The following is a 57,671-nucleotide window of genomic DNA, read 5'->3' on the forward strand; positions in this document are numbered from 1 at the left end:
ACAAAATTGAGAGCGATATTTGCCAAAATGGGACATCAGTGATGGCGATGCGTGTAATCATCACGATGGGGGTGCAGAACGGAATCAGTGAGCCAATAACTGAAAGCGTGCCATCGGGATTATTCATCGTTTGGAACATAATAATATAGGCCACAAAAATAGGAACCATAACAGGAAACATATACTGCTGGGTGTCGGCTTCAGAATCTACGGCTGAGCCAATTGCTGCAAAAATGGAAGCGTAAATGAGGTATCCGAGGATAAAAAAGATAGCAAAGTAGATAATCAGCGAAGTGTCAATAGTGGGAATCGAAAATACTTCGGGATCAATACCTTGTGAGCCTTGTGCTGCTTGGGCAGTCTCGGGCATATTTGACATCTGTTCACTAAGAAATATTCCGGCTAATGGTCCCGCTGCCGCGGCAAGTCCCAAAAGGGAAGCGACCCAAAAGGTCATTTGGGTGAGAGCCAAAGCTCCTATACCGGCTAATTTTCCAAAAAGTAGCTCGATAGGTTTTACTGATGATGCAATAACTTCAATAATACGATTGGTTTTCTCCTCGATTACGCTTCGGGTAATCAGACCGCCGTATCCCGAAATAGCACCAAAAATAATAGCTCCCATAATAAAACCCACAATAGTTAAAAAGCCTGTATCGTCTTCGGTTTCTTCGCCTGTTTCGGTGAGTTTAGTCGTCGTCAGGGAAATATCACTCTCATAAATCTTTTGAACATCTTCCGATACATTGGCCCGAGCAAGCCGCTCATTGCGGATAACTTCGCGTAAATCAGTACGCAGGGTATTTTGTAGTTTGAGTCCGCCACTGCCGCTGGATACAAATTCCGGATTTTTCTGTCCTTCAATATGCGATTCTTCAAGAACGATAAACCCATCTATTTCTTCGCGTTGGACTAATGACTGTAATGAATCTTCGGCAAGATCGGATAAGTCTTTATAGCGATCGGGAGCTATTTCTTGCAGCCGGGGATACAAAACCTCTGTTCGGTCGGCTATGCCGATAGTCTGTTCGGTATCGGAATCCCATAAGGAAATACCTATTACAATGCCAAAAAAGACAACCATTCCCAGTGGAATTAAAACCGTTGCAAGAATAAAGGCTTTAGAACGGATGCGGGTCATGTATTCCCGCTTGAGCACAAGTAGAATTTGTCGCAGACTCATGGTGAATAATTTACGCTAATTCGTTGGGATTAATATTGTCTTCGCCGACGGTGGAGATAAAGATTTCGGTAAGAGAGGGTTCTACGCGCTCAAATTTATAAATTTCGGCGTGATTCATGGCTTTCTTGAGGATCTCCTGCATGGATTGCCCGTTAAGCACACGAATTTCGGCGTAATTTGCTGATCGATTGTTGATGCGCACATCCTGTAGATCATCCAGAAAAGCATCGTTCCCTTCAAACTCTATGTTGACGGTGTTTTTGCCATAACGCTGTTTTATCTCGCGCAGATTTCCCTTAAGTACGGCTTTGCCATTATTAAAGAGGCAGATATCATCACACATCTGCTCAACTTGTTCCATGCGGTGCGTCGAAAATAAAATGGTATTCCCGTTGTCGCGTAGTTCGATGACGATCTCTTTTAGCATTTCGCTGTTGATGGGATCAAGGCCGCTGAACGGTTCATCAAAGATATAGATGTCGGGATTATGTGCAATGGTAGCGATGAACTGAATTTTTTGAGACATCCCTTTAGAGAGCTCACCGACCTTTTTATCGAACCAGTCGGCCGCTTCAAATCGATCGAGCCAGTAGCGGATTTTTGTTTTGGCCTCCTCGTGCGATAGTCCCTTGAGTTGTGCCAGGTAGATGAGCTGTTCTCCTACTTTCATTTTTTTGTACAGTCCACGCTCTTCGGGCATGTAGCCGATCATGCTTTGCGTCTTTGAGCTTACGGGATAGCCGCTAATAGTTACCGTACCACTGTCGGCTATAAGGATGTGGTTTATAATGCGAATTGCTGTTGTTTTGCCGGCGCCATTTGGACCGAGTAACCCAAAAATGCGTCCCTTTGGAATTTCAAAACTCACATTATCAACGGCTTGTGTATCTCCAAAAGATTTAGAAATATTGCTTACTTCAATTACAGCCATATGTGTGATTGATGATTATTTTTCACTGAAAGTAGGATAAAATTATAGATAAAGAAAGATTTTGATTGAAGCATAAAGTTTTGATTATTTCAACATGATCAAACTGCGGTAAAATACTGCTCTGCAAAGAATCTTACAGCTTATTTTAACTCTATTTCAAAAATGAAAGTATTTCATCTAAGTGCCGAATGTTATCCCGTTGCAAAAGTAGGTGGATTAGCAGATGTGGTTGGGGCATTGCCAAAATATCTCAATAATGAATTGGCCGAGGCTTCGGTAGTGATGCCCAAATATGCCAATGAATGGATGGAGAATCACACTTTTGAGACCGTGCTACAGGGTAGTGCACCGCTGGGAGATTGGCATTTTGATTTCTCGATCGAGCGAGAGACGGAAAATACGCTTGGATTTCCGTTGTATGTAGTCGACATTCCCGGTCGGTTCGATCGTCGCGGCATTTATACCGATGCCGATACGGGCAATAGCTACTGGGATGATTTTGAGCGTTTTGCCAGTTTCCAAATTGCTGTGTTAGACTGGTTTAACAGGATGAAGAAAAAGCCCCATCTGTTGCATTGCCACGATCACCATACCGGGCTGGTGCCCTTTATGCTCACCGAGTGTTATCGTTATGATGATCTTAAACATATTCCCACTGTATTGACGGTACATAACGCGGAATATCATGGAGAGTTTGACCGGGGAAAGGGATATATGTTACCTGACTTCGACGAGCGCAATTTTGGTCTGCTCGATTGGGATGGGAAATTAAACTGCCTTGCAGCGGGACTTAAAACCTGTTGGCAGATCACAACCGTTTCCGAATCGTATATGAAAGAGCTGTCGTATAACAGTAACGGTTTGGAATTGCTGTTTCAAAATGAGCAGCAGAAGTCACGAGGTATTATCAACGGTATCGATACCAGTGTATGGGATCCGGATAACGACCCGATGATTGCCCATTCATACAATAAGCGCAAGACCGCTGACGGTAAACGGAAAAACAAGAAGGTGCTCTGCGAAAAGTTCGGACTGGATCCTCAATATCCGACTATATCATTTATTGGTCGGCTTGTTCATGAAAAGGGAGCCGATCTGTTACCCGATCTTTTCCGTTCATTTTTAGAGTCCGAGCAGTCGGTAAATTTCATTGTTTTGGGAACCGGTAATCGGGAGTTGCACCACCAATTTGAGTCGATGAGTAATCGTTTTATCGGTTATTTTGATGCGACGTTGGATTATAACGAGTCGCTAGCCCATCAGATTTATGCAGGCAGCGACTTTATGATTATGCCGTCGCGCGTGGAACCCTGTGGGCTTAATCAGATGTATTGCATGCGCTATGGAACTGTACCTATTGTACGAAATGTTGGAGGATTAAAAGATACCGTTATAGATATCAGCAGAGATGACGGTTATGGATTTACCTTCAACGATTTTACCTTTCATGCAGCGCATGATGCTGTGCAAAGGGCCATAGATTTATTCAAAGACGGCCGAAAAATGGCAGGCATTCGTAAAAGAATTATGAATTTGGATTTTTCTTGGAATGCTTCGTCTAAAGAATATATTAAAATGTATAATGAACTAATCGAATAATAGGTAACTAACTAACAGAAATCATACTTATGCGTAGAAAAGTAATTGCGGTAATATTAGGCGGTGGACAGGGTACGCGATTATATCCATTAACTAAATTGCGATCGAAACCTGCGGTACCTATTGCGGGAAAATATCGCTTGGTGGATATACCTATTTCAAACTGTATTAACTCAGGGCTACGACGTATTTATGTTCTTACCCAGTTTAATTCTGCGTCACTAAATCGCCATATCAAAAACACGTATAATTTTGACGTTTTTAGTCGTGGCTTTGTAGATATATTGGCTGCGGAGCAAACTCCGGACAGTAAAAATTGGTACCAGGGCACAGCCGATGCGGTACGCCAGTCAATCCATCATATGGAGAATCACAGCCATGAGCACGTTCTTATTTTATCCGGTGATCAGCTCTACCAGATGGATTACCGCAAGATGATGAAAAGGCACGAGGATAACGATGCAGATATTACCATTGGTACTATTCCCGTAGTGGCTGAGGATGCTACCGGTTTTGGTATTATGAAGACAAATCAAGAAGGATTTATCGAAAGCTTTGTTGAGAAGCCTGATTTTGATGAGCTCGAAAAATGGAAATCCGATACTCCGGACAAATTCAAAAAAGAAGGAAAAGAATATTTGGCTTCCATGGGGATTTATATCTTTAAAAAGGATGTCCTCAATGAATTATTTGAAGAGTATGATGAAGCCACTGATTTTGGAAAAGAAATAATACCCGAAGCCATTGATACTGATTACAAAGTTCAAAGCTATGAGTTTGATGGCTATTGGACCGACATCGGGACGATAAAATCATTTTTTGACGCGAACTTGGCCTTAACAGATGACCTTCCCCAGTTTAATCTCTTTGACAATGAGGACTTTATCTATACCCATGCCCGGATGCTGCCTGCATCTAAATTGTCGGGTACCACTTTTGATCATTCGGTAATGGCCGAAGGGTGTATTGTAGAAGCCAGCCGTATTGAGCGATCGGTTATTGGAATTCGATCACGAATAGGAAAGGGTACCACTGTCGAACACTCTATTGTCATGGGGAATGATTTTTTCCAATCTCAGGAAGAGATACAGGATAGTAGTGAGAAAAATCCACCTATGGGAATTGGCCAGCGTTGTTTCATCAGCAATGCTATTATCGATAAAGACGTTAAAATTGGAGATGATGTACGTATTGCCGGCGGCGATCATCTCGAAGATGGGGAGTATGAAAACTATCATGTTGTTGATGGCATCGTGATTGTACCTAAGGGAGAAGTTATCGAAGATGGAACAAAGATTTAATAGTCTCGAGATATAATTAGTGAGTATTGAGGAGGCTTTTACTCAATACTTTTTCTTGAATCTGATAATCTCACCTCGGTCCGCAGTCTCGCTGCGGATCGTTGTAATTTTACGAGTCATCTAAATCCATGTACGATGATCTAATAACTTTACAACTTTCGCAGGTATCGTTTTATCTGTTTATGTTTGTATCCCGAAAGGGGTCGAAGTGCTTCCCAAAGTTGAAGTACTTTTTTGTCAAGAGATGAATACTGGGTAACTGTGGAGTAGTTCTGGTAAAATATGCTATCGGGATACCGTTCAGAGTCGTTCATTAGCCCTAAAATTTGTGTTATTTCCTCTCTGATTACGTGATTTCTGCGCTCTTGGCTCTGATCAATATTAATTAAAATCTTTCCTTTAGTAACGTGTTTTTCTTTGGGGGTCCACTGAATAGAGAAATAACCGCTGTTATTGTGGGCATAATCGGGAGCATTTTTCTCAAATCCTTTCTTATCGGTAAAATAGATCGAGATATTAGCCTGCTCGTTTACAAGGTGAAGGTTGGTGAATGATAATATATTGTTGAGTTCACTAACAACGCCGGCAATTTCCATAGAATCAGCAGTTGTAAAATCACCCAAAAGCTTAATTCTAATTGGTTTATTCCAGGTAACCAGGCCATCACCGCCTTTGTATTCTGAGCCAAATGCAATTTCCAGGAAGTAATCAGTGAGCTCATCAGTGATCACCAGGTTTTTACTTTTAATATTTTTCTCTGTCTGCCTGCTTAGAGAGGAGGGGATTTGAGTACTTGCACAGGATATCCCAATGAGAAAAATAAATATAAATATGCCTGCTAAGCTTAGGGCCGGCTTTGGGATTGCTGTCATGATAGGGCGATTAGTCGTTATTTCCCTGTATTTCATTGAGCTTATTCATGGCCCTGTCATTAAGATTATCGAACAGTTCCTTGTCGATATCGCCGACGGTATATTTTAGATGTAGCCAAACGACATAGGTTGCCATGACATCCTCGTAGCAATAGTGCTCAATTTCGGCAAGTTTATCTTCACGAAACATTTTTAACACTTCATTGCCTTCACCGGTTTGTTTAAAGGGGATGCCGATCAGATATCCCAAGTGTTTGAGTTTTGGCCACGAGCTTGCACCATAGTTGCTGAATTCATCAAGCAGATCAACATTGTCGTTGCTATAGCGATATTTGATATCGTAGTGATTCAGCCGCTTGGGCATCTGTAGCCCGTGTTTGAGGGCACGATAGGTGAGCAGCGGTAAATCAAAACCGCGTCCGTTGTGATGCACCAACCCAAAATCTTTGTAGGTGCTGAGAGCGTCAAAAAGTTTTTCGAGTCCCTCTTTTTCATCGCTGCCGTGCCAGCCCACTTTTTGCTTGGGCATGCCATTATTTTCGACCCATAAACCTACCCAGGAAATCATTTTGTGGTACATGGGCGGCAGAAATCCCGATGAGTTGCGCGCTAAATCTTCACTGGCCTGTATCAGTAATTCGTCTTCATCTGTTTCAGGATTTTCGATAACCTGGCGTACAAATTCAAAATCGGGGATGGTTTCAACATCAAAAACAAAAAACATAATTACTCCGTCATTTCTCCAACTAAATTCCTGTTAAATTGCTCGGCTACTGTTGTATTATTGTTATGCCTGGCAAGAAGATACATTATTTTTGTGAGCGTTGCTTCGGTCGTCATATCTTTTGCGCTCAGCGCTCCCAGCTCGAGTGCCTTGCGTCCACTTTCGTAATTCTTGAGCTCCACGGCATCATAGGCGGCCTGCGAGGTGATAATCAACAGTAGGTTATTTTGAAGGCATTTCTTGAAGAAAGGCAACAAACTTTGTTCACCGTGGATGGGAAAGTTTCCGCTCCCGAACGCCTCAATAATGAGTGCTCGATTATCACCAAAATTAATTTGGCTTAAGAAATCAGGATTTAAATTGGGATAGATTTTCAGAAGAAAAACCTGATCAGAAAAATTAGTTGCAACTTCGAGTGAATTTGATGGAGCACGTACGTGATCGCGTATCTCAATATTGATCCCGATTTCTGCCAGGGGCGGATAGTTGGGGGACGCAAAGGCATCAAAATCGCCAATACTCATTTTGGTTGCCCGGTTGCCACGGTAGACAAAATCGTTGAAACAGATCGCCACTTCGGGCAGAGATGTCGTTGCCATCTCAATAGCATTCACCAGATTGCGCCGTGCATCGCTGCGGATGTTACTCATGGGCACCTGGCTTCCCGTTAGGATGATCGGTTTATCCAATCCCTGTAAAGAAAATGACAGCGCAGAAGCCGTATAAGCCATAGTATCGGTGCCGTGCAGAATTACAAAACCATCGTAATCCTCATAATTTTTGCGGATAAATTCAGCTAATGCTGCCCAGTGTTTTTTGTTGATATCGGAGCTGTCCTCAAAAAAGAGCCGCTCCATTTTTATATCCGCAATTTCTGAAAGTTCGGGAATAGCCTGATACATCAGCTCGGTCCACTTTTGGGGATTCAGTGTCGGCTTTTGGTCACCGCTGACATCCATGGCAATAGTGCCGCCTGTTTGGATAAGTAAAATACTTTTCATGAATGGTGTTTCGAGTTTTTATTAAATCCGCAGCTAATGTTACCAAATTTAGCGGAAAGTATTGAGTTCAAATCTTTTTTTGCCTTACTTGTCTAAAGACAATCTAAACACCGGAGTGAGCAATGGTCAAACAAGCCATCTTACATAGTAGCCTTCCAAAGTATTATCGTTGGCATAGTATCATGACAGAGCACTTTGGTGTTTTCCTTATCCAAAAAACGGAGGTAGCCTATGAATGTTTACAAGCCATCAAAAATTAGAAACGTGGTGCTGCTGGGCCATGCCGGTTCTGGTAAAACTACACTGGCAGAAACGATGCTTTTTGAATCCGGAAGCAAGAAGAGGCGCGGATCTATTGAGCAAAAAAACACGTCTTCGGATTATCATGAGATTGAGCATGAGAAAGAGAAATCGGTGTTTTCAAGTCTGTTAAATCTGGACTGGAGGGGTAGTAAAATTAATCTCATTGATACGCCCGGCACGGCCGATTATATCGGAGAAGTCGTTGGGCCGCTGCGAGTAGCCGACACGGCAATCTTTGCGTTAAATGCCGAGTACGGGGTGGAAGTGGGGACAGAACTACACTGGAAATACACTGAGAAGTATAACATTCCATCGCTGATTATTGTAAATAAACCGGATAACGAATTTTCCGATTTCCAGAAGGCGGTGGATATGGCTAAAGAGCGATTCGGTCGTGGTGTAGTTGTGGTTCAATATCCCTACAGTGAGGGTGAAGATTTTCATGCTATCATTGATGTTTTGAAAATGACGATGTACGAATTTCCTGAGGATGGCGGCAAGCCTGATAAATTGCCCATTCCGGATTCGCATAAAGCGCAGGCCGATCTGCTTCATAATGAATTGGTGGAAGCCGTGGCAGAAAATGATGAAACGCTTTTGGATTTGTATCTGGAGCAGGGTGAGCTTACGGAAAGCCAGATGCGAGAAGGCTTGCATCAGTCACTGTTGAATCGGGATATATTTCCGTTGTTCTGCTGCTGTGCCAAACGTAATATGGGCACGGGGCGTGTAATGGGATTTCTCGGAAATGTGGCACCCAACCCCCTTGAAGCAAATCCGCCCAAAACGACGGATGGAGAAACAGTGAAGTTGAAGTCTGACGGTGATCCGCTGATGTTTTTATGGAAGAATAGCTCGGAATCGCACGTGGGAGATATGCTCTATTTTAAATCATACGGTGGGACCGTAAAACCGGGGCAGGATCTCATAAATCATACTACGGGAACTGGTGTGCGTCTGTCCGGACTTTACTGGGTAAATGGCAATAAACGCGGAGAAGCCAATAAGGTGCCAACTGGGGATTTGGCAGCTGCTGTAAAATTGAAGAATACCGGTGTTAATGATACGCTGCATCCAAAAGGCAGAGAAATAGAGATTGAGCCGATTCATTTTCCCGACCCTGTAATACGTACGGCTATCGAGTTAAAGCATGAGGGAGAGGAGGATAAGCTGGGCAACGCTTTGCATCAGCTGCAGCGCGAAGATCCCTCCATGAAGATAGAGCACAGCCAGGAATTAAAGCAGGTAATTGTTCACGGGCAAGGGGAGGAGCATCTGGCAGTGATCAAATATGCGCTAAAAACGCGGTTTAATCTCGAGCTGGAATATATTCAGCCGAAGATCCCGTATCGTGAGACGATTACTAAAACGGTTCGGACAGAGTATAAACATAAAAAACAGTCGGGTGGAGCCGGGCAATATGCTGCGGTGTCGATGCTGATGGAACCACTAACGGATAATATGCCCGAGCACGACGACCTAAAGGTACGCGATACGCAGGAAATAGACCTGGAATGGGGTGGTAGGCTGATCTTTCGAAATTGCATTGTGGGCGGGGTGATAGACAACCGTTTTATGCCAGCTATCCTGAAGGGGATAATGGAGAAAATGGAAACCGGTCCGCTGAGTAACTGCCGCGTTAGGGATCTGCGTATTTCGGTGTATGATGGTGATATGCATTCTGTGGATTCCAATGATTCGGCATTTCGTGCTGCAGCACTCATGGCTTTTAAAAAGGGATTTATGGATGCGAAACCCAAGTTAATGGAGCCTATCTATAATATTGAGGTTACAGTTCCGGCTAATTATATGGGAGATGTAATGAGCGATATTAGCACACGGCGCGGGCAAATTATGGGAATGGATTCCGAGGGATCTATTCAGAAAATTAAAGCCCAGGTTCCGCTCGAAGAGCTTGATCATTATGCTACTAGGCTTAAATCCATCACCCAGGGAAGTGCCCGGTATAGCCGAGAATTCTCGCATTATGACCAGGTGCCGCATGATATCCAACAGCGCGTAATGGAAGAAACAATGGATATGCAGGAAGTTTGATGGAATACTTCAAGATGTATAGCACTTTGAAGTGCTGTACATCTTAATTCTTTTTCAGCCACTTGCTGTCGGGATGATTTTCTTTGAGGTGGAGGATAAATCTACGCGGCAATTCAAAAAAGAGTTCTTTGCGAATCGGCGGAAAGCGTCGCTGCATTTTTTCCTGGGGTCGCTCTGGCCGCTGTTCAGGATTCCAGCTAAATCCATCGAGGCGACGATTTTTGGTCTTCTCGCTTTCTGGCAGGTACGAACCATTTACAGCACCTGTAGCCTTCATTCTTGCAAGCTGTCCATCCTCAAAAAAGATGCGAATATTTGGTGCAGATAGATCCACAGCCCCGTCGGATTCATCCTGATCATTTTTAGTAAAGCGCAGCAGCTTGGAATTTCCGAAAACATAGATTTCGCTTAATGCGCCATCATTAAAATCAGCGTGCAGAGTATCCCCGGTAATTTGATTGAGCCGATTGATGGAGGTGTCTTGCTGAACTGAAAAGGGTCGGGGGTAAGAAATTAAGCTGTCAATATCTCCATTGACAATTTTAGCTCTGATATAAGGTCCTGTTAGTTGTATCTGTTTATGCCATGATTTTGCATTGGACCAGAGCTCAAACGTTTCGGTGCTGTCGGTATACTTTGAGGTGTCTGACACGGAGGCAAAGGAGGGCGACCAAATGCGCACGCTGTCATATCCAAATACGATAGCCGAAGTATCTGTTGGCGTACGCTGCTCCTTCGATAAAATGGTTTTAGCCCTAATGTGGGTAGTATCGGCTTGAGCGGTGTCGACAGTATCATTTTGAAAACTTTTAAGCCATGCATTGCCCTCAAGTAATCGCCGGCCGGTAGAATCAGCTTCCAGGTATTGTCCCATAATCATTGAGTCATTTTCTTGGTCATTCCCAAAAACCTTGCCATACAGCTCGTAATACTTTGTTTTTCGATTACTGAACAGTGAATCCCCTTCAAGATACTGAAGTGAGTCGGATATCTGTACTTTCCCATAGAATTTAGCACTGTCGGGTTCTCGATAGTAGAATCCTGAATCTGCTACCAATGTACCCCGTTGATCTTCGAGCCGGATCTCATCAAGAAAATTGGCTACTTTGGTTGAAAAGCGGTAATCAACGCTGTTTCCAAAGAGAGTGGTGCTGTCAGCTTCAATAATAACTCGTCCACGCAACTGACTAAAATCAATGTTGGTGTAGTATCTCAGCGTGTCGGCCCAAATTTTTTCGCTCTCAGTTTCGATTTGAATATTGCCGAAAGCACGTATCTCATTTTTGTTGACAAACTGGTAGGCGCTGTCACAGTACATTTCCATGTTTTCGCTTTGCAAATGGACATCACCAAGAATCTTTTGCACTCGCTCCCCCTCGTACTGTCCTCCCTTGATACTATCGGCTTCTAAAATATTAACCTGATTTTGTGCATGCACATTTTGATTCCATCCAACCCATTGAACTGCTACAAATAAAAATAGCAGGAAGATAATTTTAGGTAATATCTGGGTGATTTTGTGGATCATTTAATCAACGATTACGCGTCCTTTGGGTTCTTTTATAGTATAGTCTTCTAAATCAGTGTCGCCCTCGAAACCGGTTCCAGCAATACTGTCAGTTGGTGTTTTAATTATGACAAATTTGGGTGTACTGATGTTATTGGTGGATTGGTTCCATTCCAGATATTCTGAGTTGAGATGGCGGTTATCTCTAGTTTCTACCTGGACATCCCCAAATAGTTCAAAAATCGTATCTTCGGGCTTATATACAGCTCTATTGGCGAATACTTTTGTTTTAACAGCACCTACAGAGTCAAAAACGTGAACAGTAACAGGTCCTTTTATTCGAGTCTCGTTTTTGTCATTTTTAGAATAAGTAGCTGCATAAGATCCCCATAACCGGACCTTTTTTTGCCCATTTTCCATAATTTCCATGTCTACATCCCACGTTTCGGTTGAGGAGGTAAGGGAATCTTTTAGGGCTTCGTCAACCTGTTGCGTCTCTTCCTGCGAGAGATCACCACACGAGGAGATGCCTGCTATAATTAACAAGCATAAGAAAAAGGAAAAAAGGTTATTGTGTTGTTCCAAAATATCGGTCACCTGCATCACCTAATCCGGGTACGATAAATGCATCATCATTTAAATGGTCATCGATAGCTGCGGTGATGGTATGTACATTGGGATGTTCTTCTTCGAGTTTTTTCAATCCCTCGGGTGCACAAATTAACGACACAAATCGCAAATGTTGTGCGCCCTTATCTTCCAAAAAGGAGAGGGCATCGTGGGCGCTGCCCCCGGTTGCTAGCATGGGATCTACCACAAGCACCATGTCATCTTCAACGCCATCAGGGATGTTGGAATAATAGTCTTCTGGCTGATGGGTGTTCTCATCTCTTTCCATCCCCAGATGTCCAACCCGGGCATCGGGAATAAATTGAAGTAGAGCGTCGGAAAGACTAAGTCCGGCTCGTAATATCGGGACTACCATTACTCCCTGATCAATATCGTATCCGGTTGTTTTTTGGATTGGTGTCTCGACCTCAAAGGTAGTTTGGGGTAGTTCCTTAAGGGCGTGATAAGCCAGAATCATGGCTATACGTTTAATAGCTGCCCTGAATTCAGAGATGTTAGTATTTACATCCCGCAGTATCGTTAAGTCTCTGTTGACTACGGGATGTTTTATCAGCGTAACATTTTTGAAATCAGACATAATAGTTGTGGTTATACATCTGGATTTTCAAAGTATTTCTTAGTGATTTTGTATGCAACTCCTGACAGAGCAAAGAGCGCAATGATGTTGAAAAAGGCCATCAGTCCCAGCATCACATCGCCAAACGCCCAAATGGTAGTGAGGGTAACAACGGCGCCGAAAAAGTGCATTCCTACAAAGGCTATACGATACCAGAATATGGATTCAAAGCCGAACAGATATTGCGCGGCGCGGTCGCCGTAGTAGCTCCAGCTAATGGAGGTAGAGATCGCAAATAGAAGTACTGCAAATGTCACTAGATATCCACCTCCGGGCATAACGGGGGCTAATCCCTTTTCAAAAGCAGCTGATGTTAATGGAGCACCATTTTGTACTACGCCGCCGTAGAGATTGGTTAATTGGGTGTCGTCAGAAGAATAAACCGTAACTCCACGGTATCCATCTTCATTTTGTCGCTGTGATAATTCAATACGTCCGTTAAATGGGGTTGTGTATGATTCATTAGTAAACATCGTATCTACAGGTGCGCCGTAGTGTGTCATCTCTCCATTGGTAGGCACACCGTTTTCAAAATAAAGGACAGGTGCATCTCCAGCTTGCCCCGTATCATCGGTTGTTTCGGTGTAAGAATAGGAAATGATATCAGCAGTGGGATCGATGGAAGATTTGTGATGCATGTCCCAAGCACCGGTAGAGATAATCACCAGTCCGGTCATTGTACAGATAATAAGTGTATCGATAAAAGGTTCGAGTAGTGCAACAACTCCTTCGCGAACAGGTTGGTCGGTCTTGGCTGCCGAGTGGGCAATAGGGGCAGATCCCTGTCCCGCTTCGTTCGAAAATAAACCTCGTTGAACACCATAGCTTAATGTAAATATGAGCGCTCCAGAACCAACACCCAGCGCCCCGGCTGTCGGGTTAAAGGCATTGGTGACAATGGTTACAAAAGAAGGGATTACAGACTCGTAGTTGATCAAAAGAATTATCAGCGCACCCAATACATAGAGAATACCCATAAATGGAACGAGGCGCGATGTTACTTTTCCGATTCGTTTAATGCCACCAAGAACTACAGCCGCAACTAAGCTGGCTGTAATAAGTCCTGTAATCCAGACGGGAATTTGAAAGTCCGTTTTCATAACATCGGCAACCGTATTGGCCTGTACAGCATTACCGGTAAGAAATGCACAAATAGCAGCTGAGATAGCAAATGCCACAGCCAGCCATTTCCAGTTTTCCCCAAGACCTCTCTCGATATAATACATTGGACCGCCAGAGACGGTACCATCAGGGTTTGACCCTCGATATTCTTGAGCCAGCGTTACCTCGGTAAATTTGATTGCCATTCCGAATAAAGCTGTTACCCACATCCAGAATAATGCGCCCGGGCCACCGTAATGTATGGCAAGAGCTACACCTGCAATGTTACCAATACCTACTGTTGCAGACAGAGCGGTAGTGAGAGCTTGGAAGTGATTAATATCGCCCTCGTCTTCAGGATCATCATAAAAACCGGTTACAACTTTGAGTCCGTGACCGAATCTGCGAATTTGAATAAAGCCTAAACGTACTGTTATGTATATTCCAAAAGCCAATAAAATGACCACCATAGCGGGCATGGCTTCAGGGGTATTCCAGATGAGATCTACAAGCCAGCTTATAATTTGATCAAATGTTTCCATGTGTTAATGAATATTCTTGGGTTATTTTTGAGAAACAATCAAGCGGAATGTATAAAAAGATTTTCGAATTTTTTAAGTTTAATTGATAATCTGCTATGACAAACCATTAAAAAACGTTAAAATGATAAATGTAAGTGCAATTGTATTAGTTGATTAGGTGCTTATATTTTAAAGGAACACGGTTAATAGTGATTAGAAAGAAAAATGGGTGAGGTTCTATGACAAAAGCAGACATTGTTGATGTAATTGCATCTTCAACGGGACTTACAAAGGTTGAAACCGAGGCTGTTGTTAACGGTTTTATGGAAACGGTTATTGATGCAATGAAACGCAACGAACATATAGAGTTGAGAGGATTCGGGACTTTTAAAGTAGTAAAACGAGCTCAACGTGTTGCTCGTAATCCTAAAACAAACGAAGAAGTGATTGTACCCGAGCAGTACGTGCCTGTGCTAAAAATGTCGAAAGACTTTAAAGAGGCTGTTAATGAATCGGTTATGGAAGATGAGGAAGAATAGGATCCCGGATTTTTGAGTCTAAATTTTTAGGTTTTATTCAGGGGATATTCGTATCTTAATTAGTTATTACTATTATCCCGGATGCCGGTGGTATCGACGAATAAAAAATTGAGGTGATTATTATGCCAAGCGGAAAGAAAAGAAAGCGATCCAAAATTGCTAAGCACAAGCGTAAAAAACGACTGCGTAAAAATCGACACAAAAAGAAATAGTGTCACGATAATATTATATAAAAAAAGCCTTCAGATTTTCTGAAGGCTTTTTTTATATAATCAAATTGTGGTCGTGTACCTTATGCAGCTTGCGATTCCAGCGTTTGGTCTGCAATGCGTAACACGCGGTTTGCTTTTACGAGCAGTTCTTGCAGACAGCGACTCACAAAATCGTGAACATCGTTGAGGCTATTCATATCTTCAAGTGTGTATTGGAAGTAGGATATCAGGTTAACAGCAGAAAGATATTTGCCGCTTTCTGATCCTTCAACTTCAATATGCCAGCGCGTGATGATGTCATCATCGGACAATAGTTCGTTAACTTCCTTGCTTATTTGTTCCATCCACTGGCTGGCATCTTCTAATCTGTGGTGTCCGTTTTGGGCTGCTAATGAAGAATGCGGCGCTTTTTCATCAAACAGCCAGGTAATTTCAATATCGATCGCTGGCGAAATGGATGTACTAACCATTTTATCCTCCTGTAAAAATGGATGTTCTTCCATACCTTGCAGCTGTTTTGCCAACACCGTTTCCCGGAACCGATCCCAGTCGAAATTTATGGATAATGCTTTTAGAAAATCAGATTTTGGTTTGAGATCAAATTCAATTTCCAGTCCCGTTGCATTTATTCTATCTTCATTCCAAGTGCGAAAGGTATTAATAGTGAAATCTCTCTTATTTAAGTCACTTTCTATCCGGTTTACTACTGAGTTGAATATCGGATATGTCATTATTTCAATCTATTAAATTCAAAATTTTACGTTTCTGAACGTCTCTTTAAAGCATGAACAACTTTTATACGCTAATATATTTAAACCGCGAGATAAAAGAAAAAATTGAAGATGCATTTTTTAGTTTTGCTATTTCTCCCCACAAAGATGTACTCCATATGTACATAGACCGGGACGAGGAAACATCGCGGCTGATATTTAGTGCGAACCCGAGAGAGACAGCCCTGTTTTTGGATTTCTATCGTCCGCCCAAAAAAAGCAATGTGATCGATTTTTTTGAATCGCTTGAAGGCGAAAAGATTATAGACATGGAATTGGCGGATAAAGATCGGTTGATATCTATCTATTTTGAGAATGGACAGCATCTGCTTTTTAAGCTTTTCAGTGGAAATCCCAATGTTTTTCTGATTGAGGAGGATGTGATTGTAGATGCTTTTAAGAATCCCGATGAAGTAAGAGGAGATACTCCTCCTAAACCGGAAGCCCCTACATTTCAGGAGGAAGTGAGTCCCCGCCGATCAGCTAAAAACCAGATGACAGAGGTGAATCCGCTTCTGCCGCGTAATTTGTTGCCGTATCTAATTGAAGAGCATGATGTGGATGAGATGCCTCCGGAAAAGGTAAAGGAGTTTACCAATGAGGTTACCCAAGCGTTGTTAGATGATCCTCATCCCCGAGTCGTTAAAACGGGAGATTTTTGCCTCTGGTCAAAAGAGTGGTTGGATATCCCCAGCGAAAAAGAGTGTGACAAGGTCAATGATTGTGTTGCCTTTGCCTATAAAAATGCGGTGCATTTGCGTCGGCTGCATGAAAACAAAGAGGATATCCTCCAGTTTTTAGAGCGAAGTAAATCTCAAAAAGAAAGTTTAGTAACACAGCTGAAGCAGGCCGAGAAAAGTTTAAAACGTGCTGAAGAGTATGAGAAATATGGCCACCTGTTGATGGCACATGCCCATGAAAAAGTGACGGAGGGAACAACGGAAGTTACGATTGAGGATTTTTATAAAGATAATGAAGAGATTACGATCCCCTTGAAAGAAGATAAATCAATAGCTGATAATGCCGAGTATTATTACGAAAAATCGAAGGATGCCAAGAAATCGTATCAAAATGCCAGGGAGCGTCTGCCAAAAGTAAAAAAGGAACTTGAACAGGTTGAGGAGCTGTTGGATGAAATCGAAGAAATTGATCACTTGCCTAATTTAAATGACTGGGTGAAAGACAATAAGCAGAAGCTCGAAGATTTTGGGTATGGCAGTGGCGATGACAAGCAGGCTACTTCGCCCTTCCGAAAATTCAAGGAGGGGAAGTTTGAAATATGGATTGGCAAAAGTGCAAAAAGTAACGATCAGCTTACCAGTCATGCTCATAAAGAGGATATCTGGCTGCATGCCCGGGGCGTGGGTGGATCACACGTAGTAATTCGTATGGGCAACAGAAAAGATTATCCGCCGCAGCAGGTACTGTTGAAAGCGGCCAGCTATGCGGCTTATTTTTCAAAAGCGCGCGGTATGAAATCGGCTCCCGTTATGTATACCAAAGTAAAATATGTCCGTAAGCCAAAAGGAGCCGCACCGGGAGCAGTGGTTGTTGAGCGCGAACAAGTTGAAATGGTACCTCCAATGAAACCTGAAAATATTTAATAATGATTTCTGGGTTACCTGAACGTATTTTTTTATGTGGATTTATGGGCGCCGGTAAATCGGTGATCGGCAGAAAATTAGCCAAGGAGTTGGAACTATCGTTTTTAGATCTTGATGACAAAATTGAAGAACAAGCCGGTCAATCGATCCCTGAAATTTTTGAAGAATCCGGGGAATCAGCTTTTCGGGTTGCTGAACGACGTGCACTGCAGGAGGTTATTAAAGAGTTTGAGGGTGTGGTATCACTTGGCGGGGGGAGTTTACAAAATCAGTATATAGTTGATCACCTGAAATTAAATGGACTTCTTATTTTCATAGAAGCGCCGATTTCCGTTATCTTAGACCGCATATCACAAGACGATAACCGGCCACTGCTTCTGGATGAGCACGGAAATCCCAAGAGCAAAAAGAAGCTGGAAAATGAATTGACGGCTTTGTATGAAGAACGGCTTCCATTATATGAGCAAGCGGTGATTCAAATACAAAATGACGGAAAAAAAAGTGTTGAGGATATTGTAGAAAAATTATTGAAAAAGATTAGAAACCATGTCGAATATTATTGACGTTCACATTTCGCTGGATCAGCAGTATCAAATTGCTATTGGTGAGCAGCTGGCCCAATCCTTCAAAGCGTATTGCGAAGCTCGTTACAATCGAAATAAAATTTTTGTTTTGATCGATGAGAACGTAAATCGATTGCATAACAATAAGGTAGCAAAGCTGGTCAGTGATTTTAAAGATGTTCATCTTATTGAAATTCCAGAGGGTGAATCCTCAAAATCAGCTAGGGAGTGGAACAATATTACAAATAAGATATTAGAAATAGGGATAGAGCGATCGACGCCGCTCTTAGCTATCGGAGGAGGAGTAACCGGTGATCTGGCGGGATTCGTAGCTGCCACGGTGTTGCGGGGTGTTCCTCTTATCCATATGCCAACCACGCTTCTGGCGATGGTGGATAGCTCAATAGGTGGAAAGACGGGGATTAACCATACTACAGGCAAAAATCTGATCGGCAGTTTTTATCAGCCCGATGCGGTGTTTTCGGATATCACATTTCTGGAGACGCTCGAACAAAAGGAATGGATTACAGGCATGGCAGAAATATTGAAATACGCTGCTATCCGAAATTCTGAGCTATTTGAAGTAATGGAAGAGCTGATCCATCAGCCGTTAACGCCTAAACAGCGCTGGGTTGAAGTTGTTGAAGAAAGTGCCCGAATTAAAGTTGATATCGTTCAGGAAGATGCGCTTGAGGCGGGTAATAGAGCGTATTTGAATTTTGGTCATACGTTCGGCCATGCCCTTGAGAAGGTATCAGGCTATGGAGAAATTACCCATGGAGAGGCCGTTTTCGTAGGAATGATTGCGGCATGTCACTTTTCGCAAGAATTGGGACATCCTGTAAGTGATGCACGTTTTGCTCCTTTTCTATCGTTGTACAAAAAACAGATGTCGCCGTTGACGACAGATACCGAAGAACTTTTAGAAGCAATGAAATCCGATAAAAAAGTAAAAGATAATACAATTCGTTTAGTACTGTTGAATGAATGGGGATCACCGTATCTTTATAGCTGTGAAGATCATTCGATGCTACAAAAAAGCTGGAGCTACACTCTGGATAAATTTAATACATAATTGTTGAGCGCTCGTGTTTTATCGCTGGTTATATAAAAGCTGGAAATACTTCTGGAGGATAGTCTTTGTACTATTGCTTACAGCTGTTATCCTTTCGGGTATCGCCGTTGGTATTTTACAGCTTGATATAACCAAAAACTATCTGGCAGACCGTATAGAGAGACAGGTGGAACAGACCTATAAAGCAGAACTTAATATTGGGGATGTCAATGGTTTTATGCCTTTTCAAATGAGCTTATACGATGTTGCTTTGATGCGCAGTGATGAGTCCGCCGCTGATACGTTGGTCGCCGTTCAGCAGGTTGACAGTGAAATTGATGTTTGGGGATTGCTTCAAAATAAGCTGACGATTGTTGGGTTTTCGTTGCAGTCACCCGAGGTTAATCTCCGATCGGATAAAAACGGAAGACTGGTGTTGCTTGAAAGCAGGCCGGAAGCTAAAAAACGCCAGCGCTCGGATGATGATGCCTGGTTGAGTAGAATTGAAATTATTGCACCTAATGTAAGTATCGAAAATGGCAACGTTCATCTGGAAGCTCAATCGGACGATCACCAAATTGGAAACCTCCCGTCATCATTTTCGCTAACAAATATTAGTGCTTCGCTTTTTATGGATTGGAGCGAAATGCAGCGCTATTTGGATATTGAATCATTTTTTGCTGAGTCTGAAAACTTACAGGTTGAAAATATTTCTGTATCAGGACAGCTTTACAATGATCACCGTTTCCTGGAGTTTAATTCTTTCTATTTAACGTTGGGCAGTTCAAGGTTTGTTTTTAATGGTGAGGTCGATGGGGTAAATCTATTACAGCCAGATGTAACTGAGCAGTTTAAAGCAGCTCAATATGATCTGGATGTGCGTTCCGAAGATATCGATCTGCAGGATCTGGCCGATTTTACGGCGTTTACCCCGGATCTCGAAAAGTCGTTAAGCATTGATTTAAGGACTGAGGGCTCCGCTGACTCTCTATGGATAGATCGTGCAGAGCTGGGTATTGGAGAAAGTTTTGTGAACTTAAATGGCCTTATCAAGAATATAATTGACCGTCAAAATCTATCGTATGAACTGCGTTTTGAAGGATTAAACCTGCGAAATGAAGACCTTACTCAGTTATTAGATTCGCTGGCTATTCCCAATAACAAAGAACTCCAAAGTTTGGCGATTTCTGGTCAGGCCAATGGCAGCTTGCAACATATTAATGGAAATTTTTCGCTTTCGAGCACACTCGGTTCTCTTGAAATTAAGGCAGAGACACAACTCGTAGAACCCTTTAGTTACAAAGGTACACTTGTCGGTAAGAGATTGGATATAGCTCCCTTTTTTGCTGAGCATGTAGATACGACTGCTCTTAATTTTGATGCCCGGGTAGAAGGAAATGGATTTAGTTTTGGTAAAGCGATTGCTGATTTAAATGCAACATTTACGGATAGCAGAGTAGAATCCCACCAATTTGAGCGGTTAGTACTCTCCTCAAATCTGAATAACAAGGTTTGGAATCAAGAGTATGACTATCAAAATGGGGATGAGTTTCTGCAAGGGTCCTCAACAATAAATTTCAATGCTGAGAATCGATCGTTAGCCATAAAAGGGAATGCAGGGAATGTGAACCTGGCTAATTTTTTTTCCGAAAATGCGGTGGCTCAGACCGCACTCAATTTTGATTATAGTGTGGAACTCCAGGGATTTGATCCCGAACGTCTGCAGGGCAAGGCGAATATTGATGTAGCTCCTTCCGTCATTAAAGGTGATAGCGTACGTCCCCATCAGCTTTATATGGACTTAAATTCGCCTGATGCTTCAACTCGAGAGTTTCGACTTACAAGCTCACTGCTTGATTTGAATATAAGTGGTGAGGTTACGCCGGCTGATGTGATTTCGCAGACAAGGTTTTGGAGTTCATATCTCAAAAGCAGGTTTGACTCCGAAATATTGATGACCCAACCAATCGTTACTGACTCTTTAAATCGCTCGCCACAAGATAAAAATGTGGTTGTGAATGGAAATTTGCAGACAAAAGATTTGGGCTTGCTTAAAAAATATCTACCTCAATTTCCTGCCCTTTATGCAGAATCGGATGTTACATTTAATATAAATACAGATGGAACCCGGCTGCTTTTATCGGCGGAGATGACATCAGATACCCTTGCGTTCAATAATTTTAACTTTCGTAATGCCAATACTCAGTTTACCGCTAGTTTCAGGAGTGATCGCACGCTCAGTGAATTCTCATCGGTTGACTGGGAAGCCGACATCTCGAGAATTGAGACGGAATCTGTCGATTTAGATTCGACTGTATTTGATCTGTCTGTAAAACAAGATTCAGTTTATTTAACACAGCATGTAGGATCCATATCAGACGATGCACAATTTGATATGTCCTTACAATCAAGCATCACTGATTCGGTAATTGACATATCGGTAAAAGAGTTTTTTATGGGTAACAACCGGTATGCGTGGGTCAACGAACGAACGCCCACACTACAGTATTTTCGCAGTGGAGAAATTGATTTTGATGAATTCAGCTTTCAGAATCAGAATGAATATTTTAGAATACAGGGAAGGTTAAGTCCCAGCCGTAGTGATTCACTAACATATACGCTACGTGATATAAATCTACAGCGTATTTCGGATCTTATTAAAGGGAGAATTGATTTTGCTGGGGTATTAAACGGTAGTTTGGTTACAAAATCACTAACAAGCCGGCCGACTATTCAGGGTGATCTAAACGTAAATCGGCTTCGAATGAATGACCGAATAATTGGCGATGTACGCTTTGACAGTAAGTATAATACCGACAAGCAGCAGTTTGATACTCACATTGAGATAATAACAGACAGTACAAAATATGAGGATTATCTTGAATCAAATGATGGGATCGGTCAGGATATTCGATTGGATGGGTATTTTGTAACCCCCGATCCAACGATACGTCAAGATACGGTATATTACTTTGATGCCAATTTTGATCAGGTTGATCTATGGTTTTTGGCAGTAATAGCTGATAATGTTTTTGCCGAGGTAGAGGGACAGGCTTCGGGTACGGGCTATATTACTGGCAATATGGAGGAATATGATTTCAAGTCTCAGTTTAAAACGCAGAATGTATTTGCCCGCCCAGAGTTCTTGAATACCAACTACTTTTTAAGTGGGCCGATACAATTTAATAAGGATGAAGGCGTAGTCCTTGATTCGCTTAGTGTGATGGATACCAAAGGGGGCACAGGAACAATTTGGGGCACCGTAGATCTTAATGATTTTGATCCCATTACCTACCTTGATCTATCACTTGATATGAATCGTTTGCAGTTTCTTAATAGCAAGATGGATCCCGATGTGCCATTTTATGGTAACGTATCGGGTACGGGGCTGGTAAGGCTTTCAGGATCTAATACTGATATGTATATGCGTACAGAAAATCCTGTGCAGATTACCAGTGATTCTGAAGTTTCTATTCCGCTGCTTGAAGAGACAGAGTTGCAAGAGAGCGGTAAATTTATTCGGTTTGTTGATTCTTTTGATGAGATATATAAAAAGTCGGAATCTGCAGTTGAACGTACTGACCGAGAATCGGAAATGGCAGAAGAGGCATTGGAACAGGCTCTTGAAGAGTTAACATTCACTGAACGTTTTGATCTGGATCTTCGCTTTAACGCATCCGAGAATTTAAGTGTAAATCTCATTTTTGATCCTGTTACCGGAGAAGTACTTACTGCACAGGGAACCGGGCAACTTCGCATCACCATGCAGGATCAGGACGTGCAAATGTTTGGGCAATACAACATAAATGGTGGGAATTATCAGTTTGTAACCGGTGAGATTATAAGCCGCCGCCTTCAGTTGGAGTCTGGTGGTACTATTGTTTGGGAAGGGCCGCCCGATAACGCCCGTTTGGATATTAGCGCGGTTTATAATGCTCGTCCCAATGTCTCAACATTGCTGAATGAGGATGGGTTGAGTGATCAAAATCAAAATGGGAGCCAGCAAGTACCAGTGGATCTTATAGTGGAAATTAACGGAACGCTTAATAGTGTTGAAAATAATTACTATTTTAGACTCCCGTCTACAATGGAGCTTTCCTCAAATTCTACTTTGCAATATACAATAAATCAAATTAACCGAGACGAGCAGCAGAAATTGCTGCAGGCCACTAGTATACTTTTTACGGGGCAGTTTATTCCTACACAAGGGACGGGTAGCCCCACGGCTACGCTTAGCCAGAATTTGACGCGTGGATCTACATATGTAAATCCATTTTTGTCGAGCCAGGTAAGTTCGCTACTGTCTAATCAAATAAATACGTTACTTAATAGTGATGTAAGTCGTCTTGATATTGATTTTAACTTGAATGCTTATAATGAAGTGGATTTGGGCATTGCATTGCGATTGTATAATGATCGCCTGATTTTTCGTCGTGAAGGACAAATAACAGGAGGGGATCAACAAAGCACGCCGGGTGATCGTATTGGCGATTTAAATGCCACGTATCGTATCCGAAAGGGATTGTCGTTGACGGCATTTCACCGACAGGATCAGGCCTTGAGTAATTTGCAGACAAGTCCGCAAGCCGGTGATGTAACACCATATGTCGATGGATTAGGAATTGAATCGCAGGTAAAGTTCAACACCTGGAAAGAATTAATGAATCGAATTAAAGGGATTTTTGGAATAAATAAAGATCCCGCAAACAATGAATAGTAAATTTGTGTTGCTTAAATTGTAGCAACACGTTAAAAACGTAAGAATTTTTTAAAAAGTTTTATATTAGTAATTAAATGAAGAAAAGTAAGAAAGAAACATTTGAAGATATTATTCTCAATATTTTGCAGAATAATCCGGAGGCACAACTGCCCTTCGACCTTTTGCAGAATATCTTAAAGGTAGATGGAAAGAAAGACAATCAGCATCTTAAAGATGCCATTAATAGTTTATCCGACCGCAATTTAATAGTAAAGCGGAAAGGCGGAGCATTACAGCTTTCTCCTAATGGCAGTGATAGTGGAAAGAAAGATCGTAATACCGTAGTTGGTAAAATGGATATCAGCCGGCGCGGTACAGGCTATCTGATAGCTGAAGGATTCGATGAAGATATCCGAGTATCCTCGAAACACCTTGGTACGGCTCTACAGGACGATATAGTGAAGGTGAAACTCTTAGGAAAGAAGGGTAGAAAAAGTCGCCAGGAAGGAAAAGTTGTTGAGGTCGTAGAACGCGGCCGAAGTATATTTGTGGGCATTCTTAAAAAGCAGGGTAAACAGAATTATATTATTGAGCCGGATGAAAAATCGGCCCATACCGATTTCTTTGTGCTGCCCAATAATACTGGAGAAGCCCAGCCCGGCGAAAAAGTAGTTTTTGAGCTGGTAGACTGGGTGCATCCCAAGTCACTGCCGGAAGCGAAAATTGTGGAAGTACTTGGCGAAGAGGGAACGAATGATGCCAACGTTCTATCAATATTAGCAGAGAATCAGATTAAGGCTGGTTTCCCCGAAGAGGTTGAAGAATATGCCGCAGATATCAATCGGGAAATTACAGATAAAGAGATCGAACGCCGCCGCGACATACGTGATGAGGTTGTGCTTACGATTGATCCCGATACAGCCAAAGATTTTGATGACGGATTGAGCATAAAAAAGCTTGATAACGGCAATTACTATCTGGGAGTACATATTGCTGATGTAACCCATTATATGCCACGCAATACAGTGCTCGACGATGAGGCTGAACATCGTGCTACCAGTGTATATTTGGTAGATCGCGTAATTCCCATGCTGCCGGAAGTTCTGAGTAACGACGTTTGCAGTTTGAATCCCCGGGAAGATAAACTGGCATTTAGCTGCTTTATGGAGATTACGCCCAATGGTAAACGAGTGGATTATTCTATTGAAGAAACAGTCATTCATTCCAATAAGCGTTTTACCTATGAACAGGCGCAGGAGATTATTGACGGCAAAGACAGTGAGTATGCTGACGAAATTCAAAATGCTGCTAACTTAGCGCAGATACTTTTGGATAAACGATTTCGCGAAGGGAGCATTAATTTTGAAACGCCCGAACCGAAATTTGTGCTGGACGAAAACGGCAAGCCTATTGATGTAAAAATTAAAGAACGGCTGTTTGCTCACCGATTGATTGAAGAATGCATGCTGATGGCAAACCGCACGGTTGCCAAGTATGTAGAGGATCTGCGAAAACAATCCAGTAAAGAGGATTCAAAAGATCTGTATCCGTTTTTATATCGTATTCACGATCAGCCCGATCTTGATAAGCTGAAGAATATTGAAGAAAATGTGAAACCTATTGGAATTAACTTCCATATTGATAGTCCGACGGTAAGTTCTAAAGCGATAAATGTGTTATTAGAACAGATTGAGGACACTTCGCTGGAGCTGACCATTAATGATTTAATGCTGCGCGCAATGTCGAAAGCAGAATACAGTCCCGATAACATCGGTCACTTTGGGCTGGGCTTTGAAAATTATGCACACTTTACCAGTCCTATTCGACGTTATCCCGATGTGCTGGTGCATCGCCTATTGAAAAGCTACTTGGCTGGCAAACCCAGTTATTCGCATAATGAACTTAAACAGCTGGGATCGCATTGTAGTGAAAGAGAACGTGCAGCTATTGAGGCTGAACGAGATTCTGTTAAGTTGAAACAGGTCGAATACCTTAGTGAACACTTGGGAGAAGATTTTGACGGTGTTATCAGTGGCGTAATGGACGGAGGTATTTTTGTCGATTTAAAAGATATCCACTGTGAAGGAATGGTTCGTGTTAGTGATCTTGATGATGATTACTATGAATATGATGAAAAGCAACATTGTCTGATTGGTAGAAACCACGGCAAAAAATATCAATTGGGGAAAGAAATTCGTGTTAAAGTCGTTAGAACAGATATAAAAGCACGACAAATAGACTTAAAACTGGTAGATGACGGTAGTTAATTAAAATGCGTATCCACATATGAAATTATCTCAACTTCTTCGGCAATTTCTGGTTGTACTATTTCTTACCGCTTTTGTTGGTGGGATGGTGCAAGAGGCACAGGCTCAATATTTTTCGTTTGGAAAAAACAGGGTACAGTATAACGACTTCAATTGGCGGTATGTGCAGTCAGAGCATTTCGATGTGTATTACTATAAGACAAAGAATTACGATCTGGCTAATTTTACAGTTTATTCAATGGAATCGGCTTACAAGCAGTTGAGTGAGGATTTTGATCACGAAATTGCAGATCGCATTCAGGTTATTATTTATGATTCCCACAATGATTTTTCTCAGACGAATGTAGTACCGTTGCCAGTTGATGCCGAAGGAATTGGCGGGGTTACCGATGCGTATAAAAACCGCATCACAATGCCTTTCGATGGGAATTATGCAAAATTTCGAAGTACGCTTCATCATGAGCTTGAACACGCTGTGATAAATGATATGTTTTACGGCGGAAATGTTCAGTCTCGTCTAAGTGGCAACGCTCTCCAAATTCCGCTTTGGTTTAATGAAGGCATGGCCGAATACACCTCTCTTGGCTGGGATACCAATACCGATATGTGGATTCGTGATGCAACAATCAATAATTATCTTCCCCCGATTCCACGGCTTGGCGGTTATTTTGCCTATCGTGGAGGACAGTCTGTATGGAACTATATTGCCGAGGAATATGGTCGTCCAAAAATTACTGAAATTATGCAGACCCTGCATAATCAGCGAAATCTGGAAGTGACTTTTAACAGAACTCTTGGTTTGAGTTTGGAAGAGCTGTCGGAGCGCTGGCAGGACTTTTACCGAAAACGGTATTTGCCCGAAGTTGCCAACCGAGAAGATATAACATCCTTTGGTGAACTGTTGACGGAGCGTGACAAAGCCGGAACCTATAATACGAGTCCTACAGTATCACCACAGGGCGATAAAATTGCGATGATTACCAATGAGCGGGGGTATTTTGATGTAGTTGTAATTAGTGCTATTACCGGAGATAAAATCAAGACGCTTATAAAGGGTGAAGACAATTTAAATTTTGAAGAGTTGAATATTCTTAATCCGAATTTAACATGGTCACCCGACGGCCAGAAAATTGCGTTATCCAGCAAGTCCAAGGGATCTGATAACCTGGCTATTGTTGATTATGAAACCGGCAAAGTAAAAATGGTTAGGTTTCCTAAACTGGATGCGATAGGTTCTGTTGCGTGGGCGCCCGATGGTGAGAAAATTGCGTTTGATGGTAATATCGGTCCCAATAAAGATATTTATGTGTACAACTTGCAAACACAGGATTTCAATAATGTAACCAACGATGTCTTTTCGGACTACGAACCTGCTTGGAGTGCCGATTCTGAGACGCTTTATTTTGTATCGCATCGAGGTAATCAGGTGCGCTTGAATAATGTGCAGAATACCTCACGCTTGTTGATAGATGAAGACTTGTATACATCTGATATTTATTCGGTTAAGGTTGGTTCACCAACGGCTCAGCGACTTACGAAGACCCCTAATTGGGATGAAACCCAGCCTATAACCAGCAGGGATGGTAAGCTTTTCTACATCTCTGATGAAAACGGTATTCCTAATATTTATCTGATGGATCTTCAAGATCGCACCTCGTCACCGGTTACCGATTTACAGACCGGTGTTATGCAGATGTCGATCAGTGCCGATGCCAGCCGCTTGGCTGTGAACTCTATTAACGAAGGTTATCTGGATATTTTTATGATTCAGTCACCGTTGAGCCGTGTTAAAGATCAGCCGCTTGAACCTAATGAATGGGCCAAGAGAAGAGCAGAAGAATCCAAAGCTGATCGCGTACCGGCTACTAAATACGTTCGCGAAATGTTAACGACCCAACCGGTTGACTCAACAAGTTTGACAGATGCTGTAGCCTCTATAATTGATTCTGAACCAAAAGAGGCGTATGTAGATACTAATGTTACCCAGCCGGATACTACAGTGCAGGATACCACTGAAGAACAACAAGAAGAAACAGATAGCTTTGATTTTCGAAATTATGTATTTGACTCTTCAGTAGAAGAAGACACGGCTTTTGTCGCGGAATATTTGGATGAAGCAAAATTTAATCTCGAAGGTAATCAAACTGAAGATGGTCGATATATTCCGCGAGAGTATCGGTTGCGTTTTAGTACCGATATTATTTATGCCGGAGGTAACTTTTCTACTTCCTATGGAACATATGGAATAACACAAATTCAATTCAGTGATCTGCTTGGAAATCATCAGATTTCTTTTGGTTCAAACCTAAACCTTGATTTACGAAACAGTACGTACTTTTTGCAGTATGCATATTTGGAAAACAGAGCTGACTGGCAATTTACGTTTTTCCATAATGCAAGCAATTTCCAAGATTTTTCAGGTCAGCTTTTTCGATTCCGATCATATGGCGGGGGAGTTAATATGCGGTATCCCATTGATAAATTTCGTCGTATAGATGTTGGGCTTTCCGGTATTGGCATATCACAGGATTACAGCATCGCTTTTGCGGATACCAGTCAGAATGAGACGACAGCTTTTGCATACCCTCAGGTAATCTTTACCAGCGATAAAACACTCCCGGGATTTACAGCACCTCGAGGAGGATCTCGTTATGCTGTTAGTCTTACAGCGAGTCCGCCGATAACAAATGAAACCTTGCAATTTGCCTCCATACTCGGAGATTATAGAAAGTATTTCAATTTGGGCTCAGGATACACTGTAGCTCTTCGTGGTTCGGGGGCAGCTTCGTTTGGGAGAGATTCACAGACCTTCTTTATGGGAGGTATGCTGGGATGGATAAATTCAAGATATTCCGGGCGCAGTATTCCAACAGATCGGCTGGGTGATACGTTTTTTACACAGCCTGCACTTCCGCTCAGGGGACATCCTTATAATGCTATTTATGGAGATAAATTTACGTTGGCTAATGCAGAGTTTCGATTCCCATTATTTGCGGCGATCTTACCTGGACCCATTCCTATCTTGCCATTATATAATTTGAACGGTGTTGCTTTCTTCGATGCCGGCATGGCTTGGGGACAGGATGTTGTGTTTGAGTTTTTCCGGCAAAGCTTTAACCAGCAGTTTTCCCGCGAAAGTATTGTGCTCAACGAGTCGGATCTTGACTTCAGAGTCAGCAAAAGATCCCAACGACAAATTAATACCGGTAACGGTACGTTTAACGTACCGGTTAATGAAGGTGATATTTTGATGGGAGCGGGATTTGGTTTACGAACTATTCTTTTTGGATTTCCACTTCGTTATGATGTAGGCTGGCCATACTATCGTGATGGCTTTGGAAGTGATCCCATCCACTATATTACGATTGGCGTAGACTTTTAAGCGTAATTTAACAGCCTGGTGTTACTCATCAGGCTGACTTTTTTATCAGCCAAAAAAATATTACGCAATTCAGGTACTCATCGCTTCATAATGCGATCTGTTTTTAGCAGCCTATCAAAATTTTTGTCAGGATCTTTAAAATAAATGAAAGTTAGATACTCCTGCTTGGCTGATAGAAACCCTTGATCCAGGGCAAGATCATTCACTTGGTTGTCTTGTACAAGTACATATTTATAAGTGTATGTTCCCTGCTTAATTAGTGCTTGTCCCGTCCACATCTGTGTATCGGAATCAAAACTCATTTGATTAAGTTCGTTGACCATCCAGTTGTTGAAATGGCCTACAATATAGATTTTCGACGAGGGTGGAATACTATTATCTGTTTGCAGCCTGAATTCCACTTGCGCATAGTTGCTATTGCGATCATCATCAGGAATACCCTCAGAGATATCAGCTTGGGACCAGCTGGGGTTGGTATCAAGGTGTTGAACATCTCGACGTAAAATTACTCTGGGCGGTGTAACGCCGGGCTGATATTCTAGAATCTGTTGGCTGTCGACATCAAAATTTTGAAGATTCAAGTATTTGAACTCGTAATTTCCAACAAAAGCATTCTCGCGTTCTATATATCCTCGCAGCTGATCCGGCGTGATGGTATCAAGAAATTTGACCTGTTTAGTTCGTCCCCAGAACTGGTTTTGTACAAATGCCATGGATAAATCGAACTGAGGATATTCTACAAAATCGGGATAATTGAAGGTGCTAAAAAGCTGATCGAGGGGCCGCCCATCGTTGCGCTGGGCGAAAAGCCGCTCCACTGTTGTTTCTATTTGTCCCTCATCTTCTGTGATAAAAAATGGCATAGAAAAGAGCAGGCTATTGCCGTTAGCCGAATATACCTTGATGAGGTAATTTCCGCTTACGGCGGGCTGCAGCTCATTATTCGGAAAAGAAAATGTTATATGATGATAGGAAGGACGCTGACCATAGCTTACTTTAGACGATTGTATTGTAGTCTCGGAAAAGCTGTCGAGATAAGTATTTGGTCCAATGCCGCTTCGGTTCCAGCTTTTGTCGTAATGATCTACCGTTACTCGAAATTGTCGACTTTGTGTCCCTAAATAATCAAAGGAAAGCAGTAGCTTTTGAGAGGAATTTAGTTCAATAATGGGAGCTTGTCCAGGCTGTCCTTCGGGGTGGAGCTGGACACTTTGAATATCATTTGGCGGTGCTTTTTGTTGATCAAGCGCAAAAGCTCCCTGCAAAAAACTTTGTGACTTTGAAGACTGCTGCACTTCATAGGAGCCTGAGGCAGCACATCCCATAACAATAAATGTAAGTAGTATGGGAAACAGTTTACTGTAAATATATGCCTTTAAATACAAAATGGGCGGGACCTTCGAGTTTAATATTGTTATAGGTGTTTGATTCGGAATCAAATGAAAAGTGCACTGATAATACGCCCCCTTTTGTTTTTACTGAATATTTCTGGCCCGATGTGCTGCTATCTTGCAGATGATGCCAGACGAGGGCAGAGGCGATAGCCCCGGTTCCGCATGCCAGCGTTAAATCTTCCACACCTCGTTCGTAGGTTTGGAGTTCGAGGGTTGTTGAATCATTACCATAGATAAAATTAACGTTTGTACCTTTCGGCTCAAATTTTTTGTGGTAACGAAATTGTTTCCCTTCGGCAACAAGTTGTTCCTCTTGTTCCAGTTTAGCTTTGGTAGTCTTTTTTACCAGATGTTCGGTACCGGTATGGATAGCATACAGGGTTTCTCCGCTAATGGTTTTTTCATTAACTGATGCTTCCATCGGAAAGGAAATAATGACCGAACCGGGATCCTGAACATTAGCTTTGTAGATATTATCGTGCACATTGAATTGGTGTTTTTTATCAAATCCCAGGGAGTAAGCAAACAGTGCCATACATCGGGCACCGTTGCCGCACATGCCGGCGTCGCTACCATCAGGATTGCGATAAAACATTGTATAATCGATATTTTCGTGTTCAGGTGGAAATAACGCCAAAATACCGTCAGAACCGACGCCAAATTTACGGTCACAAATATTGGGTGCAAGCGAAATCAGCTCATCTTTGGAAAATGATTTTGAGCGATTATCAATTACGACAAAATCATTGCCAGCCGCCTGCATTTTTGTAAATGATATGTCGCGATCCGTTGTATCCATTATTCAGAAAAAGCGGGTAAATGTTTCCAGGATTCTTGTTTGTTGATGGTGGGATCATTGCCTCGCATCAGACTGGAAAATCGAAAGGCCAAGGACGTGAAAATGAGTTTTGGCTGTACGTTACGATAAACCATCGGCTTGCATTCATTAACCTGTTCGATCATATCCTCAAGCCGTGCATCGGTCATTGTCTCGCAGAACTTTTGAATTACATCGAGTTGATCAGCATTAGTAATTAGTTTTTTACTCTTCGTTGATCGATAAACGAGTAAATCGCGCAGGAAAACTTCCATGACATTCAGGATAGCAATTTGCCCCTCAAGATTCTCCTGACTCTGCCAGTCTTGTGCTGTTTGCGTAATATTAACGGCATCCTGCGAATAAGAATACCTCAAATATTCGATAATGGCCTCCCGTGTACTTTTAAGGGTATCAACATCAAAAAAGCGGGTCATTGCATAATTACCACCCGAAACTCGTGCCAGATATGCAGCTTCATTTTCATCTACTCCATCTTGCTCAATAAGTGCACGCTCAATCTCTTTCGTTTTTAATGGTGACAGCTGAATGTGTTGGCAGCGCGAGATGATTGTGGGTAGCAGGGCTTCGGTATTATCAGTCGTAAGCAGAAAGATGAGATCTTCAGCCGGTTCCTCAAGTAGTTTTAAAAATGAGTTAGCAGCTTCTTTCTTCATGCTTTCTATACCGGTCATGATGATGACCGTTTTTTGCCCTTCGTTGGGTTTGTAATAAGCGGCGGGACGAATTTCTTCCCTGAAATAGTCGATGGGATAAAAAGCACGCTTGTTTTTGGTGCTTTCTTCGTTAGTGAGTGACGGACGGAGACTAAAATCTACAATTTCATAGGGATCTTCGCGCAATAACTCCAAACGTTCGCGCAACTCTTCTACCGATACATCGGTAGGAACCGGCAAAAATACGTGGATATCGGGATGTGTAAACCATGATGATTTCTTTGAAAAAGCTTGATCTCCCAAATCAGTAAGATGATTAACGCCATTAAGGACTTCTGCAAAAGCAAGAGCAAAGGCAGTTTTTCCGATACCCGGAGGCCCAGAAAAGAGGTAGGAGTGACTGATGCGTCCCGAATGGATGATGCGGTCGATTTGCTCGCGGGCAAATTTTTGACCCACCAGGCGGCGATCACCGAAATTAAATGTAAGATCTTTGTAGTCAATCATGATGTTTATTCTTCAAAAATGTAATCAAAAAGTAAAATTCCTGCCGTAATGGTTACGCCGGCATATCCCAACAAAGCCCAAAAATCATTGAGGTAATTATCGGTAAATCCATCAATAAGTGCCGCTTTGGTCGTTCGCACGAGAATAAGAATTAACGGAAAAAGCAGCGGTATGCTGAGGACTGAAAAGATAGCACCTTTTCGATCGGCCTGCGAGACAATGGCTCCCAGCATGGTGGACACCCCGGATAATCCCGCGGTGCCAAAAAGCAGTACCAAAATAAGTGCGAGCATATCGGCGATGGGCATCCCCAGCAGAAATATGTAAAGTAAAAAGGTAACCAGATTTACGGCTAGAGTGAACAGAAAATTATAGCACAATTTGCCTACAAAAACTTCTGAGGCATTGCTGTGGATACGAAGCAGGTCAAAGGTTTTACGGTCGGTTTCCATCACAAAAGAACGCGAGAGGCTCGATAGTGCGGCGAAGAGAATGACAATCCAAACAAGGGCACTTTTGGGAGTAGGAGCTAGTTGCTCAGCATTGAGAGCAAAAAGAATGAGCAACAGGGATGCTCCAACGAACGCCAGTACGGTATTAATGGCATACCTTGACCGAAGCTCCGTTTGTAAATCTTTGGCTAATACTGCCGATATTCCTTGTAAGAAATCCATCAGCAAAGTTTACAAAATTTGTTCCCAACAATTAAACTGAAATGTAAATTTCGGGATCATAAATTGGTGTGGTAATTAAGTTGTAACAGATGAAAAACGATGAGTATATTTGAACTGCATATGAAATACATAATTTAGATTTTTTCGCATGAATATTTTCAGCTTATTGAATGAAGAAACTGTATTACCAAATCTGAAAGCCAAGGACAAAGCTGAGATATTGGATAAAATGATATCCTCATTAGAAGATATGGTACCTGATGGGGAGATTGAGGAAATAAGAGAGGCTGTATTTGAGCGCGAGCGCATTATGTCTACGGGGGTTGGCAAAGGCTTGGCTATTCCGCACGGTAAAGCATCAGGAATTACGCAGACTTATGCAGCATTTGCCATTTTAAAAGAACCGGTTGATTACGAAGCTATCGACAGTGAACCGGTAAATATGGTTTTTCTGTTGGTTGGTCCACAAGCCAGCAATAACTTGCATATAAAAATGCTGAGCCGTATCTCAAGACTGATGAATAATACTGAATTTAGGGAACGACTGCGTAGCTGTTCTACAGCGGAAGAAATTATTGAAGCTTTTAAAAAAGAAGAGCACGTTGCGCTGAATGGTTAAAATTTGTACAAAGCAATAAAGTTGAGATTTATGTCTCAAAAAAAATCTATTTGTTTGGGTGCAGGGGTGCTTTGCGCACTTTTGTTTACAATCGGTACTGTTCAGGCACAGCAAATTATTTTCTCACCTGATGTTGTTAACACCATCGAAAATAGCCGCGCCAACGATGCTTTTTGGTCGGTTATTGTTCGTGATACAACGGGCAAGATTTTAGAAGGATATAATTTTGAAAAGCTGGTACGTCCTGCATCCAATTTAAAACTGTTGACATCTGCGGCAATTTTAGATGAATTGGGGCCCGATTATCAGTTCCAAACAAAAATGTACGGCATTGGTAAACAGGTAGATGATACCTGGCAGGGTGATATCATAATTCGTGGCGTCGGGGATCCATCCATAAGCGGAGAGTTTTATAGGGATGATCGTTTTCATGTGTTTGATAAATTTTTTTCAGCGCTTTATGACAGAGGCATTCGCAAAATTGACGGCAACTTGATTGGCAGTGATTCCTTCTTTGATCAACAGCCGTACCCCAAGGGATGGAGCTGGGAAGATCTTTCATTCTATTATGGGGTGGAGATCAATGCTTTGTCATTTAATAATAATGCCGTAGATCTGACTGTATATGCCCGGGGAAACGTGGGTGAAAAACCGGAAATTGAATGGTTCCCGTTTGATACGGATTATGTGAATTTTATTAATAATCAGGTGATTACACCTGCTGATACGGAATACGATGAGTTTTATCGCCGAAAGCCCGGTACCAATACCATTGTATTGGGCAGTAAATTGCCTAAGGGATATGTTGAAAAGGAGTCGCTTTCGATAGATGATGCACCTCTCTTTTTTCTGGATACTTTCAAAAAGTATCTCGAGGATGGAAATATTGAACTTAGCGGTGGCATCATTGTAGATAGTAAACCCCAAGAGTGGAACCGAAATAGATATCAACAGTTGGCGGAACATGTGTCGGTACCTTTGGATTCTATGTTTACGCAATTGAATAAAGAGAGTGATAACTTTTATGCTGAAATGCTGCTTAAAACGGCTGCTGCTGAGCACTTTGATGCCGCGGGTAGTACTGAGCTGGGCATAAGTTTGGTAAAAGATTTTGCCAAATCTATGAAAGTGGACACTACACATCTTGAAATGCAGGATGCCTCGGGCATGGCAGCGGCTACCTTGTTAAAAACGGAGGATTTAAATCAGTTGTTGGTAGAGATGAGAACCCATCCATACTTTGATGTTTATAAAAACAGTTTGCCTGTCGCTGGAGAGGATGGCTCATTAAAAAATCGATTTGTAAATTCTCCCCTCAACGGAAAAGTATTTGGGAAAACAGGTTATGTTTCTGGTGTACGCAGCTTAAGTGGCTATATGAAAGGTATTTCGGGCAGGCCGTTAGTATTCTCGGTGGTAACAAATAACTATACCGAAAAGACGTCTTATGTCGATACCATTCAGGAACAGATTTTAGAAAATATTTACGCAAAATATTAAGCATCCGATGTCTGACAAAAAACCAACTATTCTAATAACGGATGACGAAAAAAGCATCCGGAATTCACTGCGAGATATCCTCGAATTTGAAGATTATGCTGTGCTTGAAGCAGAAAATGGGGAGGAGGTTTTTGATCTGCTGGATGAAAATCGAGTAGATTTGATGTTGTTGGATATTAAAATGCACGGTATGGACGGGATTGAGATTCTTTCCAAATTGAAGGAGGAGAATTATCAGTTTCCGGTTATTATGATTTCGGGTCACGGCAATATTGAAATTGCCGTAGAGGCTACGAAAAAAGGTGCTTTTGACTTTATTGAGAAACCCCCGGATTTAAATCGATTGCTGGTGAGTGTGCGTAACGCACTTGATCAGCATCGCCTGTCCGAAGAAAACAGGTCAATAAAATCGCGCCTCCCAGATGTACCCGAAATTATTGGCGAAAGCGATGCGATTAAAAAGATCAAGCAGACGATCGACAAGGTGGCGCAAACGAATTCCCGGGTGATGATTACCGGTGAAAATGGAACGGGGAAAGAGCTTGTGGCCCGTTGGATTCACGAGAAAAGTGATCGCAGTAATGGTTCTTTTGTGGATGTTAACTGTGCAGCGATCCCCGCTGATTTGCTGGAGAGTGAGCTTTTTGGACACGAAAAAGGAGCTTTTACCGGAGCCAGCAGCCAGCGTATTGGTAAGTTTGAGCAGGCTGATGGTGGGACGCTTTTTTTGGATGAAGTCGGAGACATGAGTCCCGATGCCCAGGCGAAAGTGCTGCGGGCATTGCAGGAAAATGCTATTGTTCGGGTGGGGGGCTCCAAAAAAATATCAGTTGATGTTCGGGTGATTTCGGCGACTAATAAGAATCTTTTGGATGAAATAGAAACCGGTGGGTTCCGTGAGGATTTGTATCATCGATTAAATGTGATTCCTATCCATGTGCCGCCGTTGCGAAAACGAAGTGAAGATATCCCGTTGTTAGCTAAAGACTGCCTTCAGAAATTGGCTGAAAAGGATATCATGTTTTCTGGGGTTAGCTTCACAGATGAGGCACTTGAGGAACTTAAAAAACAGAATTGGTCTGGTAATGTCCGTGAGCTCCAGAACGGCATCGAGCGGTTGGGATTGCTGGCTGATGATTCGGAGATAAACAAAGAAGATGTACAGGCACTAACGCTTTCAGGAGGCAAAAAAAGTGACACGTTTACTGATTTAGCGGATAATGTTGAGAGCTTCCAAAAGTTTAAGGAATCGGCCGAACGGTTATTTCTGATTCGTAAACTGGAGGAAAACGACTGGAATATTTCTCAAACGGCTGAAGCGATTGATATCCAGCGCAGTCATATGTATAACAAAATGAAAAAATACGATATTGAGCGTTGATCATACGCAATAAGAGTATGAAGACCTGTTAATAAGTTCACCTTTTAGCGGATTTTGAACAAATCATAATTTATTATCTAATACCGACTACTAATGTCAGCGAATATAATAGACGGCAAAAAAGTTGCACAATTAACACGAGACGAAGTTCGAAAAGATGTTGATGATTGGATGGAAACGGGCAATCGTCCACCCTTTTTACAAGTAGTGCTTGTTGGAAACAATCCCGCATCGGATGTATATGTGGGTGCCAAAACAAGAGCATGCAAAGAAGTTGGAATTGAAACCGACACTATGCGTTTGCCGGATACCGTTTCGGCTAAAGAGTTAAAAGCTACCATTCATAAATTAAATAATGATGATTCGGTAGATGGTATTCTGGTTCAGCTGCCGCTACCTAACCATCTTTCAGCACATGATGTTATTGAATCTATAGACTACCGAAAAGATGTGGACGGCTTTCATCCCATGAATGTAGGTCGGTTAACTGTTGGGCCAACCAAGCTTTAGATCATGTACGCCCGCCGGAATTATTGAACTTTTCAAACACTATAGTATTCCCACAAAAGGAAAGCATGCCGTAGTTGTTGGCGCCAGTAATATTGTAGGACGGCCGATATCAATACTGTTGAATAAAGAAAGCGGAGAACAAGGTAAAGCTACAACGACTGTCTGTCACAAATATACTAAAGATCTTACCCAACATACCATAGGAGCTGATATTTTGGTCGTTGCAGCGGGACAACCGGAGCTCATAAAAGCAGAGATGGTAAAAGAAGGGGTGGTCGTTATTGATGTGGGGATCAATCGTGTAGCGGATGAAACCAAAGAAAAAGGATACACGCTTGTTGGCGACTGTGATTTTGAAAGCGTTAAAGAAAAGGCCAGCTGGATTACGCCTGTGCCCGGGGGCGTAGGGCCCATGACCGTAGCTATGCTGATGAAAAACACGTTGCTTGCTGCCAAGAAGTCGATTTATCCAGAATAGAGAAAAAAATAGGACTTACTAAACTTCTAAAGTTTAGTAAGTCTGTTAAAGCTGTAGCTCTCCTTACAAACACTCGCTGGGATTTTCGGGATCTGTATAGCAGGAATCGGACGTCAGGCTTCTGCTGAATTGTAGATCTTGGTCGAGTTTCTCGAGAAATGTGTGAATCTTCTCTTTTGAAGTCCAGCGTTCATGATTATCACTTAGTAGTGGTAGATTATCATGAGATATACCATTGGGGAGGGAATAAGAACTTTGCTTTCCGACATCAATAATCTCGTGAGCCACGACCATATCTTCTAATTTATCTTGAACCCAGCGCGTAAAGGAATCTGAATTTTGATAGTAAAATCTGAACATAATATTCTGTTTTAAACTTGGTACTCTTTACAACATTTCAAAACTGATAGCGGTTCCACCACCCGGAGCCATCCAAAGCTCAAGTACCGTATTACGGTCAACTTCCTTGGTATCAATTTCATAAGCAGTGGGATTTTCTTCCCAATGCGCATTTTGCCCGTCTTTGTATATTCTAGCTTCGTAGGTTTTATCAGCATCTAAAAAGTCGAGTGATACTTCTACGGTACGCTCATTTTCATCTGTTACAGCACCAAGAAACCAGTTATTGCTGCCTTTTTCTTTTCGGGCAGTCACTACATAATCACCAATGTTGGCATCCAGAACATGTGAGGCATCCCAATCCACAGCAACATCACGAATGAATTGGAACATGGGATGAAAATCTCCGCTATCCGTCAAGTAATTTTCCGGTAAGTCAGCGGCCATCTGCATAGGGCTGTAAAGCACCACATAAAGTGCCAACTGATTAGCCAATGTAGAACCAACTTGTTCGTCATCGCTATACTTATCAAAGGTAATATCAAAGATACCGGGAGTATAATCGATGGGCCCACTTAATACGCGTGTAAAAGGCAGAATAGTCGTATGTTTGGGTGGCATGCCTTCGCTCCAGGCGTTGTATTCCATTCCGCGCACTCCTTCGCGGGTCATCATATTGGGATAGGTGCGGCGCAAACCAGTTCCTTTAATAGGTTCATGAGCATTAATTCCAATCTGATATTCAGCTGCTTTTTCCAATACTTTACGGTAGTGGCGAACCATCCATTGCCCGTGATGATATTCGCCATTGGGGATAATACCGCCGGCATATCCCGTTTTTACATGATGAATACCCAGATCATGATAGAGCTGGAATGCAGTATCGAGCCTGGTTTCGTAATGGGCAGCTTGTCCTGATGTTTCGTGATGACCAACGAGTGCCACATTATTAGCCTTCGCGTAATCAACTACCTCTTGCAGATTAAAATCGGGGTAGGGCGTGGTAAAGTCGAAAAATCCCAGCGAATCGGTGCCCCAGTACTCCCAGCCGGTATTCCAGCCTTCGATTAGCAGCCCTTTAATATCTGCTTTACTGTTAAAATCAATATACTGTTTTGCATTTTCAGTAGTAGCCCCGTGGGTTGATCCTCCTTTATCACCAAAAGAACCTTCTGCCGTTTCTTCTATACCCCAAGTCGATTTTCCGAGTTGCATCTCCCACCAAATACCGGTGTATTTCATCGGTTCTATCCATGAGGTGTCTTCTAATTTATTTGGATCATTAAGGTTTTGAAGGATAAAGGATTCGGCCAGATCACCGGCGTTTTCTCCAACTTGAATGGTGCGCCATGGAGTAGAAAATGGAGCTTTGGTTTTTACTTTGGTGCCATCAGCCCAGGGGACGAGTTCACTAACTAATGTTAAATCCTCCCTTACACCCAGCGTCATTCCGGCATAATCGGTTAAGTTTGCTTCGTGAAAACTTAAAAATACTCCATCTTCTGTCTTCATTGTGATCGGAGTATTTGCTGCATTAAAGTTTTCGATCTGACGATCAACGCGTTCGTTTTCGCCGGCGTATTCAGATGCGTCAATTTCGCTGACTTTTGTTTGTTTGTAATTATACTCGTAGCTGTCGTAATCGGCAGGAATCCACCAGCTGGTATGATCGCCGGTAAGAGCAAATTCGGTTTGTTCATCCATAATAAACAAGCTGTCAGCCATCGATTCTTGAGCGGGAAATTCAAAACGGAATCCAAGCCCATCATCAAAAACTCTGAAGCGAAGATGTACAACCCTTTGGGGATCAGCTGTCTCTTTTAGAGATACCAACAGTTCATTATAGTGATTCCGAATTTCTTTTTGTTCTCCCCAAACCGGTTGCCAGGTTTCGTCAAAAGATCGCCTTTCAACACTTGTGATTTGTAAATCGTCTTTTAAAGGAGGAAGGTTTTTGAATTCAAATCCCAAGCCCGAAGTGTCAATAATCTGTTCTTCACCATACTGCACCGTGTATTGAGGATTTCCAGAATCAGAAAGAGAGAATGTGACTGATAGGTTTCCATCCGGAGAAGAAACAGTCGATAATTTATTCATTATATCGCAACTAAAAATTAAAAGAGAACTAACAATTGCGAACGAAAGCGCTTTCAAATAATGCATCATAAGTAAACTGTTGGTATAAAGTAATTATTGACAGGTCTTAAAATTCATGGTTTTGGTATAAAAAACAACTATTCGAAAAAAGAAAACAGGGGATGAATATGTAACCAATAAGTTATTTAAAGAGGGGTGACATACTGCTGTCACTTATGGTTATTAAGTTAGAGATGAACATCAATTAAACAAAGGAAACCCATTATGAATACCGCGATTAAAACTAGTCAAATACGTCTTGATACTAATTTAGAGCCGGTTCTTCGCAAAGTTTTAAAAGAGGCAGAAAAAGAGCACCGTGAGCTCCAGGATATGTTTAAACTAATGGGATGGGGCGATATTCCCGATGCGCTTAAAATGGAAATCAAGGATGATGTATCAGCTATGGTTAATGAATTGAAAGGCCAGTATTCGAGCTGCGATCCCTATGTAGAACGTCGGCGCCAACGCGTTGTTCACTGGGTAGAAAGTTATCGTGATGGTATCTGCTCACTGGATACTGCTATTGAGGCCTTGCATATAAAATCGTTGTGATATTATAGGAGAGGCGCTTGGCTGCAAGCGTATGTGAGCGACCTTGCTTAGCATTTTTTTAGGAAATTCTGTTAAGCAGGTCGCCCACATTTTTTTTATCTTTGCCCAAACCGGAATCACAATACTTGCAGACCGTTTCTACCATGAAAAATTCCTCTCCTTTTGACCGAATTTCACGCCAGGGCTTAACCTATGATGATTTACTCTTAGTACCCGCTCACTCCGAAGTTGTACCTCGGGATGTGGATACAAGCGTGGATTTAACTTCTGAACTTACACTCAATATTCCCGTGATTAGTGCGGCTATGGATACCGTATCGGAGTACAGGCTGGCTATTGCACTGGCGCGCGAAGGAGGAATTGCCATACTGCACAAAAACATGTCGATTGCGGATCAGGCCGACCAGGTACGCATGGTAAAGCGTAGTGAAAGCGGGATGATTGTTGATCCGATTACATTGGGTAAGGACGAAACCGTACGAAAAGCGCGCGGACTTATGAAGAAGCACAAGATTGGCGGAATCCCAATTGTGGAAGATGATAATACGCTTATTGGTATTGTGACGAATAGGGATTTGCGTTTTGAGCACTATGTGGATAAGAAATTGAGCACCATTATGACGACCGAGAATCTTATCACGGCGCGTGAAGGTACCACATTAGAAGAGGCGGAAAAATTACTGCAGGAGCACAAAGTTGAGAAGCTGCCTATTGTGGATGAGAATATGAAGCTGGTGGGGCTCATTACGTTTAAGGATATTGAGAAGAAAATGAATTTCCCTAACGCATGTAAGGATGATATGGGTCGCCTGCGCGTGGGAGCAGCCGTTGGTGTTACAGAAGATACTCTGGATCGCGTTGAAGCATTGGTTAATTCCGGTGTGGATGTCATCACTATTGATACCGCGCACGGCCATTCGCAGGGCGTGCTGAACATGGTGAAAGACGTTAAAAATCAATATCCCGACCTGAATCTAATCGCTGGAAATATTGCTACCAAAGAAGCTGCAAAAGCTCTTGTTGATGCGGGGGCAGATATACTTAAAGTGGGTGTTGGACCGGGATCTATTTGTACAACTCGCGTTGTCACAGGCGTGGGCGTACCGCAATTAAGTGCGGTGATGGAAGTTGCCGAGTATGCTCACGATGCTGGTGTTAGCGTGATTGCCGATGGTGGAATTAAGCAAACGGGTGATATCCCAAAAGCACTGGCCGGGGGAGCACACGCAGTAATGATGGGGTCGATGTTTGCGGGAGTTGATGAGGCACCAGGTGAGACCGTTATTTATGAATCGCGCAAGTACAAGTCGTACCGAGGAATGGGAAGCCTGGGAGCAATGGAACAAGGATCAAAAGATCGTTATTTCCAGGATGTTGAGGATAACATCAATAAGCTTGTACCCGAAGGCATTGAAGGACGAGTTCCATATAAAGGACATTTAAGCGAAGTGGTTCATCAAATGACTGGCGGATTACGTGCTGCCATGGGTTACTGCGGAGCGCCTGATATTGCCAGTCTGCAGCAGGCTGAATTTGTTCAGATTTCTGCAGCGGCTTATAAAGAAAGTCATCCTCATACGGTAGAAATTACCAAGGAAGCCCCGAACTATTCAGTAAGCTAATACAGTAAACTGATGATTATTTACGGGCGTTAATGAGGATACTTACCCCAATTACCAGAAAGATAAGGTGAGGGAGCGTTGCTGCCAACATGGGATCAATTTCTCCCTGACCACCGAATGGTTCAATCACTTTCATCATCACCAGGTATAGAAAGCTTACGGCCAGCCCGGCCGCGATATAGAATCCTTTACCGCCGGCCCGTCGAACCGAAGCCAGGGAAAATCCCACGATGGTTACAACAATGATTGAAAAGGGATAAGCATATCGCCCGTAGAGCTGTACTTTGGGTAACTCAACACCACCGGCGCCGCTGCGCTCGATGGATTGAATATAATTTTGAGCTTCTGGATAGGTAAGCTGATAGATATCCGATGTTTTGCGTGTTAAATCGCGCGGATAGATATTCAGTGTTGTATCCATTGAATCGATATGGACTTCGGTATACCCCATTTGGGTAAAGATTTGTTTTCGTACATTTTCAAGCTTCCAGTGCTGTTTTTCTTCTTGCCATATCATGCGTTGAATGAACAGCTTTTCGCTGATACTGTCGCCCTCAAAGTTTACTACATCTACCCGATATCCGGTTCCTTTATCAGGATTGAAATAATTTATTTTAAAGATAGAGTTTTCGGATTCCTGCCGAAAAATGCGGTTTGTATCTACTTTATCGGACTTTCCGGACAGATATTCCGATTCAAATGCAAGGCGTGTTTCATTGGCATTGGGAATTACATACGCATCCAGATAACTCATGGTGGCTGTCATTAAAAAGGCGAAAGCCAGATAGGGTAAAATGAGTCGGTACAGACTAACGCCGGCTGCTTTTAGGGCGGTAATTTCGAGTCGTTCAGCCATTTGGCCGGTCAAGTACAGGCACGCAATAAATACGGCAACAGGTATAATTAAGCGAATTATTTCAGGGATGTAATTGAGATAATATACCCCGAATATTTGGGCAAAAGTGGCTCCTTTATCGGTAAAATCCTCACTGTTTTCTGAGAAATCGATAACGATAAAAATGAATATCAGCACCATCATCACAAATAATGTGATGGTCAACATTCTAAAAAAGATATAACGATCAATTTTTTTAGTCACGTTGACTCCACGGTTTTGAAAGTTTAAAAGGAGTGCTAATGCTTATTACCATCATTAGTCCGATGGCACCAAGCACAATATCTGACAGCCACATGCCGGTGAACGGTGAAATAAACAGGCGGTCAGCCATCTTTTCGCCCTGAATAATGGAAATCCAGTAAAAGGTTAAAAATACCGTACCAATAAGAGCTGCGTATCCCAGGTTGCCTTTCTTGGTGTACATACCAATGGGAGCACCAAGCAGAACAAATACAATACAGGCGATGGGGATGGAAAACTTTTTATGGATTTCGACGAGATATTGTGCGATTTTTTCGTGTCGCCACTCGGTATCCGAAACAACGTCTTCAATAAACGATTTATAGTTGCGCAGTTTCATCAGACCAATATCGTGCAGTCTTAATTGGGCGGATTTTGAGTGTAATTGTTGCAATGCCAAATACTTACTTTCATAAGGAATATCGGTAGTGTCAGAATCTGATTGTGTTAATTCGGACTCTTTGTTTTTACCCGTATTGAGTTTAGTAAGGGTAGGATAGATGTAATTTTTGTTTTTTATGATATGTTTTTTTTGTTCGTCGATCTGATTATTCAAGGAGTCAACAACGCTACTCATCGCTTGGATGTTCATAGTACGGTCGTTGCGGGAACGATCAGCGGGATTGGAACGCGAAAAGGCTAAGTCTGAAAGGTCAAAGCTGATGCGATACCGATCAAAATGAGTCTCTTCAAAAACGTCAACCAGTTGTCCTTTCTGTCTGCGATCAAGTTTTCGAAGCACCGATCCGTCATGAAGAAAAAGGGTAAGTGTTTGTCCACTTTGTTTACTTGCGAGCCGTCCTTTTTCAGCCTTTGATGTAGGCTTCTTTACGATCACGGGTGGGATGCTGGTATATGGTAACATCGCGAAGTGAATCGGATTCGTTGGTGATCTCCTTGACAAGGAAGGTGTAATTGTCGATCCCTTCGTAAAACTCGTTTTCTTTTAGATCAAAGCCAGGTTTTTTAAGACGGATATCAATAAATAGCGACCGGGCCCGCTGATTAGCATCGGGAAGAATATCATTGGAAAACCATATCAGAAAAATGGAAAGAAGTATGGATGCAACCAGAACGGGATTTATAACATGGATGGGATTGATACCAGCGGCACGGATAGCCGTCAGTTCATTCAATTCGGTAATTTTTCCATAAGCCATTAATGAAGCCACTAACACGGCCATTGGCACGGCAAGCACTACCATCGAAGCCAGATTCGTAATAATAAGCTCCAAAATAACCTCTAACGGCAATCCCTTGCCGATAAGTAGATCAATATAAAGAATCAGAAATTGCATAAGCAGCAGGAACATCAGCGTACAGAAACAGAAGATGAAGGGGCCTATATGCCGCTTAAGAATATCTAATTGTAGTTTATTGGGTAGTAATCGCATATTGTTGATTAATTAGGGAGCCTAAAATTAGGTCTATATGGGTTCTTTACAAAATGGATATTTATTATGACTACAAATTCAGAGTTTGTACTTTTATGGAAAGCAGGAATCCATTATAATTCTGCTGAGTGCATGGGGACAATCATTTCAATAAAAACAAGGAGCCGTATATATAGAAGACCGCTACCATAGATTTGCTGATTGAAATAATATGTAAATATATTCTACAACGGTTTCGTGCAGCTCAAAGCATTTAATTTTTCGACCTTTGTTCTACTTTTTTGCTTGGCAGCTATGGTAGCAGGCCCCGAGCAGGGTATGGCTCAAGTTAGGCAGGACTCACTTCGTTTAACGCCTGCCCAACCAGATACATTGCCCCGGCTGCATAAACTGCCTTCCATTTCGCAACCTTTTCCGGATATGCCTCCCATGCTTTTTTACATACAGCTGCCCCAGGAGCAGACTTATGTGCAGCGCGATTCCCTGGGATCATATAATAGTCAGCGCCTGCTATTTGAGATGCCGGTTGCTTCCAGTGTTCGGATGAGCTTTGATCATTATGCGGAAGAATCGAAGCAGCGCCATCTGAAAAATAACTGGCAGCAGCTAATTCAAGAGCAACAAACAGAGGATCGGCGCAAAGAGGGTCTGCTCGATTTTAACCTTGATATACCGGGGGGAGAGGAATCTACCTTTACGACTATTTTTGGCAAGCCGGAAGTTAACCTAAGTATTAATGGTACGGCCAATATGAATGTGGGGGCTTCTATCCAAAAGACCGAAAATCCCGAGATTCCGGAAGATCAACGCCGGCAGGTTGATCCCACTTTTGAACAAAGTTTGAAGCTGAATATTCAGGGTACGATTGGAGATAAGTTGTCGATCCAAACCGACTGGGATACTGAGCGCGATTTTGACTTTATGAACCGCTTGAGCATTGTTTACGATGGATATGAGGATGAGATTTTGCAGCGGCTGGAATTGGGGAATGTGTCGATGCAAACAGGTAATTCACTGATACGGGGCGGTAGCGCTCTTTTTGGGGTAAAATCTGTAGCTCAAATTGGGTCGCTGAAATTAACATCAGTACTCTCGCAACAGGAGGGTGATAGTAAAACGGAAACGATTACAGGCGGTGCTCAAGAACAGGAAATTTCTATTCGTCCGGGCGATTATGAATCCGACAAACACTTTTTCCTGGATTTCTTTACCCGTCAGGAGTACGAAGATAATGTTTCCAATCCGCAGCAGCAGGGACAGGCTTTACAGCTAACTGAGGTTAATGTGTGGGTGCTTCGCGAGTCTTCACAATCACAAGAGGGAGAACGCCAGGCAATTGCGTTGGGAGATTTGGGTGTGGTTCAAAATCCTGACAGTACATTTATGCCACCGGATGAAGATCAGGATATATTTAATGAGGATACGCTGGCTCAATATCGCGATCCGGCACAGGGAGTATCAGCCGAAAGTTTTGGGGTTGAGGCTACATCATTTGTAGAAGGATATTTTGTTCCACTACAGGAGGGAGCTGATTATAGCCTGGATCGAAATCTGGGCTATATATCCATCAAACGTAATTTGGGTTCGCGACAGGCGCTGGCTGTTTCTTTTAAGTATCGTGATCCGCAGACTGGCGAAACGATAAGCGTTGGGGATGTGAGTCAAGGTGGAAATGATCGCATGTATTTAAAGTTATTGCGTCCACAAACGGTGACTACCTCGAATGTTCTGTGGGATCTGATGATGAAAAATGTGTATTCCTTGGGAGCAAGTAATTTAACGCAGGATGGATTAGAACTAGATATCAAATATACCGAACAAAATGTACCTAGCAGTTCCTTACCACAACGCGATCAAATTTTATTGCAGGATTTAGGGCTCGACCGGGTTGACCAGCAGGGAGCATTGAATCCGGATAATAAAATCGACTTCAGCACCATGGTATTGGAGCCTTCTACCGGCACGCTTGTTTTTCCTTATTTGGAGCCTTTTGGATCGCGCATTGAGCAGTTGCTTACAGAGACCGGGACTCCTCCTGACCGTATCAGTGATCTAACTTTTGATGAACTTTATAACGAGAAAAAGGTTAATGCGAACCAAAGCTCAAAAAATAGCTTTTATCGCATTCAGGGAAGCTCAAAGGGGAGTATTTCTTCAAGTTATTCGCTGGGATATTCGTTGGTTGAAGGATCGGTAAAAGTATTTGCTAACGGCCGCGAGCTACAGGAAGGAACCGATTATGCCGTAGACTATTCGATTGGCAGTATTACCATTTTAAATGAACAATACCTGCGCCGTGGACAGGAAATTAAAATCGAATACGAAAATAATCAGCTTACTCAGATTGGAAAAAAGAGCTTTACCGGCTTGAGGGCAGAATATCAGTTTACGGACAATATTTCGTTGGGAAGCACCTATTTTAAACTTAAAGAGCGTCCCTTGCAGGATAAGATTCGTATTGGTGATGAACCGGTAAATAACTCGGTTATTGGCGTTGATGCTAACGCTCATTTTGATACGCCGTGGCTTACGAGAATGATTGATCAAATACCCCTGTTACAGACAAAAGAGAATTCAAGCTTTACATTGAGTGGAGAGTTCGCTCATCTGAGTCCGGGCGTATCCCAGACAAGCGCAGTGAATGATGCCATTGAAAATGATCGCCTTTTTGAAGATGAAGAGAATGGACTGTCGTTCATTGATGATTTTGAAGGCTCAGATATTGGGTTGAGTTTTATGAATCCCGGCCGCTGGAATCTTGCGGCAGCACCGGCAGCAGTGCCGGGATACGGACCGGATGAAATGTTTTTTGAGGAAAATCCGCCTGAGAATCCATCGACAAATATTGCTGATAAAATTGCTCGTTCTGATCTTCGTGGAACTTTTGCATGGTACAGCATCCCACAAAATATTGATCAAATTTTAGGAGGAGTTAATTTTACGCCCGAAACCGAGCAGGTTAGGGTGACGGATGTTTTTCCAAACCGGGATGTACTTACTGAAGAAAACTTTATCAATACGCTGGATATCTATTTCGATCCCACCAAACGAGGGCCCTATAACTATAACGAGAATTTGAGAACGCTGCTGGAGGATGAACCGGAGCGCACCTGGAGTGGGATGACGACCACACTACCTTCGGGACAGGAAGACTTAACACAAAATAATATTGAATTCCTGGAATTTTGGGTTCAGTCAGTATTGCCCAATGGAAGAAGTCCATCTGCCCAAGATCTACAGGATTATGAGGGCAAAATTTATATTGATATTGGGGTCGTTTCAGAAGATGTGATTCCCAATTTTAAAACGAATACCGAGGATGGCTTGGTTCGCCGTCCCCAGGATTTACAGGAAGATAATATTAGTGGACAGTCGCGATCGTATATTCCCACACCGTTGCCGGCTCCGGAAGGGCAGTTTTCGAATGATACGCGTGAGTTGTCTGATGTAGGATTGGATGGGGCCCCGAACGAAGACGGAATTGACAACAAAAATGAGCAGAATCTGTTTTCAGGATTTATAGAATCCATGGCTTCGGAGTATGGGATTGCAAGTGATGAGTATGAGCAAATTGTAGATGATCCCTCTAATGATGATTACGTGTATTATGGAGAGAGCGAGGCTGGGAATGGGGATTTTCAGGAACGATTTTCGCGGATGTACGGCTATCACGATGGGAATACACCACCAAACGAGGGGGAAAAGCGAGCCGTAACGAACAAGCCCGATACCGAGGGATTAATTACTCCATCTATTGTTGAGCAGAACAACGCTTATTTTCAGTATGAAATTGATTGGAATCCCGCCGACTTTTCTGAGCTTGAACCGGGATCTGAGGGCACTTTTATTGTGGATAAAGTTGACGGTGCCAATCAGCAAGATCGATGGTACCAGGTGCGTCTGCCGCTGGAAGACTGGGTGCGCAAAGTGGGGGGCATCGAAAATTTCCAGAACATTTCGTATATCAGGGTATGGTTATCCGGGTATGAAAAGCCATTTACACTGCGCTTTGCTACATTTGAGCTGGTGGGTAGTCAATGGCGTCCGGCCGAAAATGTGGATCAGCAGCAGGGTACAACGCAAGGCGAATTCAATATTTCATCCGTAAATATTGAAGAAAACAGCCAGCGGCGTCCTATTCCATATCGTCAGCCCGAGGGTGCGATTAGGGCCGTTAATCGTGATCGTCAGCGGCAGACCATAGCCAACGAGCAGTCAATCACCATGAACGTGGAAAATCTGGGACCCGGTGAACTAAAGATGATGAAGCGAGTGTATCCCGGGGGATTGAATATGATTAATTACTCTAACGTGCGAATGTTTGTACATGGGGAAGGATACGATAATCGTGGTGATGCAGAATTGGTTGTACGTTTTGGTACAGATCTGACCAATAACTACTACGAGTATCGCCAACCCGTTTCGCCCTCTGATCCGAATTATCCTTACAGCACCAAGCAATTGAGCGAGATGAGTGAGGCCGAGCGTGAGATGGAGGCCGAGGAGGTCTGGCTCTACGAAGAAAATAGCATGAATATTTTACTGCGGGCCTTTAATGAATTAAAGCAGCTGCGCGATCAACAGGGGGTCGAAAGTAATACGGTTTTCGAGCGTGGAGACTTGCTGGAGGATGCCCCGCCCGGTGTGGTTATTGGGGTCAAGGGTAATCCTTCGTTGGACAGAGTTGGTGAAATTGGTATGGGCATCCAAAATCCCTTTGATCCGCAAAATCCTGATGAGGGTGGAATTGCCTCTTTGGATGGACAGTTTTGGTTTAATGAGTTGCGGGTATCGGGTTTTGATAATAAGTCGGGTTGGGCAGCCAATGCCAGAGCAGAGATGAAATTAGCCGATTTTGCTACGGTCAACGCGAATTTTAATAGAGAAACCGATGGGTTCGGTGCTCTCAATTCGCGATTAGGACAGCGCCGTATGTCTAATGTGCAGGCGTACGATCTGAACTCAACCGTAAATATGCACAAGTTTATACCAGATCGTTTTGGCTGGAATATTCCGGTATCACTTTCCACACGTCGCTCATCATCAACGCCCCGGTATTTACCTAACCAGGGTGATGTTCGGCTTTCGGAGTTTAAAAATGCAGTGCAAGCCCGAGACGATATTTCTGAGACGCAAAAACAAGAAATTATTGATCAGCGTGTTCGGGAAAGTCAAACGGTAACTGAGAGTTATTCCATCAATGTGTCGAATCTATCGAAGTCGAGGTCACAGTCAAGCCTGGCCGAATATACACTTGATAAAACAACGGTAAATTACGTCTACAACGTTACCGAGCGAAGAAATCCGCAGTACCAGCAACAGGATAACTGGAATTACAGCGGATCGGTACGGTACAATTACAGCTTTCCCCAAACAAAGGTATTTCGTCCACTCGGATTTTTAGGAGAAGTGCCGTTAATACATCCCTTGGCCGGAATAAAGCTGGGGTATACGCCGGCTTCTATCAATGCTTCGGTAGGTATGGATCGGGAGTACGACGAACAGCTTCGCAGGATTACCGATCCCGAATTTGAAAATTCACTTCAACAATCGCACAGCTTCACGTACGACACCGAATTTGGCTTTGGGTATAATCTTACGCCAAGCATCAAAACTACTTTTCGCTCTCGCACGGTGTTTGATTTATCACGAGCAGGAATTGAAGAGGCTGGTCCGGGTAATCCGATGGCCGATTCCACTCAATATTCAGTACGTCCCTCTTTTGATGTGCTAAGCGATCTTGTTTTTGATACGCTGTCATCCAGACGTAGTAACTATCAGGAGTCGTATACCGCCGGTTGGCAGCCTCAATTAAACAGAGTGAGTGCCTTAGACTGGATTAATTACTCTGCTAATTACAGCGGCGGATATCAGTGGAGAAACAGTCCTCGGGGATCAGATTTGGGGGCAAACGTATCCAATAACTTTTCGCTGAATCAGACGCTTGATTTCAATATTCGCAGTCTGCTAAATGGAATGGATTGGTATCGGAATCTGCAAAACAATGGAGGGAGGAATAACAGATCTTCGGCTGATACGACTGAAGGATTCTCAGAAGCTCAGCTGGGCAAAACGCTTGGCAGTATTGGGAAAAAAGCAGTGGGAGCTATATTGAGTATACGGTCATTGGACTTTTCTTTTAACATTTCTCAGAGTTCGCTACAAAGTGGATATGCGGGTACTTCGCCCCTGTATGATATGTTCGGACGTGACAGTGGAGAATATTCGCCCCCATTTTCGTATCGCACGGGATTTGCAAACGAAATTGGGCTCAATCGGCTGATTGATAATCCCAGCGAAACTTCCTCACTGCAGCTTCCATCAAATCGAAATTTAACGGATGATATTACCGTACGGTCGCGGTTACAGCCTTTTGATAATTTAACTGTCGACTTATCCTGGAATTCGAAATGGAATGAAACGAATACCAAGTCGATCACCATCGATCCCAATCAAAACATAAGCACGGTGCGTTCACAAAATGGATCTATTTCCTCAAGTATTTGGGCTTTTGGCAGCGGGTACGAAGCCTTCTTCAAGAAACAGCTACGTACTGCTTTTGATGATATTGGCGATAATACTGATATTACCGATCCTACCGGTAATAGCGATGGACGAACGGTATTGGGGCGAACGGCACTTCAGGAGGATTTCAGGCAGTCGTATCTTGCCTTTAGCCAGGGGGCTGTTGGTGACCGAAACTTTACACCTTTTCCATTGCCCGGTTGGCGCGTAACGTGGACGGGACTCGAAAAATTTATTCCCTATTTTGGTGATTTTATGTCCCGGGCATCAATATCACATAATTACAGCGGGACCTACCGTCTGGGATGGATTTTTAATGCTGATCAAAGCTTGTTGCCAGACATTTCGCTGGGTGCATATTCCGTTACCAATCGACGACCCGAGTTCGAGCCCCAAAGTATAAATATAGAAAAGCGATTTAGTCCTCTTGTTGGATTAAATTTAACCTGGGAATCAAATCTCCGCACGAATATTCAATATGAACAGAGCAAAGTAACGAGTCTGGCGCTGTCGAACTCAACGGTGATTGAGCGCCTATCCAGGGGATTCAAGCTGACGTTTGCCTATACCATACGAAATTTCAAAATTCCATTTTTCAAGCGATTGGATAACGCTGTGGATATTACCCTGAACGGAAGCTACATCGAAGACGAAGAAAAGAAATTTGAGCTCGATTCCGATCTTGATGAAGCGCTTGCTGCCGGACCGGATCAGATTATCAAAGATCCCGATCGAGCAGAGTTTTCAAGTACAGTAACAGGGGGACAGGCGCGCATCAACGGATCGGCCGTTATTGGATACCAGTTTTCACAGATGATACAGGCCAACTTTGAGTACAACTACAGCAAGCTTGTACCTAAAACTTCGGGTGTGTATGGTCGCACCGACCACGACATCCGGTTTAATATAGTGGTGTCGATTCGCTCGAATTAGAATGTTAAAGAATCCGCCAAGTTTTTTACCGACAAAGATTCCTAAAGTTATAAACTTTAGGAATCTTGTTTATTTAGTTTGCTTGCGGAATGAGATTCCAATTCCGAGAGTAGATAGAAACATCATCAAATAGGGCAGCCAATCCCCGAAGCGAGTATACAAAGTTTGGGATGTAAGGACAGGCACCTCATAATTAAAAGCAGTAGTTTTCCAGTAGGGAGTTTCCACTTTTATGGAGCCATCCGGCGCGATAATGCCCGAAATGCCGTTGTTGGCGCTGCGCACAATCCATCGATCGAATTCAATGGCACGCAGACGTGCGTAGGCGAAATGCTGCTCGTGTCCGCTGGTATTGCCCCACCAGCCGTCGTTGGTAATGATGGTCAGGTAGCCGGCCCCATTGCGCACGTAATTGAGAATCCAGTTGGGGAATACCGAATCGTAGCAGATTAGTGCTGGCGTTGCGGTACCATTGACCGAAAACTGGTCGGCTGTATAGCCTTTGCCATAATTTTGAATCTTATTCCAATTCACTAATCCAAAGAAATCTATTGCATCTAAAAAGTGGACAAACGGTATGCGCTCAACGATGGGTACTAAATTGTGTTTACGATACACCTCCATCTGTTTGTTTGGATAAAATCCGAGTGCGGCATTGAAGACCAAGTAGGCACCGCGCTGACTGGTGCGGGGCAGGGCAGGAACGTCATCCTCATAAAATTCAAAAAAGGTAGCGCCGGTAATGAGTGTAGCATCCCTTTTATTGGCATAGTTGGTAAGCTGTTGTTTAGTCCGGTCAGAAAAATTTCGATACCCATCAATATTCAAAATTTGATTCTGAACCGCATTCTCGGGCCAGACGATGAGCCGGGTATTTTGAGTGATTACGGAGTCTGTCAGCGACAGAAGGTGATTATTTGCTTGTTGTGCACTCTCGAATCCACCATTGGGCTCATAGGAGTCGAAATTGGGTTGGACGACCACTACTTCATGGGTCTGTTCGGGTTCTGTCTCGCTTCCCAATAAGGAAATCGAAATAGACCAAATGGGGAATATTAGCAGTACTGTTATAAGGGCAAATTTTGTCGAATACTTGGGCTTTTGCAGGTATTGGTAACCGAGGGCAGTGGTAAAAATCACCCAGAAAGAAATACCCCAGTAGCCGGTTACGGAGATATATTGCACTAACTGAGGTACGTTTGCCCATGCATTGCCCACAGCAAGCCACGGCCAGGCCAGATCCCAGAGGTGATGCAGATATTCATAGCTTAGCCAAAATGCTGTCTGCAACAGGGCGATAAACCAAGGCGGTAGGCTTTGTTGCTGTACTTTATACTGCAACATCACGGGGATAGTCATTACCGCGGCATTGGCCAGTATTGCAGCGACTCCGCCGGCAACGGTTGCCATCACCAGCCAGTAGGTGGTAATGATATTCCAGATCAGGAAAGCCGGATAGACTTTGTAAGCCGCTTCGCGGGCAGAGTCAGATAAATCAATAATACGAAAGACGAGCAGAAATGCTACGAAGATAAGAAAGGGCAGGGGCACCGGAGGATAGCTTAACCCCAGCAGGATTCCCGCCGCAATGCTTAACGTCCAGCTATTATCCCAGAATTGTCGAATTGAGTTTTTCATTCGCTGTAATCTTTTGGAGCAATAATAACGACAATTTCTCCTTTTATGTCATCTCGGAGCTGAAAGGTATCGTAGACCGATTTTATGGATCCGCGAACTATTTCCTCAAATTTTTTAGTGAGTTCGCGGCAGACCGCCATCATACGTTGATCGCCCATATATTTTCTAAGTTCTTCGAGCAGTTTCATCAGGCGGTGAGGACTTTCATAAAGCACAATGCTGCGCTCTTCTTCCACCAGTTGTTTGAGCTGTTTTTGACGCCCCTTTTTTTGCGGTAGAAAACCCTCGAAAACATATTTATCACAGGGTAATCCGCTTGCAACCAAGGCTGTTGTGGCGGCATCCGGACCGGGAATCACCGAAACTGAATGTCCGGCCTGATGAGCGGCGCGAACTGCCAGAAATCCCGGATCAGAAATTCCCGGCATACCGGCATCAGAAATAATAGCTACATTTTGTCGGGCATCTAATATATTGAGCAGGTGCTCTACTTTCTGATGCTCGTTATGTGCATGAAAGGCAAAGGTATTCGCATCTATCCCCATCTTATTGAGCAGTACGCCCGAGGTTCGCGTATCTTCACAGGCGATGTAGGAAACAGACTTAAGTGTTTTGATAGCTCTCTCGGAGATGTCCTCGAGATTTCCAATGGGCGTTGCAACAATATAGAGAGTACTCAACAGTTGTAGGTTTTTAAGGTTTTCGGGTTTTAAATCCCACCAAAAGTAACAAAAACTTATTAACTATTTCGACTGGCTATGGTAATTAAGCAAGCTGAAATTAAGGCGGAAAAAGACTATACTTAGTTGCGTTAGAAAATGAATGATAATTGAGGAATTTTATGTTATCAACTCTATTAGAATTCATCAAATAAATAGATTAACAATATTATTATGACAGATTTTAGTCCATCAGGTATTAATCACATTACTATTCGAGTGAACGATATTGAGCGCGCGGAGGAGTTTTATGGAGATGTTTTAGGATTTGAACTCCTCAGAAAAATGGGAAAAAGCATGGCGGTGTATCAGGTTGGCGAAGAGGATACGCTGGTGCTGGTTGAAGCAGAAACAAGCTACGATCCTGAATCTCGTGATTACCGGGTAGATCATTTTGGGTTTTACCTGGATTCTGAGGAGGAGGTTGACGAGATGGCAGATTATTTCCGTGAAAAGGAAGTGTCTATATTAAGTGGACCGGCCAATCGTAAGCGGGGACGATTTGTATTTATATCCGATCCCGACGGCAATATGCTGGAGTTTTTCTACGAAGAAGATGACGAATAAATATTGTGTTGGTGCGTTAGATACTAATACAAAAAGCTGACACTCTGAATCTTTGCTTCTATTGGAAATAGAACTTACGTAACTTTGTCAGCAGGTTTAGAGGTATAGGGTGATGGCATGTTATTTGCATTCTTGCATCCTAAGGAATCAAAACAGAATTTAATTGTTAAGTTAGTTTCACATGAGCGAATCCAAAGAAAGAGTAACTGAAGAACAATCGGCTGAAAATGAGCAGTCGGCTGAGCAACAAAATGATAACACTGAGGAATTATATTCTCAGTATGAAGATTTTGAAGCAGACGAGTTGCGTGAATTGCTTGTAGCACGAGATCGGAAAGTACAGGAATTGGAAGAGGAACTTGCCGAAGCGAAAGACAATCACTTGCGTAAAGCTGCTGAGCTGGAGAATTATCGCAAGCGGGTACAGCGAGAGCGTTCGCAAGTGTATGAAACAGCCAAGGCCAATGCGCTGGATGATTTTTTGGAGATTAACGATGATCTGCAGCGCACGCTAAAGGCAGCTGAAGAGCTTGAGGTTAATGATACCCTGATGGATGGGGTAAATCTTGTAGCCAGCAAATTTAATGAAGTGCTCAACAAATACGGTGTGGAACGCATCGATGAGGAAGGTGTTCCGTTTAATGTAGATCTGCACGATGCCATGATGAGGCGAAAGCCCGAAGATGATAGCATTGGCAGTGATGTTGTTCTCAATGTTGTAGAAAGTGGCTATCGCATGGGCGATCGTACCATCCGTCACGCAAAAGTAATTGTAAGCGAATAAAATTTTTAAAGGTTAGTTAGTTCAATACATGTCTAAGTTAGACTATTACGACGTACTCGGTGTAAGCAAAGATGCATCTGAAGATGAAATTAAAAAAGCCTACCGCAAGAAAGCGATGAAGTTTCACCCGGATCGTAATTCTGATGATCCGGAATCGGAACGAAAATTTAAGGAAGCTTCGGAAGCTTATGAAGTGTTAGGGGATGAACAAAAACGTAAGCAGTACGATCAATTTGGCCATCGCGGTGTAAACGGCGGTGGATTTGGAGGCGGGGCCGCCGGATTTGAAGATATCGGCTTTGAGGATATTTTTAGCCGCTTCAGCGATATTTTTGGCGGTGATTTCGGTGGCGGACGAAGTCGTTCGCGTGGACGTCGTTCTTCGGGGCAGCCCGGGTCGGATATGAAGTTGCGCATACAGCTGTCGCTTGAAGAAATTGCTTTTGGCACTGAGAAGAAGCTAAAGGTCAAAAAGCAGATCAAATGTGACGAGTGTAACGGTACCGGGGCAGAATCAGAAGAAGATTTCGAGATGTGCGGTACCTGCAATGGTACCGGTGAGGTGCGACAGGTTCGCAAAACGATGCTCGGTCAGATGGTAAATGTACAGCCGTGCCCCGAATGCCGTGGCGAGGGACGCATTATCCGTAACAAATGTTCAAAATGTAATGGCGAAGGTCGCTATCAAGGCGAAAAAACCGTTAAGGTAAATGTTCCGTCAGGCGTATCCGAAGGCAACTACATAACGCTGCGCGGAAAAGGGAATGCCGGTAAACGCGGCGGAGAAGCGGGATCGCTGGTTGTATTGATCGAAGAGAAAGAGCACGAACATTTTGAGCGGGACGGAAACGATATTTATTACGATCTGGTGCTGAGTGTGCCCGATGCTGTTCTGGGTACCGAAGTTGAAGTGCCGACACTTAAAGGCAAGGCAAAAATCAACATTGAGCCAGGTATTCAGCCGGGCAAACTGTTGCGAATGAGCGAAAAAGGCATTCACGGGCTTAATCGCTCGGGAATTGGCGATCAATATGTGAGAGTGAATGTTTATATCCCGAAAAATCTCTCCGATGAAGAGCGCGAGCACATAAAAGCGCTTAGAGGCAAGGATCATTTTAAAGCATCAAACAAAGAAGATGACGGCAAGGGATTCTTCTCTAAAATAAAAGATGTGTTTACGTAGGATATAGCTTATTGTGTATTTCGTAGGGTTTTAATATATATTTTCTACGCAAAGCAATATTTCACTTTTCGCTCATCCATTCATCAAAAGCTTTTGCAAATCGTATTGGTGATTCCGGATCCATGTTGAAGTAGAGCGATGGCTCGA

The 57,671-nt window shown here is 42.8% G+C and carries 41 protein-coding genes and 1 pseudogene (2 of these 42 cut by a window edge); 20 read left to right on the plus strand and 22 right to left on the minus strand.

What is annotated here, in order from left to right; all coding sequences use genetic code 11:
- Both U5J89_RS10485 and U5J89_RS10490 read right to left on the minus strand, forming a co-directional pair.
- Positions 1-1,183, minus strand: partial view of an ABC transporter permease gene (locus U5J89_RS10485; protein ID WP_322575578.1) — the 5' portion only. It extends 122 nt beyond the left edge of the window; 1,183 of the gene's 1,305 nt are visible here — the first part of the coding sequence; the start codon lies at positions 1,181-1,183; the stop codon falls past the left edge of the window.
- Between the two features lie 10 nt (positions 1,184-1,193).
- Positions 1,194-2,114, minus strand: a complete 921-nt coding sequence (locus tag U5J89_RS10490) for an ABC transporter ATP-binding protein (protein WP_322575579.1) — start codon at positions 2,112-2,114, stop codon at positions 1,194-1,196.
- A gap of 162 nt (positions 2,115-2,276) precedes the next feature.
- Between U5J89_RS10490 and U5J89_RS10495 the strand changes: the two genes are divergently transcribed.
- Together U5J89_RS10495 and U5J89_RS10500 are read left to right on the plus strand one after the other, a co-directional pair.
- Positions 2,277-3,713 carry a glycogen/starch synthase gene (locus U5J89_RS10495; RefSeq protein ID WP_322575580.1) on the plus strand — a complete coding sequence of 479 codons (1,437 nt, stop codon included), beginning with the start codon at positions 2,277-2,279 and terminating at the stop codon, positions 3,711-3,713.
- 29 nt (positions 3,714-3,742) lie between these two features.
- Positions 3,743-5,014: a glucose-1-phosphate adenylyltransferase gene (locus tag U5J89_RS10500; RefSeq protein WP_322575581.1), complete on the plus strand. Its 1,272-nt coding sequence runs from the start codon at positions 3,743-3,745 to the stop codon at positions 5,012-5,014.
- A 149-nt stretch (positions 5,015-5,163) separates the two neighbouring features.
- Here U5J89_RS10500 and U5J89_RS10505 read toward each other — a convergent pair whose 3' ends face one another.
- The 3 genes from U5J89_RS10505 to U5J89_RS10515 are packed head-to-tail and all read right to left on the minus strand — an operon-like array spanning position 5,164 to position 7,611.
- Complete coding sequence (locus U5J89_RS10505; protein WP_322575582.1) at positions 5,164-5,886, minus strand: DUF2927 domain-containing protein; 723 nt, start codon at positions 5,884-5,886, stop codon at positions 5,164-5,166.
- 10 nt (positions 5,887-5,896) lie between these two features.
- Positions 5,897-6,610: a ribonuclease H-like domain-containing protein gene (locus U5J89_RS10510; RefSeq protein ID WP_322575583.1), complete on the minus strand. Its 714-nt coding sequence runs from the start codon at positions 6,608-6,610 to the stop codon at positions 5,897-5,899.
- Between the two features lie 2 nt (positions 6,611-6,612).
- Positions 6,613-7,611 (minus strand): asparaginase, encoded by a 999-nt coding sequence (locus tag U5J89_RS10515; protein ID WP_322575584.1) that lies wholly within the window; start codon positions 7,609-7,611, stop codon positions 6,613-6,615.
- Positions 7,612-7,842: 231 nt separating this feature from the next.
- On the opposite strand from U5J89_RS10515, the gene U5J89_RS10520 reads away from it, so the two are divergent.
- Positions 7,843-9,969, plus strand: coding sequence for an elongation factor G (locus tag U5J89_RS10520; protein ID WP_322575585.1), 2,127 nt, complete (start codon positions 7,843-7,845; stop codon positions 9,967-9,969).
- 43 nt (positions 9,970-10,012) lie between these two features.
- On the opposite strand, the gene U5J89_RS10525 is transcribed toward U5J89_RS10520, so the two are convergent.
- Genes U5J89_RS10525 through U5J89_RS10540 form a run of 4 tightly spaced genes read right to left on the minus strand, consistent with a single transcriptional unit; the run spans position 10,013 to position 14,365 of the window.
- A complete protein-coding gene (locus tag U5J89_RS10525; protein WP_322575586.1) occupies positions 10,013-11,497 on the minus strand; it encodes an OstA-like protein in 1,485 nt (494 codons plus the stop codon).
- Positions 11,498-12,061 (minus strand): LPS export ABC transporter periplasmic protein LptC, encoded by a 564-nt coding sequence (gene lptC / locus U5J89_RS10530; protein ID WP_322575587.1) that lies wholly within the window; start codon positions 12,059-12,061, stop codon positions 11,498-11,500. It lies immediately after the preceding gene.
- Positions 12,045-12,683, minus strand: coding sequence for a uracil phosphoribosyltransferase (gene upp, locus U5J89_RS10535; RefSeq protein ID WP_322575588.1), 639 nt, complete (start codon positions 12,681-12,683; stop codon positions 12,045-12,047). Before upp ends, lptC begins: the two co-directional genes overlap by 17 nt.
- Before the next feature lie 11 nt (positions 12,684-12,694).
- Positions 12,695-14,365 (minus strand): sodium:alanine symporter family protein, encoded by a 1,671-nt coding sequence (locus U5J89_RS10540; protein WP_322575589.1) that lies wholly within the window; start codon positions 14,363-14,365, stop codon positions 12,695-12,697.
- Positions 14,366-14,583: 218 nt separating this feature from the next.
- On the opposite strand from U5J89_RS10540, the gene U5J89_RS10545 reads away from it, so the two are divergent.
- A complete protein-coding gene (locus U5J89_RS10545; RefSeq protein ID WP_322575590.1) occupies positions 14,584-14,883 on the plus strand; it encodes an HU family DNA-binding protein in 300 nt (99 codons plus the stop codon).
- Positions 14,884-15,175: 292 nt separating this feature from the next.
- Here U5J89_RS10545 and U5J89_RS10550 read toward each other — a convergent pair whose 3' ends face one another.
- A complete protein-coding gene (locus U5J89_RS10550) occupies positions 15,176-15,826 on the minus strand; it encodes a hypothetical protein (RefSeq protein ID WP_322575591.1) in 651 nt (216 codons plus the stop codon).
- 53 nt (positions 15,827-15,879) lie between these two features.
- Between U5J89_RS10550 and U5J89_RS10555 the strand changes: the two genes are divergently transcribed.
- From U5J89_RS10555 to U5J89_RS10580, 6 genes are all read left to right on the plus strand, one after another.
- A complete protein-coding gene (locus U5J89_RS10555) occupies positions 15,880-17,469 on the plus strand; it encodes an NFACT RNA binding domain-containing protein (protein WP_322575592.1) in 1,590 nt (529 codons plus the stop codon).
- Between the two features lie 2 nt (positions 17,470-17,471).
- On the plus strand, positions 17,472-18,032 hold the full coding sequence (locus tag U5J89_RS10560; protein WP_322575593.1) for a shikimate kinase: 561 nt from the start codon (positions 17,472-17,474) through the stop codon (positions 18,030-18,032).
- Complete coding sequence (gene aroB / locus U5J89_RS10565) at positions 18,016-19,107, plus strand: 3-dehydroquinate synthase (protein WP_322575594.1); 1,092 nt, start codon at positions 18,016-18,018, stop codon at positions 19,105-19,107. The genes U5J89_RS10560 and aroB overlap by 17 nt, the downstream gene beginning before the upstream one ends.
- Before the next feature lie 13 nt (positions 19,108-19,120).
- Positions 19,121-23,803, plus strand: a complete 4,683-nt coding sequence (locus tag U5J89_RS10570) for an AsmA family protein (protein WP_322575595.1) — start codon at positions 19,121-19,123, stop codon at positions 23,801-23,803.
- A gap of 77 nt (positions 23,804-23,880) precedes the next feature.
- Complete coding sequence (rnr, locus tag U5J89_RS10575) at positions 23,881-26,052, plus strand: ribonuclease R (RefSeq protein WP_322575596.1); 2,172 nt, start codon at positions 23,881-23,883, stop codon at positions 26,050-26,052.
- A gap of 19 nt (positions 26,053-26,071) precedes the next feature.
- Positions 26,072-29,434, plus strand: coding sequence for a peptidase MA family metallohydrolase (locus tag U5J89_RS10580; RefSeq protein ID WP_322575597.1), 3,363 nt, complete (start codon positions 26,072-26,074; stop codon positions 29,432-29,434).
- A 77-nt stretch (positions 29,435-29,511) separates the two neighbouring features.
- Here the strand turns inward: U5J89_RS10580 and U5J89_RS10585 are convergent, their stop codons facing one another.
- The 4 genes from U5J89_RS10585 to U5J89_RS10600 are packed head-to-tail and all read right to left on the minus strand — an operon-like array spanning position 29,512 to position 33,503.
- Entirely contained in the window at positions 29,512-30,759 is a 1,248-nt protein-coding gene (locus U5J89_RS10585) for a type IX secretion system plug protein domain-containing protein (protein ID WP_322575598.1), read from the minus strand.
- 31 nt (positions 30,760-30,790) lie between these two features.
- Positions 30,791-31,627 carry a diaminopimelate epimerase gene (gene dapF / locus U5J89_RS10590; RefSeq protein ID WP_322575599.1) on the minus strand — a complete coding sequence of 279 codons (837 nt, stop codon included), beginning with the start codon at positions 31,625-31,627 and terminating at the stop codon, positions 30,791-30,793.
- The gene (locus U5J89_RS10595; protein WP_322575600.1) at positions 31,627-32,829 is read right to left on the minus strand and encodes an ATP-binding protein; all 1,203 of its coding nucleotides are present in this window, start codon (positions 32,827-32,829) and stop codon (positions 31,627-31,629) included. The genes dapF and U5J89_RS10595 overlap by 1 nt, the downstream gene beginning before the upstream one ends.
- 5 nt (positions 32,830-32,834) lie before the next feature.
- Positions 32,835-33,503: a heme exporter protein CcmB gene (locus U5J89_RS10600; protein WP_322575601.1), complete on the minus strand. Its 669-nt coding sequence runs from the start codon at positions 33,501-33,503 to the stop codon at positions 32,835-32,837.
- A gap of 148 nt (positions 33,504-33,651) precedes the next feature.
- Here U5J89_RS10600 and U5J89_RS10605 point away from each other — a divergent pair, with 148 nt between their 5' ends.
- From U5J89_RS10605 to folD, 4 genes and pseudogenes are all read left to right on the plus strand, one after another.
- Positions 33,652-34,122 (plus strand): PTS sugar transporter subunit IIA, encoded by a 471-nt coding sequence (locus tag U5J89_RS10605; protein WP_322575602.1) that lies wholly within the window; start codon positions 33,652-33,654, stop codon positions 34,120-34,122.
- A gap of 30 nt (positions 34,123-34,152) precedes the next feature.
- Positions 34,153-35,622, plus strand: coding sequence for a D-alanyl-D-alanine carboxypeptidase/D-alanyl-D-alanine-endopeptidase (gene dacB / locus U5J89_RS10610; protein ID WP_322575603.1), 1,470 nt, complete (start codon positions 34,153-34,155; stop codon positions 35,620-35,622).
- A 7-nt stretch (positions 35,623-35,629) separates the two neighbouring features.
- Entirely contained in the window at positions 35,630-37,003 is a 1,374-nt protein-coding gene (locus U5J89_RS10615) for a sigma-54 dependent transcriptional regulator (protein ID WP_322575604.1), read from the plus strand.
- Positions 37,004-37,096: 93 nt separating this feature from the next.
- Positions 37,097-37,991: pseudogene (folD, locus tag U5J89_RS16000) on the plus strand (bifunctional methylenetetrahydrofolate dehydrogenase/methenyltetrahydrofolate cyclohydrolase FolD).
- Positions 37,992-38,054: 63 nt separating this feature from the next.
- On the opposite strand, the gene U5J89_RS10630 reads toward folD, so the two are convergent.
- Together U5J89_RS10630 and U5J89_RS10635 are read right to left on the minus strand one after the other, a co-directional pair.
- On the minus strand, positions 38,055-38,351 hold the full coding sequence (locus U5J89_RS10630) for a hypothetical protein (protein WP_322575607.1): 297 nt from the start codon (positions 38,349-38,351) through the stop codon (positions 38,055-38,057).
- 27 nt (positions 38,352-38,378) lie between these two features.
- Positions 38,379-40,427, minus strand: a complete 2,049-nt coding sequence (locus U5J89_RS10635; RefSeq protein WP_322575608.1) for a glycoside hydrolase family 97 protein — start codon at positions 40,425-40,427, stop codon at positions 38,379-38,381.
- Between the two features lie 264 nt (positions 40,428-40,691).
- Between U5J89_RS10635 and U5J89_RS10640 the strand changes: the two genes are divergently transcribed.
- Positions 40,692-41,021, plus strand: coding sequence for a hypothetical protein (locus U5J89_RS10640; RefSeq protein ID WP_322575609.1), 330 nt, complete (start codon positions 40,692-40,694; stop codon positions 41,019-41,021).
- 143 nt (positions 41,022-41,164) lie between these two features.
- A complete protein-coding gene (gene guaB / locus U5J89_RS10645; protein WP_322575610.1) occupies positions 41,165-42,643 on the plus strand; it encodes an IMP dehydrogenase in 1,479 nt (492 codons plus the stop codon).
- Positions 42,644-42,659: 16 nt separating this feature from the next.
- Here guaB and U5J89_RS10650 read toward each other — a convergent pair whose 3' ends face one another.
- Genes U5J89_RS10650 through U5J89_RS10660 form a run of 3 tightly spaced genes read right to left on the minus strand, consistent with a single transcriptional unit; the run spans position 42,660 to position 45,175 of the window.
- The gene (locus tag U5J89_RS10650) at positions 42,660-43,742 is read right to left on the minus strand and encodes an LptF/LptG family permease (protein WP_322575611.1); all 1,083 of its coding nucleotides are present in this window, start codon (positions 43,740-43,742) and stop codon (positions 42,660-42,662) included.
- On the minus strand, positions 43,735-44,619 hold the full coding sequence (locus U5J89_RS10655; RefSeq protein WP_322575612.1) for an LptF/LptG family permease: 885 nt from the start codon (positions 44,617-44,619) through the stop codon (positions 43,735-43,737). The genes U5J89_RS10650 and U5J89_RS10655 overlap by 8 nt, the downstream gene beginning before the upstream one ends.
- Positions 44,588-45,175, minus strand: a complete 588-nt coding sequence (locus U5J89_RS10660; RefSeq protein ID WP_322575613.1) for an LptF/LptG family permease — start codon at positions 45,173-45,175, stop codon at positions 44,588-44,590. The genes U5J89_RS10655 and U5J89_RS10660 overlap by 32 nt, the downstream gene beginning before the upstream one ends.
- 318 nt (positions 45,176-45,493) lie before the next feature.
- On the opposite strand from U5J89_RS10660, the gene sprA reads away from it, so the two are divergent.
- Positions 45,494-52,633, plus strand: a complete 7,140-nt coding sequence (sprA, locus tag U5J89_RS10665) for a cell surface protein SprA (RefSeq protein ID WP_322575614.1) — start codon at positions 45,494-45,496, stop codon at positions 52,631-52,633.
- A gap of 69 nt (positions 52,634-52,702) precedes the next feature.
- On the opposite strand, the gene lnt is transcribed toward sprA, so the two are convergent.
- Positions 52,703-54,271 carry an apolipoprotein N-acyltransferase gene (lnt, locus tag U5J89_RS10670; protein WP_322575615.1) on the minus strand — a complete coding sequence of 523 codons (1,569 nt, stop codon included), beginning with the start codon at positions 54,269-54,271 and terminating at the stop codon, positions 52,703-52,705.
- The gene (rsmI, locus tag U5J89_RS10675) at positions 54,268-54,951 is read right to left on the minus strand and encodes a 16S rRNA (cytidine(1402)-2'-O)-methyltransferase (RefSeq protein WP_322575616.1); all 684 of its coding nucleotides are present in this window, start codon (positions 54,949-54,951) and stop codon (positions 54,268-54,270) included. The genes lnt and rsmI overlap by 4 nt, the downstream gene beginning before the upstream one ends.
- A gap of 213 nt (positions 54,952-55,164) precedes the next feature.
- Here rsmI and U5J89_RS10680 point away from each other — a divergent pair, with 213 nt between their 5' ends.
- The 3 genes from U5J89_RS10680 (at position 55,165) to dnaJ (ending at position 57,524) form a co-directional block, all read left to right on the plus strand.
- Entirely contained in the window at positions 55,165-55,557 is a 393-nt protein-coding gene (locus tag U5J89_RS10680; protein ID WP_322575617.1) for a VOC family protein, read from the plus strand.
- Positions 55,558-55,738: 181 nt separating this feature from the next.
- Positions 55,739-56,341: a nucleotide exchange factor GrpE gene (locus tag U5J89_RS10685; RefSeq protein ID WP_322575618.1), complete on the plus strand. Its 603-nt coding sequence runs from the start codon at positions 55,739-55,741 to the stop codon at positions 56,339-56,341.
- Positions 56,342-56,369: 28 nt separating this feature from the next.
- The gene (dnaJ, locus tag U5J89_RS10690) at positions 56,370-57,524 is read left to right on the plus strand and encodes a molecular chaperone DnaJ (protein ID WP_322575619.1); all 1,155 of its coding nucleotides are present in this window, start codon (positions 56,370-56,372) and stop codon (positions 57,522-57,524) included.
- A 61-nt stretch (positions 57,525-57,585) separates the two neighbouring features.
- Here the strand turns inward: dnaJ and U5J89_RS10695 are convergent, their stop codons facing one another.
- Positions 57,586-57,671, minus strand: partial view of a hypothetical protein gene (locus U5J89_RS10695; protein WP_322575620.1) — the end only. 787 nt of this gene lie beyond the right edge of the window; the window shows 86 of its 873 coding nt (coding positions 788-873); the start codon falls outside the window, past its right edge — the gene reads right to left on this strand; it ends in the stop codon at positions 57,586-57,588.

Origin of the sequence: Fodinibius sp. (assembly GCF_034521915.1) — a bacterium.
Lineage (GTDB): Bacteria > Bacteroidota > Rhodothermia > Balneolales > Balneolaceae > Fodinibius.

Bases quoted from the DNA above. Each gene is read 5' to 3' on its own strand.
- U5J89_RS10490 (WP_322575579.1), bottom strand. From the start codon at position 2,114: ATGGCTGTAATTGAAGTAAGCAATATTTCTAAATCTTTTGGAGATACA.
- U5J89_RS10495 (WP_322575580.1), top strand. From the start codon at position 2,277: ATGAAAGTATTTCATCTAAGTGCCGAATGTTATCCCGTTGCAAAAGTA.
- U5J89_RS10500 (WP_322575581.1), top strand. From the start codon at position 3,743: ATGCGTAGAAAAGTAATTGCGGTAATATTAGGCGGTGGACAGGGTACG.
- U5J89_RS10505 (WP_322575582.1), bottom strand. From the start codon at position 5,886: ATGACAGCAATCCCAAAGCCGGCCCTAAGCTTAGCAGGCATATTTATA.
- U5J89_RS10510 (WP_322575583.1), bottom strand. From the start codon at position 6,610: ATGTTTTTTGTTTTTGATGTTGAAACCATCCCCGATTTTGAATTTGTA.
- U5J89_RS10515 (WP_322575584.1), bottom strand. From the start codon at position 7,611: ATGAAAAGTATTTTACTTATCCAAACAGGCGGCACTATTGCCATGGAT.
- U5J89_RS10520 (WP_322575585.1), top strand. From the start codon at position 7,843: ATGAATGTTTACAAGCCATCAAAAATTAGAAACGTGGTGCTGCTGGGC.
- U5J89_RS10525 (WP_322575586.1), bottom strand. From the start codon at position 11,497: ATGATCCACAAAATCACCCAGATATTACCTAAAATTATCTTCCTGCTA.
- upp (WP_322575588.1), bottom strand. From the start codon at position 12,683: ATGTCTGATTTCAAAAATGTTACGCTGATAAAACATCCCGTAGTCAAC.
- U5J89_RS10540 (WP_322575589.1), bottom strand. From the start codon at position 14,365: ATGGAAACATTTGATCAAATTATAAGCTGGCTTGTAGATCTCATCTGG.
- U5J89_RS10545 (WP_322575590.1), top strand. From the start codon at position 14,584: ATGACAAAAGCAGACATTGTTGATGTAATTGCATCTTCAACGGGACTT.
- U5J89_RS10550 (WP_322575591.1), bottom strand. From the start codon at position 15,826: ATGACATATCCGATATTCAACTCAGTAGTAAACCGGATAGAAAGTGAC.
- U5J89_RS10555 (WP_322575592.1), top strand. From the start codon at position 15,880: ATGAACAACTTTTATACGCTAATATATTTAAACCGCGAGATAAAAGAA.
- U5J89_RS10560 (WP_322575593.1), top strand. From the start codon at position 17,472: ATGATTTCTGGGTTACCTGAACGTATTTTTTTATGTGGATTTATGGGC.
- aroB (WP_322575594.1), top strand. From the start codon at position 18,016: ATGTCGAATATTATTGACGTTCACATTTCGCTGGATCAGCAGTATCAA.
- rnr (WP_322575596.1), top strand. From the start codon at position 23,881: ATGAAGAAAAGTAAGAAAGAAACATTTGAAGATATTATTCTCAATATT.
- U5J89_RS10580 (WP_322575597.1), top strand. From the start codon at position 26,072: ATGAAATTATCTCAACTTCTTCGGCAATTTCTGGTTGTACTATTTCTT.
- U5J89_RS10585 (WP_322575598.1), bottom strand. From the start codon at position 30,759: ATGGGATGTGCTGCCTCAGGCTCCTATGAAGTGCAGCAGTCTTCAAAG.
- dapF (WP_322575599.1), bottom strand. From the start codon at position 31,627: ATGGATACAACGGATCGCGACATATCATTTACAAAAATGCAGGCGGCT.
- U5J89_RS10595 (WP_322575600.1), bottom strand. From the start codon at position 32,829: ATGATTGACTACAAAGATCTTACATTTAATTTCGGTGATCGCCGCCTG.
- U5J89_RS10600 (WP_322575601.1), bottom strand. From the start codon at position 33,503: ATGGATTTCTTACAAGGAATATCGGCAGTATTAGCCAAAGATTTACAA.
- U5J89_RS10605 (WP_322575602.1), top strand. From the start codon at position 33,652: ATGAATATTTTCAGCTTATTGAATGAAGAAACTGTATTACCAAATCTG.
- dacB (WP_322575603.1), top strand. From the start codon at position 34,153: ATGTCTCAAAAAAAATCTATTTGTTTGGGTGCAGGGGTGCTTTGCGCA.
- U5J89_RS10615 (WP_322575604.1), top strand. From the start codon at position 35,630: ATGTCTGACAAAAAACCAACTATTCTAATAACGGATGACGAAAAAAGC.
- U5J89_RS10630 (WP_322575607.1), bottom strand. From the start codon at position 38,351: ATGTTCAGATTTTACTATCAAAATTCAGATTCCTTTACGCGCTGGGTT.
- U5J89_RS10635 (WP_322575608.1), bottom strand. From the start codon at position 40,427: ATGAATAAATTATCGACTGTTTCTTCTCCGGATGGAAACCTATCAGTC.
- U5J89_RS10640 (WP_322575609.1), top strand. From the start codon at position 40,692: ATGAATACCGCGATTAAAACTAGTCAAATACGTCTTGATACTAATTTA.
- guaB (WP_322575610.1), top strand. From the start codon at position 41,165: ATGAAAAATTCCTCTCCTTTTGACCGAATTTCACGCCAGGGCTTAACC.
- U5J89_RS10660 (WP_322575613.1), bottom strand. From the start codon at position 45,175: ATGCGATTACTACCCAATAAACTACAATTAGATATTCTTAAGCGGCAT.
- sprA (WP_322575614.1), top strand. From the start codon at position 45,494: ATGGCTCAAGTTAGGCAGGACTCACTTCGTTTAACGCCTGCCCAACCA.
- lnt (WP_322575615.1), bottom strand. From the start codon at position 54,271: ATGAAAAACTCAATTCGACAATTCTGGGATAATAGCTGGACGTTAAGC.
- U5J89_RS10680 (WP_322575617.1), top strand. From the start codon at position 55,165: ATGACAGATTTTAGTCCATCAGGTATTAATCACATTACTATTCGAGTG.
- U5J89_RS10685 (WP_322575618.1), top strand. From the start codon at position 55,739: ATGAGCGAATCCAAAGAAAGAGTAACTGAAGAACAATCGGCTGAAAAT.
- dnaJ (WP_322575619.1), top strand. From the start codon at position 56,370: ATGTCTAAGTTAGACTATTACGACGTACTCGGTGTAAGCAAAGATGCA.